This is a genomic window from Kribbella polygonati, from assembly GCF_050320105.1.
Classification (GTDB): Bacteria; Actinomycetota; Actinomycetes; order Propionibacteriales; family Kribbellaceae; genus Kribbella.
On the sequence record NZ_CP190129.1, the window covers coordinates 4,284,640 to 4,338,545 of the forward strand.

57 protein-coding genes (2 of these 57 only partly in view) are annotated in these 53,906 nt (G+C 69.3%); 20 read left to right on the forward strand and 37 right to left on the reverse strand.

All coding sequences use genetic code 11. The features are described 5' to 3' along the window. Together ACQHIV_RS20285 and ACQHIV_RS20290 are read left to right on the forward strand one after the other, a co-directional pair. Positions 1-236 carry the final stretch of a TetR/AcrR family transcriptional regulator gene (locus ACQHIV_RS20285; RefSeq protein ID WP_427896272.1) on the forward strand. Its footprint begins 331 nt before the window's first position, so 236 of the gene's 567 nt are visible here — the last part of the coding sequence; its start codon lies beyond the left edge, outside the window; it ends in the stop codon at positions 234-236. Next, a complete protein-coding gene (locus ACQHIV_RS20290; protein WP_427896273.1) occupies positions 233-754 on the forward strand; it encodes an SRPBCC family protein in 522 nt (173 codons plus the stop codon). Before ACQHIV_RS20285 ends, ACQHIV_RS20290 begins: the two co-directional genes overlap by 4 nt. Positions 755-834: 80 nt before the next feature. Here the strand turns inward: ACQHIV_RS20290 and ACQHIV_RS20295 are convergent, their stop codons facing one another. The 3 genes from ACQHIV_RS20295 to ACQHIV_RS20305 are packed head-to-tail and all read right to left on the reverse strand — an operon-like array spanning position 835 to position 5,041. Beyond that, positions 835-1,815: a TolB family protein gene (locus ACQHIV_RS20295; RefSeq protein WP_427896274.1), complete on the reverse strand. Its 981-nt coding sequence runs from the start codon at positions 1,813-1,815 to the stop codon at positions 835-837. Beyond that, positions 1,812-3,455, reverse strand: a complete 1,644-nt coding sequence (locus ACQHIV_RS20300; protein ID WP_427896275.1) for an MFS transporter — start codon at positions 3,453-3,455, stop codon at positions 1,812-1,814. The genes ACQHIV_RS20295 and ACQHIV_RS20300 overlap by 4 nt, the downstream gene beginning before the upstream one ends. Then, positions 3,455-5,041: a discoidin domain-containing protein gene (locus ACQHIV_RS20305; RefSeq protein ID WP_427896276.1), complete on the reverse strand. Its 1,587-nt coding sequence runs from the start codon at positions 5,039-5,041 to the stop codon at positions 3,455-3,457. The genes ACQHIV_RS20300 and ACQHIV_RS20305 overlap by 1 nt, the downstream gene beginning before the upstream one ends. Positions 5,042-5,204: 163 nt before the next feature. Between ACQHIV_RS20305 and ACQHIV_RS20310 the strand changes: the two genes are divergently transcribed. Next, positions 5,205-6,176 carry an aldo/keto reductase gene (locus tag ACQHIV_RS20310; protein WP_427896530.1) on the forward strand — a complete coding sequence of 324 codons (972 nt, stop codon included), beginning with the start codon at positions 5,205-5,207 and terminating at the stop codon, positions 6,174-6,176. 73 nt (positions 6,177-6,249) lie between these two features. Here ACQHIV_RS20310 and ACQHIV_RS20315 read toward each other — a convergent pair whose 3' ends face one another. Further along, positions 6,250-7,266, reverse strand: a complete 1,017-nt coding sequence (locus ACQHIV_RS20315; RefSeq protein ID WP_427896277.1) for a LacI family DNA-binding transcriptional regulator — start codon at positions 7,264-7,266, stop codon at positions 6,250-6,252. A 196-nt stretch (positions 7,267-7,462) separates the two neighbouring features. On the opposite strand from ACQHIV_RS20315, the gene ACQHIV_RS20320 reads away from it, so the two are divergent. Beyond that, positions 7,463-8,974: an alpha-N-arabinofuranosidase gene (locus tag ACQHIV_RS20320; RefSeq protein ID WP_427896278.1), complete on the forward strand. Its 1,512-nt coding sequence runs from the start codon at positions 7,463-7,465 to the stop codon at positions 8,972-8,974. Here the strand turns inward: ACQHIV_RS20320 and ACQHIV_RS20325 are convergent. The 5 genes from ACQHIV_RS20325 to ACQHIV_RS20345 form a co-directional block, all read right to left on the reverse strand. After that, the gene (locus tag ACQHIV_RS20325) at positions 8,958-9,773 is read right to left on the reverse strand and encodes a MerR family transcriptional regulator (protein ID WP_427896279.1); all 816 of its coding nucleotides are present in this window, start codon (positions 9,771-9,773) and stop codon (positions 8,958-8,960) included. The genes ACQHIV_RS20320 and ACQHIV_RS20325 overlap by 17 nt on opposite strands. 42 nt (positions 9,774-9,815) lie before the next feature. Beyond that, positions 9,816-10,079: a hypothetical protein gene (locus tag ACQHIV_RS20330; protein WP_427896280.1), complete on the reverse strand. Its 264-nt coding sequence runs from the start codon at positions 10,077-10,079 to the stop codon at positions 9,816-9,818. Positions 10,080-10,279: 200 nt separating this feature from the next. Then, the gene (locus tag ACQHIV_RS20335) at positions 10,280-11,266 is read right to left on the reverse strand and encodes a zinc-dependent alcohol dehydrogenase family protein (RefSeq protein WP_427896281.1); all 987 of its coding nucleotides are present in this window, start codon (positions 11,264-11,266) and stop codon (positions 10,280-10,282) included. 7 nt (positions 11,267-11,273) lie between these two features. Then, entirely contained in the window at positions 11,274-12,098 is an 825-nt protein-coding gene (locus tag ACQHIV_RS20340; RefSeq protein ID WP_427896282.1) for an ABC transporter permease, read from the reverse strand. Next, positions 12,095-12,943 carry an ABC transporter ATP-binding protein gene (locus tag ACQHIV_RS20345; protein WP_427896283.1) on the reverse strand — a complete coding sequence of 283 codons (849 nt, stop codon included), beginning with the start codon at positions 12,941-12,943 and terminating at the stop codon, positions 12,095-12,097. Before ACQHIV_RS20345 ends, ACQHIV_RS20340 begins: the two co-directional genes overlap by 4 nt. A 152-nt stretch (positions 12,944-13,095) precedes the next feature. Here ACQHIV_RS20345 and ACQHIV_RS20350 point away from each other — a divergent pair, with 152 nt between their 5' ends. Next, on the forward strand, positions 13,096-13,935 hold the full coding sequence (locus ACQHIV_RS20350) for a MarR family transcriptional regulator (RefSeq protein WP_427896284.1): 840 nt from the start codon (positions 13,096-13,098) through the stop codon (positions 13,933-13,935). Here the strand turns inward: ACQHIV_RS20350 and ACQHIV_RS20355 are convergent. The 3 genes from ACQHIV_RS20355 to ACQHIV_RS20365 all read right to left on the reverse strand — a co-directional run bounded on the left by ACQHIV_RS20355 (position 13,879) and on the right by ACQHIV_RS20365 (position 17,128). After that, positions 13,879-14,982, reverse strand: a complete 1,104-nt coding sequence (locus ACQHIV_RS20355; protein ID WP_427896285.1) for a geranylgeranyl reductase family protein — start codon at positions 14,980-14,982, stop codon at positions 13,879-13,881. The genes ACQHIV_RS20350 and ACQHIV_RS20355 overlap by 57 nt on opposite strands. Positions 14,983-15,348: 366 nt before the next feature. Continuing rightward, on the reverse strand, positions 15,349-16,095 hold the full coding sequence (locus ACQHIV_RS20360) for a hypothetical protein (RefSeq protein WP_427896286.1): 747 nt from the start codon (positions 16,093-16,095) through the stop codon (positions 15,349-15,351). A gap of 211 nt (positions 16,096-16,306) precedes the next feature. Next, positions 16,307-17,128 (reverse strand): SigB/SigF/SigG family RNA polymerase sigma factor, encoded by an 822-nt coding sequence (locus tag ACQHIV_RS20365; RefSeq protein WP_427896287.1) that lies wholly within the window; start codon positions 17,126-17,128, stop codon positions 16,307-16,309. A gap of 282 nt (positions 17,129-17,410) precedes the next feature. On the opposite strand from ACQHIV_RS20365, the gene ACQHIV_RS20370 reads away from it, so the two are divergent. Next, entirely contained in the window at positions 17,411-17,644 is a 234-nt protein-coding gene (locus tag ACQHIV_RS20370; RefSeq protein ID WP_427896288.1) for a DUF397 domain-containing protein, read from the forward strand. 196 nt (positions 17,645-17,840) lie between these two features. Here ACQHIV_RS20370 and ACQHIV_RS20375 read toward each other — a convergent pair whose 3' ends face one another. Together ACQHIV_RS20375 and ACQHIV_RS20380 are read right to left on the reverse strand one after the other, a co-directional pair. Further along, positions 17,841-18,026, reverse strand: a complete 186-nt coding sequence (locus ACQHIV_RS20375; protein WP_209700137.1) for a hypothetical protein — start codon at positions 18,024-18,026, stop codon at positions 17,841-17,843. 29 nt (positions 18,027-18,055) lie between these two features. Further along, positions 18,056-18,241, reverse strand: a complete 186-nt coding sequence (locus tag ACQHIV_RS20380) for a hypothetical protein (RefSeq protein WP_427896289.1) — start codon at positions 18,239-18,241, stop codon at positions 18,056-18,058. 438 nt (positions 18,242-18,679) lie between these two features. Here ACQHIV_RS20380 and ACQHIV_RS20385 point away from each other — a divergent pair, with 438 nt between their 5' ends. Then, on the forward strand, positions 18,680-19,567 hold the full coding sequence (locus ACQHIV_RS20385) for a helix-turn-helix domain-containing protein (RefSeq protein WP_427896290.1): 888 nt from the start codon (positions 18,680-18,682) through the stop codon (positions 19,565-19,567). A 71-nt stretch (positions 19,568-19,638) separates the two neighbouring features. Here ACQHIV_RS20385 and ACQHIV_RS20390 read toward each other — a convergent pair whose 3' ends face one another. After that, on the reverse strand, positions 19,639-20,022 hold the full coding sequence (locus ACQHIV_RS20390; RefSeq protein WP_427896291.1) for a hypothetical protein: 384 nt from the start codon (positions 20,020-20,022) through the stop codon (positions 19,639-19,641). A 160-nt stretch (positions 20,023-20,182) separates the two neighbouring features. Beyond that, positions 20,183-21,058 carry a helix-turn-helix domain-containing protein gene (locus ACQHIV_RS20395; RefSeq protein ID WP_427896292.1) on the reverse strand — a complete coding sequence of 292 codons (876 nt, stop codon included), beginning with the start codon at positions 21,056-21,058 and terminating at the stop codon, positions 20,183-20,185. 265 nt (positions 21,059-21,323) lie between these two features. Between ACQHIV_RS20395 and ACQHIV_RS20400 the strand changes: the two genes are divergently transcribed. Continuing rightward, positions 21,324-21,509: a hypothetical protein gene (locus tag ACQHIV_RS20400; RefSeq protein ID WP_427896293.1), complete on the forward strand. Its 186-nt coding sequence runs from the start codon at positions 21,324-21,326 to the stop codon at positions 21,507-21,509. Positions 21,510-22,054: 545 nt separating this feature from the next. Here the strand turns inward: ACQHIV_RS20400 and ACQHIV_RS20405 are convergent. From ACQHIV_RS20405 to ACQHIV_RS20415, 3 genes are all read right to left on the reverse strand, one after another. Continuing rightward, the gene (locus ACQHIV_RS20405; protein WP_427896294.1) at positions 22,055-22,384 is read right to left on the reverse strand and encodes a hypothetical protein; all 330 of its coding nucleotides are present in this window, start codon (positions 22,382-22,384) and stop codon (positions 22,055-22,057) included. 18 nt (positions 22,385-22,402) lie between these two features. After that, positions 22,403-23,635 carry a hypothetical protein gene (locus ACQHIV_RS20410; RefSeq protein WP_427896295.1) on the reverse strand — a complete coding sequence of 411 codons (1,233 nt, stop codon included), beginning with the start codon at positions 23,633-23,635 and terminating at the stop codon, positions 22,403-22,405. Positions 23,636-24,189: 554 nt separating this feature from the next. Further along, the gene (locus ACQHIV_RS20415) at positions 24,190-24,816 is read right to left on the reverse strand and encodes a DUF2461 domain-containing protein (protein WP_427896296.1); all 627 of its coding nucleotides are present in this window, start codon (positions 24,814-24,816) and stop codon (positions 24,190-24,192) included. A 43-nt stretch (positions 24,817-24,859) separates the two neighbouring features. Between ACQHIV_RS20415 and ACQHIV_RS20420 the strand changes: the two genes are divergently transcribed. Beyond that, a complete protein-coding gene (locus tag ACQHIV_RS20420; protein WP_427896297.1) occupies positions 24,860-25,810 on the forward strand; it encodes a quinone oxidoreductase family protein in 951 nt (316 codons plus the stop codon). Here ACQHIV_RS20420 and ACQHIV_RS20425 read toward each other — a convergent pair. From ACQHIV_RS20425 to ACQHIV_RS20435, 3 genes are all read right to left on the reverse strand, one after another. Further along, on the reverse strand, positions 25,800-26,912 hold the full coding sequence (locus tag ACQHIV_RS20425; protein WP_427896298.1) for an epoxide hydrolase family protein: 1,113 nt from the start codon (positions 26,910-26,912) through the stop codon (positions 25,800-25,802). The two genes, ACQHIV_RS20420 and ACQHIV_RS20425, sit on opposite strands and share 11 nt — an antisense overlap. 28 nt (positions 26,913-26,940) lie before the next feature. Beyond that, entirely contained in the window at positions 26,941-27,243 is a 303-nt protein-coding gene (locus ACQHIV_RS20430) for a hypothetical protein (protein ID WP_427896299.1), read from the reverse strand. Between the two features lie 190 nt (positions 27,244-27,433). Further along, a complete protein-coding gene (locus ACQHIV_RS20435) occupies positions 27,434-27,709 on the reverse strand; it encodes a DUF1905 domain-containing protein (protein ID WP_427896300.1) in 276 nt (91 codons plus the stop codon). 73 nt (positions 27,710-27,782) lie between these two features. Here ACQHIV_RS20435 and ACQHIV_RS20440 point away from each other — a divergent pair, with 73 nt between their 5' ends. Further along, complete coding sequence (locus ACQHIV_RS20440) at positions 27,783-28,292, forward strand: GNAT family N-acetyltransferase (protein WP_427896532.1); 510 nt, start codon at positions 27,783-27,785, stop codon at positions 28,290-28,292. On the opposite strand, the gene ACQHIV_RS20445 is transcribed toward ACQHIV_RS20440, so the two are convergent. After that, on the reverse strand, positions 28,243-29,229 hold the full coding sequence (locus tag ACQHIV_RS20445; RefSeq protein ID WP_427896301.1) for a cation diffusion facilitator family transporter: 987 nt from the start codon (positions 29,227-29,229) through the stop codon (positions 28,243-28,245). The two genes, ACQHIV_RS20440 and ACQHIV_RS20445, sit on opposite strands and share 50 nt — an antisense overlap. Next, complete coding sequence (locus ACQHIV_RS20450; protein ID WP_427896302.1) at positions 29,226-29,627, reverse strand: ArsR/SmtB family transcription factor; 402 nt, start codon at positions 29,625-29,627, stop codon at positions 29,226-29,228. Before ACQHIV_RS20450 ends, ACQHIV_RS20445 begins: the two co-directional genes overlap by 4 nt. A gap of 47 nt (positions 29,628-29,674) precedes the next feature. Between ACQHIV_RS20450 and ACQHIV_RS20455 the strand changes: the two genes are divergently transcribed. Further along, positions 29,675-30,187 (forward strand): DinB family protein, encoded by a 513-nt coding sequence (locus tag ACQHIV_RS20455; RefSeq protein ID WP_427896303.1) that lies wholly within the window; start codon positions 29,675-29,677, stop codon positions 30,185-30,187. On the opposite strand, the gene ACQHIV_RS20460 is transcribed toward ACQHIV_RS20455, so the two are convergent. The 6 genes from ACQHIV_RS20460 to ACQHIV_RS20485 form a co-directional block, all read right to left on the reverse strand. Beyond that, complete coding sequence (locus tag ACQHIV_RS20460; RefSeq protein WP_427896304.1) at positions 30,166-30,798, reverse strand: response regulator; 633 nt, start codon at positions 30,796-30,798, stop codon at positions 30,166-30,168. The two genes, ACQHIV_RS20455 and ACQHIV_RS20460, sit on opposite strands and share 22 nt — an antisense overlap. After that, positions 30,795-31,946: a sensor histidine kinase gene (locus ACQHIV_RS20465; protein ID WP_427896305.1), complete on the reverse strand. Its 1,152-nt coding sequence runs from the start codon at positions 31,944-31,946 to the stop codon at positions 30,795-30,797. Before ACQHIV_RS20465 ends, ACQHIV_RS20460 begins: the two co-directional genes overlap by 4 nt. A 7-nt stretch (positions 31,947-31,953) precedes the next feature. After that, positions 31,954-32,436, reverse strand: coding sequence for a hypothetical protein (locus tag ACQHIV_RS20470; protein WP_427896306.1), 483 nt, complete (start codon positions 32,434-32,436; stop codon positions 31,954-31,956). A gap of 116 nt (positions 32,437-32,552) precedes the next feature. Next, positions 32,553-34,145 carry an ABC-F family ATP-binding cassette domain-containing protein gene (locus ACQHIV_RS20475; protein ID WP_427896307.1) on the reverse strand — a complete coding sequence of 531 codons (1,593 nt, stop codon included), beginning with the start codon at positions 34,143-34,145 and terminating at the stop codon, positions 32,553-32,555. A gap of 116 nt (positions 34,146-34,261) precedes the next feature. Continuing rightward, positions 34,262-35,671: an ATP-binding protein gene (locus ACQHIV_RS20480; RefSeq protein ID WP_427896308.1), complete on the reverse strand. Its 1,410-nt coding sequence runs from the start codon at positions 35,669-35,671 to the stop codon at positions 34,262-34,264. 2 nt (positions 35,672-35,673) lie between these two features. Next, on the reverse strand, positions 35,674-36,357 hold the full coding sequence (locus ACQHIV_RS20485) for a response regulator (protein ID WP_427896309.1): 684 nt from the start codon (positions 36,355-36,357) through the stop codon (positions 35,674-35,676). Between the two features lie 166 nt (positions 36,358-36,523). Here ACQHIV_RS20485 and ACQHIV_RS20490 point away from each other — a divergent pair, with 166 nt between their 5' ends. The 7 genes from ACQHIV_RS20490 to ACQHIV_RS20520 all read left to right on the forward strand — a co-directional run bounded on the left by ACQHIV_RS20490 (position 36,524) and on the right by ACQHIV_RS20520 (position 43,625). Further along, positions 36,524-38,311, forward strand: a complete 1,788-nt coding sequence (locus tag ACQHIV_RS20490) for an ABC transporter substrate-binding protein (protein ID WP_427896310.1) — start codon at positions 36,524-36,526, stop codon at positions 38,309-38,311. A gap of 4 nt (positions 38,312-38,315) precedes the next feature. Further along, positions 38,316-39,305 carry an ABC transporter ATP-binding protein gene (locus ACQHIV_RS20495; protein WP_427896311.1) on the forward strand — a complete coding sequence of 330 codons (990 nt, stop codon included), beginning with the start codon at positions 38,316-38,318 and terminating at the stop codon, positions 39,303-39,305. After that, on the forward strand, positions 39,302-40,318 hold the full coding sequence (locus ACQHIV_RS20500) for an ABC transporter ATP-binding protein (protein WP_427896312.1): 1,017 nt from the start codon (positions 39,302-39,304) through the stop codon (positions 40,316-40,318). The genes ACQHIV_RS20495 and ACQHIV_RS20500 overlap by 4 nt, the downstream gene beginning before the upstream one ends. Beyond that, positions 40,315-41,241 (forward strand): ABC transporter permease, encoded by a 927-nt coding sequence (locus ACQHIV_RS20505; protein WP_427896313.1) that lies wholly within the window; start codon positions 40,315-40,317, stop codon positions 41,239-41,241. Before ACQHIV_RS20500 ends, ACQHIV_RS20505 begins: the two co-directional genes overlap by 4 nt. A gap of 2 nt (positions 41,242-41,243) precedes the next feature. After that, the gene (locus ACQHIV_RS20510; RefSeq protein ID WP_427896314.1) at positions 41,244-42,203 is read left to right on the forward strand and encodes an ABC transporter permease; all 960 of its coding nucleotides are present in this window, start codon (positions 41,244-41,246) and stop codon (positions 42,201-42,203) included. A gap of 64 nt (positions 42,204-42,267) precedes the next feature. Next, on the forward strand, positions 42,268-42,495 hold the full coding sequence (locus tag ACQHIV_RS20515; RefSeq protein ID WP_427896315.1) for a hypothetical protein: 228 nt from the start codon (positions 42,268-42,270) through the stop codon (positions 42,493-42,495). 143 nt (positions 42,496-42,638) lie between these two features. Then, positions 42,639-43,625: a 2-dehydropantoate 2-reductase gene (locus ACQHIV_RS20520; RefSeq protein WP_427896316.1), complete on the forward strand. Its 987-nt coding sequence runs from the start codon at positions 42,639-42,641 to the stop codon at positions 43,623-43,625. Here the strand turns inward: ACQHIV_RS20520 and ACQHIV_RS20525 are convergent. Next, the gene (locus ACQHIV_RS20525) at positions 43,590-44,498 is read right to left on the reverse strand and encodes a GNAT family N-acetyltransferase (RefSeq protein WP_427896317.1); all 909 of its coding nucleotides are present in this window, start codon (positions 44,496-44,498) and stop codon (positions 43,590-43,592) included. The two genes, ACQHIV_RS20520 and ACQHIV_RS20525, sit on opposite strands and share 36 nt — an antisense overlap. Before the next feature lie 81 nt (positions 44,499-44,579). Here ACQHIV_RS20525 and ACQHIV_RS20530 point away from each other — a divergent pair, with 81 nt between their 5' ends. Further along, complete coding sequence (locus ACQHIV_RS20530; RefSeq protein WP_427896318.1) at positions 44,580-45,449, forward strand: NAD(P)/FAD-dependent oxidoreductase; 870 nt, start codon at positions 44,580-44,582, stop codon at positions 45,447-45,449. On the opposite strand, the gene idi is transcribed toward ACQHIV_RS20530, so the two are convergent. Further along, on the reverse strand, positions 45,426-45,983 hold the full coding sequence (idi, locus tag ACQHIV_RS20535; protein WP_427896319.1) for an isopentenyl-diphosphate Delta-isomerase: 558 nt from the start codon (positions 45,981-45,983) through the stop codon (positions 45,426-45,428). The two genes, ACQHIV_RS20530 and idi, sit on opposite strands and share 24 nt — an antisense overlap. A 229-nt stretch (positions 45,984-46,212) precedes the next feature. Between idi and tyrS the strand changes: the two genes are divergently transcribed. After that, positions 46,213-47,388: a tyrosine--tRNA ligase gene (gene tyrS / locus ACQHIV_RS20540; protein ID WP_427896320.1), complete on the forward strand. Its 1,176-nt coding sequence runs from the start codon at positions 46,213-46,215 to the stop codon at positions 47,386-47,388. A gap of 112 nt (positions 47,389-47,500) precedes the next feature. On the opposite strand, the gene ACQHIV_RS20545 is transcribed toward tyrS, so the two are convergent. From ACQHIV_RS20545 to ACQHIV_RS20565, 5 genes are all read right to left on the reverse strand, one after another. Beyond that, the gene (locus ACQHIV_RS20545) at positions 47,501-48,748 is read right to left on the reverse strand and encodes a lytic transglycosylase domain-containing protein (protein ID WP_427896321.1); all 1,248 of its coding nucleotides are present in this window, start codon (positions 48,746-48,748) and stop codon (positions 47,501-47,503) included. Further along, the gene (locus ACQHIV_RS20550; protein ID WP_427896323.1) at positions 48,745-49,587 is read right to left on the reverse strand and encodes a phosphate ABC transporter ATP-binding protein; all 843 of its coding nucleotides are present in this window, start codon (positions 49,585-49,587) and stop codon (positions 48,745-48,747) included. The genes ACQHIV_RS20545 and ACQHIV_RS20550 overlap by 4 nt, the downstream gene beginning before the upstream one ends. A gap of 32 nt (positions 49,588-49,619) precedes the next feature. After that, the gene (locus tag ACQHIV_RS20555; protein ID WP_427896324.1) at positions 49,620-52,346 is read right to left on the reverse strand and encodes a hypothetical protein; all 2,727 of its coding nucleotides are present in this window, start codon (positions 52,344-52,346) and stop codon (positions 49,620-49,622) included. Positions 52,347-52,544: 198 nt separating this feature from the next. Next, positions 52,545-53,531 carry a substrate-binding domain-containing protein gene (locus ACQHIV_RS20560; protein WP_427896326.1) on the reverse strand — a complete coding sequence of 329 codons (987 nt, stop codon included), beginning with the start codon at positions 53,529-53,531 and terminating at the stop codon, positions 52,545-52,547. A 159-nt stretch (positions 53,532-53,690) separates the two neighbouring features. Then, positions 53,691-53,906 carry the final stretch of a lytic murein transglycosylase gene (locus ACQHIV_RS20565; RefSeq protein ID WP_427896328.1) on the reverse strand. It continues 312 nt past the right edge of the window, so the window shows 216 of its 528 coding nt (coding positions 313-528); its start codon lies beyond the right edge, outside the window — the gene reads right to left on this strand; the stop codon is at positions 53,691-53,693.

Sequence of the window (53,906 nt, forward strand, 5' to 3'; positions counted from 1 at the left end):
AGCCGCGCGTCGGCGTCGGCGTCCGCGAGCTCTGGGCGCACCGGCACGCCGCCGTCTCCGCAGCCATCGCGCAGGCGCAGGTGGACGGGCAGCTGCCCGCCTACGCCGATCCGCGCATCCTCGTCGACCAGTTGGTCGGCGCGCTGTACTACCGGCTCCTCGTCACCGGCGAGCCGATCGATCCCGCCTACGTGAGGGCGCTGGTGCTCAGCACCCTCGGACCGGAGCAGTCATGAAGAAGTTCCTCGTTGTCCTGGGCACCGTTGTCGTGGTGCTCGCGGGCTGGACCGTTTTCACGGTCGCCCGGCCGTTCGTGCTGCACACCGAGCTCGACATCGACGCCTCGCCCGAGCAGGTCTGGCAGGTGCTCACCGACCGGCAGGCGTACCCGGAGTGGAACCCGTTCATCACCTCGTCCACCGGCGACCTGAAGGTCGGCGGAACCATCGTCAACGTGCTCCGCGACACCAAGGGCAGCGAGACCAAGTTCGACCCGACCCTGCTCGCGGTCGTCCCGAACCAGGAACTCCGCTGGATCGGCAAGGTCCCGCCCGGAGCGATCTTCGACGGCGAGCACTCGTTCCGCCTCACGCCGCTCCCCGGCGGTCGCACCCGTCTGGTCCAGGAGGAGAAGTTCACCGGCGCCGCGGTGCCGTTCACGCAGTCGTGGCTGAAGAACACCATCAAGCCTCAGTTCGACGCGATGAACCGCGCGCTGGCCGAGCGTGCGACGGGCGTACCGAAGAACGGGTAGTGGTCGTCCGGTTCGGGTTCCGCCAGGCGGGGCACGCCTGGCGGAACGGCGATTTCGGGTGGTATTACCCGTTCTTCGGTTCAGCTGAACGACGGGCTGGTGGCCATGGGGACGAGGAGCTTCGGGGTTCCGGTGAGGCCGGTGGACCAGATGTCGGTGGTGTTCCCGGGGTTGCGGACCGGGTAGAGCAGGGTGTCGTTGCCCTGCCAGACCGGCTGGTCGTCGATCGAGCGGGTCTCGGGCGGGTGGGTGATGCGGCGGGTCGCGAGGTCCAGGACGGCCAGCCGCCAGACTCCGTTGGACACCCTTTGTTTGTAGGCGATTCGGCGGCCGTCCGGCGACAGCGAGGGGCATTCGACGTTCTCGGCAATCGCGGTGCCGCGGTACTCGCGGTAGTCGGCCTCGATCAGGTACGTCTTCCCCTTGCTGGCCATGGTCAGGTAGAAACGGTTGCCGTCGGCACCGAACGTGATACCCCAGTAGTTCACGTCCGAGGCGAAGTACCGCTTGCCGTTCACGAACACCGCCAGCTCCTCGACCGTCTTCACCAGCCGGCCGGTCGGCACCTCGTACAGGCCGGTGCGGGTCGAGAAGCCGGTGGCGGCGTACGAGTCGCCGGTGACGAACATCGTCCAGTTCACGAACCGCCCGTCCGGCGAGACCCGCGCGCGGCTCGGCGTACCGGGGAGGGTGTCGCGGTGGAGTTCGCGGAGGTTCGCGTCGAGGACGATCAGGTCGGTCTCCGGGGGCAGCGAGGACGGCTTCAGGCGCAGGCAGACCGCCGTACCGTGGGCTGCCGCGAACCGGTCGCAGTGCAGGTCGCCGACGCGGCGGGCGGCGGACGGGTCGGCGAGCGGTACGGCCGCGAGCTTGCCGTGGTCGGGTCCGTCGGCGAGGTTGCGGAAGAACAGCGTCCGCCCGTCGAGCCGCATCGGTTGCCCCGTGACGACCGGTACGGCGTTCTCCGCGGCGCCGCCGCTGCGGGCGTGGGCGACGTACACGATCGCGCCGGCCAGCAGGACGAGGATCCCGATCGCGGTGCCGAGCAGGCGGCGGGTCATCGGCGTACCTCCAGGGGTTTGAAGATCGCGGCGGCGATCGTGACGGCGAGGAGCGCGACGGTGATCGCGAGGAGGGCGGGGCGGAGGTCCCAGAGCGTCCAGAGCAGACCGACGCCGACGGCTGCTGCCATGCGGGCCAGGGCCTGGCCGGTTTGGAGTACGGCGAGACCGCTCGCGCGGAGGTTTTCCGGGAGGAGGGGGCCGACGGCGGCGGGGAGTACGCCGTCGGTGGCGGCGTAGAAGGCGCCGTGGAGCGCGAGTACCAGCCACCAGGTGCCGACTGGTCCGCTGACGAGGAGGAGCGCGACGATGAGCGCCAGGTGCCCACCGAGGAACACCTTCCATCGTCCGACCCGGTCCCCCAAACGGCCGAGCGGAATCGCCAGCAGGAGGAACGTGCCGGCAGTCCCCAGCGGGAGGAGCGGAAACAGACTCGTCCCGATGTCCCACCTGCGCTGCACGGCGAGGTAGACAAACGAGTCGGTAATCGTGAACAGCCCGAGCGCAGCCGCCCAGATGCAACACCTCCGGAAGTCCGCATCCCGCAACAGCCCGAGAACAGAACCCTTTCCCACCTCCCCACACCGGCCGGCAGCCAAGCCTGGCTCGGGTTGGGCTGCGGCCGAGCTGTGGCCGGGGAGGCCGTCAACCGGCCTTCGCCTTCGGTTGGGCCAAAGCCGCAGCTTGCGCCGACGCTGTGGGTCGGGCCGAAGCTCTGGGCCGGCCTGCGGACCGACCGCGGCTCGCCTCCTCCCACCCACACCCCTACCGGGCGCGCTCCCAACAACAGCCCCGTCTCGTGTGCACCCACCCACACCACCCGGCGCACTCCCGCCAACAGCCCCACCTGGCGTGCACCCACCAACACCACCACCCGGCGCCCCCACGCCTACAACACCACCCCGCGCGCTCCCACCAACAGCCCCGTCTGGTGTGCACCCACCCGGACCAGCACCCGACCTGCTCTCGCCCGCACGGACGTGTGGCAGGTTTGCAGCTTCTGCTTTGGAGGTGGTGTGGTCGGCTGGTTTGGGGGTGTGGTCGCGGACGAAGGTGGTGAGGAGGAGGACGGCGCAGGTGGCTAGGGAGAAGCTGGTTATGAAGATGGCGTTGTAGTTGTTGAGGCTGGTCCAGAGGACGAGGGTGGCTGCCAGGGGGCCCAGGAAGGCGCCGATGGTGTCGAGGGCTCGGTGGACGCCGAAGGAGCGGCCCAGGGTGGCGGGGTCGCTGCTGAGGGAGATGAGGGCGTCGCGGGGGGCGGTGCGGATGCCTTTGCCGGCGCGGTCGACGGCCAGGACGGCGCCGATGGCGGGGACGGTGGAGCCGGCCGCCAGGAAGCCCAGTTTGGAGATCGCGGAGAGGGCGTAGCCGACGCCGGCGACGGTTTTGAGCCGTCGCCAGCGGTCGGCCACGTGTCCGCCGACCAGCCGCAGTACCGCGGTTGCTCCGGCGTACAGGCCGTCGAGGAGGCCGAACTGCAGCGGGTTCAGCCCGAGCCCGAAGACCAGGTACAACGGCAGGATCGCGGTCACCATCTCGGCGGAAATGTCGGTCACCAGGCTGACGATGCCCAAGGCAACGACATTCCCCGGGACCCGGCGCAATGGTGTCCGGAGCGGGCCGACGGACGCGAGGTACATCAGTGGCAGCTGTACGTCGGGCTGCTGTCCAGGACCTTGCCGTCGAGCCCGATCAGCTGGGTGGCGAACGTACTGTCGGTCATCGACAGCTTCAGCACCCCGAAGTCCGAGATCAGCTTGGCGGTCGCGGGATGCGCGGCCTTGATCGGGTACAGCGGCGCGCCGCCCATCCCGCCGATGATCTGCACCGGGCCGGCGGCGTCCTTCTTGCCGTCGGCGTTCTGCGGGTAGAACCGCTCGTAGTGGTGGTCGTGACCGTTCAGGATCAGGTCCGTCTTGGCCGATACCAGCGTCTTCCAGAGCGGATCGGCGTCCGGGTTGTCGCCGTGGTCACCGGAGCTGAGGCGTGGGTGGTGGTAGTACGCCGCGATGCAGCCCTTCGTGTTCTTCGCGAGGTCCTGCTTCAGCCAGGTGAGCTGCGCCGGCTCCTTCAGCCCCTCCTCCTTGACGAAGTCGTTGGAGTCGAGTGCGATGAAGTGCCAGTTGCCCATCTCCCAGCTGTAGTAGTTCTTCCCCTGCGGCGTCGCGATCGACCCGAAGTACTGGTGGTACCCCTCGTACGGCGTGTTGTCGTACGTCTCGTGGTTGCCCGGGATCGGGTGCGTGATGTTCTTGAACTTCCCCCACGTCTTCGCGTAGTACTTCTGGAAGTCCGACAGGTGCGCGTCGTCGTACTGGTTGTCGCCCATCGTGATCACCGCAGCCGGGTTGATCGCCTCGACGAGCTTCGCGGTCTTCGGGTGGACGCAGCTCGAGTCCGACGCGGTGCACCGGTCCGCGATGTCGCCGGCCGCCGCGAGCACGAACCCGCCGGTCCCGCCGGTGCCGGTCGTCACGGTGATCGCCGTACTCTCCGCGGACGTGTTCCCGGCCAGGTCGCGGGCGCGGACCGTGTACTTGTACGCCGTGTTCGCGGTCAGCCCGGTGTCGTTGTACGTCGTACCCGCCGTCGACGCGACGACCTTGCCGTCGCGCAGTACGTCGTACTGGCTGACGCCGACGTTGTCGGTCGAGGCGGTCCAGCTGAGCGCGACCGAGGTCGCGGTGGCCGCCGTACTCTTCAGGCCGGTCGGGACCGTCGGCGCCTGGGTGTCACCGGTGGAGTCGGTGACGCCGTACACCTCGAGCTCCCAGAGCGAGTAGCCGTACGACGTGGCGCGCTGGGTGCCGACCAGCCGGACGTACCGGCCGTGGCCCTGCAGGCCGGTCAGGTCGTCGGTGGTGCCGTTGCCATCGGCAACCTCCTTGACGGTCGTGAAGTTGGTGCCGTCGTCGGAGACCTCGATCCGGTACGCCTTCGCGTACGCGGCCTCCCAGTTCAGCTTGACGCGGTTGATCGACGACGCCTGGCCGAGGTCGACGCGGAGCCACTGCGGGTCGGCGCCTTCGACGCTGGCCCAGCGGGTCGTCGTACTGCCGTCGACGGCCTTGGCGGCGGTCAGGGTGCCGTCCTCGACGGTCGAGGCGAGGACCGGTCTGCCCTGCGAGAGCAGGGCGTCGGCCGTGGTTCGGGCATCGGCGGCGGCCGCACCGAGGGCGGCGACCAGACCGACGGGGAGCACCAGCGCGAGCAGGCGCAATCTCATGAGATACCTCCGGGGGCGCGGAGCAGAATTGTTAGGAAGGTTACCTAACAGTGGTTGGTAGGTAAAGCCCTCGGTTTCGTTACATACGTCGAGCGCATCAACTGCGGGCAAAAGATTCATTGGACGGCGGTACCGCGAGACCTGTTGGCTGGACGGCATGGAGATGCGCACGTTGGGACGTTCAGGAATCGCGGTCAGCCCGCTCGGATTCGGCTGCTGGGCGATCGGCGGGCCGTTCGCGAACCCGGCCGGCGAGCCGCTCGGCTGGGGCGAGGTCGACGACGCGGAGTCGGTCCGGGCGATCCGCCGGGCGGTCGACCTCGGCGTCACGTTCTTCGACACCGCGGACGTGTACGGCGCCGGCCACAGCGAGCGGGTACTGGGCCGGGCGCTGGCCGGGATCCGCGACCAGGTGGTGATCGCGACCAAGTGGGGCAACACGTTCGACGAGTCGACCCGGATCATGCACCACCAGGACGGCACGCCTGAATACGTATCCAAAGCCGTCCGGGCCTCGCTCGACCGCCTCGGCACCGACTACCTCGACCTCTATCAGCTGCATTTCGACACCACCGACGAGATCGCGCTGCCGCTCCGGGAAGCCTGCGAGGAACTGGTGCGGGAAGGCTTGATCCGGGCCTACGCGTGGAGCACCGACACCCCGCACAGCGCCGAACTGTTTGCCCAGGGCAAGCACTGCGCGGCGGTCCAGCACGAGGCGAGTGTGCTGCACGACGCACCGGAGCTCTTCGCGCTCTGCGACCGCGAGAACCTCGCGAGCATCAACCGGACCCCGCTCGGCATGGGCCTGCTCGGCCGCCGGGACGCGAGCCGCCCGGCGACCGGTGCCGACATCCGCACGCTCCCACCGTCCTGGCTGCGGTACTTCGGCGAAGGCGGCGTACCGGCCCCGGAGTGGTGGGACAAGGTGTCGGCGATCCGCGACGTGCTGCAGAGCGACGGGCGGACACTGGCGCAGGGCGCGCTGGCCTGGCTGTGGGCGCGGAGCCCGCGGACGATCCCGATCCCCGGGTTCCGGACGGTCGCGCAGGCCGAGGAGAACGCGGCCGCGACGACCCACGGACCGCTGCGGGACGAGCAACTCACGGAGATCGCCAAGCTACTGGCCGCATGACGACCGGATCGGGCCGGGCCCCGAGGCCTTGCCCGATCCGGTTGTTTATCGATATACCTACTCCGTGCCGAACTCAGCTCGTGGTGCCGCGGAGGACAAGCCGCGCCGGTACGACGACTTCCCGCGGCTCGACGCTCCCGGCACCGGCGAGCTGGGCGGTCAGCAGCGACGTGATCGCGTCCGCCATCTCCTCGTGCCCCGGGTTGACCGTGGACAGCGCCGGAACCAGGTACGCCGACTCGTCGATGTCGTCGAAGCCGATCACCTGGACGTCGTCCGGCACCCGCAGCCCGGCGTCGGCGAGCGCCCGCAACGCCCCCATCGCCACCACGTCGGTCAGCCCGAACACGGCGTCGAAGCCGATCCCGCGATCGCGCAGCCCCTGGATCGCGTCGTACCCGTCCCGCAGGCCGAACGAGCAGCGCGTGTTCAGGTCCGGATCGACCGGTACGCCGGCCTCGGCGTGCGCGCGCAGGTACCCCTCGGCGCGCAGCGCGGGCATGGTCGCGGTACCGCCCGGGTCGCCGCCGATCATCGCGATCCGGCGGGCGCCGTGCGCGAGCAGGTGCGCCACGGCCTGGCGGGCGCCGTCGACGTTGTCCATCATCACGTGGTCGAACCGGGACGGCAGCGCACGCTCGCCGATCATCACCACCGGCGCGTCGGTGCGGAGCTGGCCGAGTTCGGCCGGGTCGATGTCGACCACGCTCAGGATCAAGCCGTCGTACATCCGGAGCCGGGAGAACGCGACCGCCGCCAGCTCCCCCTCCCGGCTGGCGCCGGTCCGCTCGGTCACGATCCGCAGGTCGTGCGCCTCGAAGCGGTCCGCCAGCCGCCCGGCGAGCTGCGCGAAGTACGGGCGTTCCAGCTCCGGTACGGCGAGACCGACGACGCCGGTGCGCCCGGCGCGGAGGTGCCGGGCGGCCAGGTTGACCTGGTACCCGAGCTCGCCGATCGCCGCGAGCACCCGCTCCCGGGTCTCCGGGCCGACCCGCGGCCGGCCGTTGATCACGTTCGACACCGTCATCGTCGAGACCCCGGCGAACCGCGCCACATCGGCCATCGTCACCACACCGGACGGCTTCCCCATGCGGACCACCATAGGTCCTGTGGGGTGATCCAGCGCCGTACCGAGGAGGTGCTCGGCGCGGTGCATCGGCGCGCGGGGGCGAAGGTCTCGATGCGGAGCATCGTGGCCTTTGCACCCGTGCGGCGAGGTGCCGTGCCGAGTGCCCCGCAGTAGGCGATGGATCACCACACAGGACCTAAGGACAACGGAGGGCTATATGCCTGAAGCACGCGTCGTCGTCGACCTCGACGTACCCGGGGCGACCATCAGCCGGCACCTGTACGGGCACTTCGCCGAGCACCTCGGGCGCTGTATCTACGGCGGGTTCTACGTCGGCGAGGACTCGGACATCCCGAACGAAGGCGGTATCCGGCTGGACGTGGTCGAGGCGCTGCGGGCGCTGGACATCCCGAACCTGCGCTGGCCGGGCGGCTGCTTCGCGGACGAGTACCACTGGAAGGACGGCATCGGGCCGAAGCCGGACCGGCCGTCGATGGTGAACACGCACTGGGGCAACGTCGAGGAGAACAACCACTTCGGCACCCACGAGTTCATGGCGCTGTGCGAGCTGCTCGGCGCCGCGCCGTACGTGAACGGGAACGTCGGCAGCGGCACCGTGCGGGAGATGAGCGAGTGGGTCGAGTACCTGACCCGCGACGGCGACAGCCCGGTGGTACGGCTGCGGAAGGCGAACGGGCGGGACGAGCCGTGGCAGGTGCCGTTCTGGGGCATCGGCAACGAGGCGTGGGGCTGCGGCGGGAACCTGCGCGCCGAGGCGTACGCCGACCTCGCCCGGCGGTACGCGACGTTCCTGAAGGACCACGGCGACAACAAGCTGTACCGGATCGCGGCCGGCGCGGCCGACGACGACCTCGCCTGGACCGAGGCGCTGCTCAAGGCGGTCAGCTGCCTGGGCTGCGGGCGGGACCCGAAGAACATCTTCCAGGCGATCTCGTTCCACTACTACACGGTCGCGGGGACGTGGGAGCACAAGGGCAGTGCGACCGACTTCGGCCTGGACGACTACTACCGGACGATCCAGAAGGCGCAGGGCATCGAGCGGGTGATCAAGGCGCACTCGGCCTTGATGGACGCGTACGACCCGGAACGCAGGATCGGCCTGGTGCTGGACGAGTGGGGCACCTGGTGGGACGTCGAGCCCGGGACGAACCCCGGGTTCCTGTACCAGCAGAACGCGATGCGCGACGCGCTGGTGGCCAGCCTGCACTTCGACGTGTTCCACCGGCACTCGGAGCGGCTCGTGATGGCGAACATCGCGCAGACCGTGAACGTGCTGCAGGCGATGCTGCTCACCGACGCCGACGGTACTCTCGTGCGGACCCCGACGTACCACGTGTTCGAGATGAACAAGGGCCACCACGACGCGGCCGCGCTGCCGGTGCACGTGGTCGAGGGTCGCACCCACGATCTCGACGGTACGCCGATGCAGCTGGTGTCGGCGTCCGCGTCGGTGAAGGACGGCCGGGCGCTGGTGTCGTTGAGCAACCTCGATCCGGAGGCGGCGCTGGACGTCGTACTCGATCTGCGTGGCGCGGACCCGGTGGACCCGGCCGGACGGTTGCTGACGGCATCGACTCCGCAGACCCACAACACGGCCGCCGCTCCGGACGTGGTGGCTCCGGTCCCGCTCGCGGTGGAACCGGAGCCGCGCGGGCTGCGGGTGACGCTGCCGCCGCACTCGTTCGCGACGGTCAGCCTGGAGCTGTGACCTGGATCTGGAGTTCGTGCACCCAGTTCGCCGGGTTGTCCGGGTCGAACTGGAGCGTGACCTCACGCGCGTACCCGTGACTGCGGTAGCCGTTGTCCTGGATCCACCGGGCCAGCGTCTGCATGCTGCGATCGGCCTCCATCATGTCGCCCTGGTGCACGATGGTCGCGGCCTGCGCCAGCTCGGGTAGCTCGAGAACGTCCACGTCGGCCGGATCGGCAGTCACCGGTACGGCGGCGTGGACGCGGACCGTCTCGTCCTCAAGGTCCTCGTAGTACGCGATCGGCGAACCGGCGGGGTCGACGCCGGCCGCGGACAGCCGGTCGAACAGCTGGCCGAACAGCGGCTGGACGACCGGGCCGACGTCCTCGCCGTCGTAGCTCGGTGCGATCGCGGACAGCTCCGCGACCCGGATCGGGGCGATGCGTTTCAGAACCACGTCGTCGGTGGGCATGTGACCTTCCTTCTCGATCAGCCGGAGCCTCGCCTCGACACTGGCCAGCCGGTTCGTGCTCCGGGCCAGCTCGTCCTCGAGCTGCGCCTGCCGCAACCGCAGCATGCCGCGCAGTTCCTCGGCGGACAGCTTCGCGTCGACGATCTCGCCGATCTGCTGGAGGCTGAAGCCGAGGTCCTTGAGCGCGACGATCCGGTTCAGCCGGCTGAACTGCTCGGCCGTGTAGAAGCGGTAGCCGGTCGTCTCGTCGACCTTGGCCGGGCGCAACAGCCCGAGCGCGTCGTAGTGCCGCAGGGTCCGCGCGGACACCTGCCCGAAGGCGGCGAAGTCCCCGATGGTGAACATGCACCCACCTTGCGCCTTGACACTACGTCAAGGTCAAACCCCTCAGGACAGGGCGCGGGCGCGGCGGTCGCGGATGGTGGTGAGGGCGAAGGTGGTGATGCCGAGGGCCAGGCCGCCGGCGCCGAAGCCCGCGGCGAGAGTGCCGCGGCTGCTCAGCCGGGCGTCGCACTGCATCGGCGTGATGCCCTCGTTCGGCTGGAAGACCGAGCCGCAGGCGTCGCCGCCCGCATGGACCGGGCGGACGGCGAGCACCACCCCGACGATCAGCAGGACCGCGCCCACCGCGCCGAGGAGCTTGCTCAGCACCTGCCGCCCTCTCGGCTGCCCGCGGACACGGCGAGGACCGACCACGAGTGGTGGGTCAGATGCCACATCCGCACGTTCACTCCCTGGCAGCTCGGTAAGATTTGATCAAATCTAACGCAGCTAGCAGCCGGCGCTGAAGTTCGGCAGGACCCGTTCCTGGAATCTTCACCCAGTTCTAACGCACCGTGGTGCAGACCGGTTCAACGATTCCGTACTGCGACCAGAGAACCCCTGGCACGTCCGTGCGCGACGTCCGCGAGCGCCCGGTCGACAGCGTCGAACGGGACCGTCGTGGTGTGTGCCGTCACCGGGAGCCGCGCGATCAACCGGAACAGTTCCTCGCCGTCCCGGCGGGTGTTCGAGGTGACGCTCCGCAGGTCGCGCTCGTGGAACAGGTGCCGCTCGTAGTTCAGCGCGGGTACGTCGGACAGGTAGATGCCGGCGACCGCGACGGTCCCGCCCGGCCGGACCGCTGCGAGCGCGTACGGCACCACGTCGCCGGCCGGCGCGAACACGATCGCCGAGTCGAGCGGCACCGGCGGACGGTCCGCGGTCTCCCCCACGAACACCGCGCCGAGCTCCCGGGCCAGCGCGCGATTCCCCTCACCACGGGTCATCACGAACAGCTCGGCGCCCTGGGCGGTGGCGAGCTGCGCGGTCAGGTGCGCGCTGGACCCGAACCCGTAGATCCCGAGCCGGCCGCCGGGCGGCAGGTTCGCCCGGCGCAGGGCGCGGTAGCCGATGATCCCGGCACACAGGAACGGCGCGAGCTCCGCGGCGGGCCGGTCGTCCGGCAGCGCGTACGCGTACTCCCGCGGCACCACGGCGTACTCGGCGAATCCACCGTCGGCGTCCCAGCCCGTGTACGTCGACCGCGGGCAGAGGTTCTCCGAACCGCTCCGGCAGAACTCGCAGACGCCGCAGGTCCCCCGCAACCAGGCGATCCCGACCCGCTCGCCCGTATCGAGAACCGTGCCGACCACCTGGTGGCCCGGGACCACTCCTGGGCGTTTCGGCGGCAGGTCGCCCTCCGCGAGATGCAGGTCGGTCCGGCAGATGCCGCAGGCCTCGACCTTGATCAGCAACTCCCCGGCGCCAGGCTCCGGGACGGTACGCCGTACCCGCTGGAGCGGACCGCTGTCGATGGGACCCGGTCGCGCGACTGCCCACGCCTGCATCTCGTCCATGGCTCCATCATGCGACCCGGCGGAGCGCACGCTCGCGCCGTTCGGCGACCTTCGAGCCGGACTCGCGGCGCGCCATCCGCCGCAGTACGACGGGAGCCAGCAGCAGGCCCGCGACCGCCCAGAGCCCGAGCACACCGACCGTCTCCAGGTGCCGCCACGAGTGCCCGACCTCGACCACCACCGCCTCCGGTGGCAGCAGTGCCGACCGCATCCCCAGCCCCATCCAGTACACCGGGGTGAGCTGCCCGATCCACGCGAGCCAGCCGGGCAGGGCGCTGATCGGGTAGAAGATCCCGGAGATCGCGATCAGCCCGAGCATCGGCAACTGGATCAGCCCCTGCGACCGCGCCGTGGTGAACACCGATCCGAGGATCGCGCCGATCGGCAACGTCGCCACCAGCCCGAGCAACAGCACCCAGACGAACGTGAACCAGTGCGCCGCGCCGACCGCGATCCCGCCGACCAGGAACAGCCCCGGGATCAGCAGGATCGCCAGGTCCACGACCAGCCCGCCCGCGACCGAGACGACCTTGCCGATCAGGTACGCCGGCATACCGTTCGGGACCGCCTTCGCGCGCAGCAGCGTGCCGTCCTCGCGGTCCGCGGTGAGCAGCTGGCTCATGCTGACCATGCCCATCGCGGCGTTCATCCCGAGGATGCTCGGCAGCGCGAGCGCCCCGAGCTGGAACCCGGTCGCGCCGAAGTCGCGGTGCCGCAGGAAGAACAGCGCGATCAGCATCAGCACCGGCCAGAGGAAGTGGCTGACCAGCTCCGGGCCGTTGGTGAAGGACTGCCGCAGCTCGATCAGGCCGCGGCGCCAGCCGGTTCTCATAGTTGCTCCCGTACGAGTGCCAGGTAGGTGTCTTCGAGGGTGGCGCGGCGTACTTCGAGTTCGCCGAGCGCGTCGCCGTACGTCGCGAACAGGTCGCGAACGAAGGCGGTCGCGTCGGGCGTCGACTTGTGGAACCGCTGCCCGTCGACCGTCCAGGCGACCTCGTCCTCGCCCGCGATCAGCTGGGTCAGCTCGGGCACACTGCCGGACGCGATGATGCGGCCCGCGCCGAGGATCAGGATCCGGTGCGCGAGCTTGCTCGCCTCGTCGAGGTCGTGGGTGGTGAGCAGGACCGTCGTACCCTGCTCGGCGGCGAGCCCGCGGACCAGCTCGTGGAACTCCGCGCGGGCTGCCGGGTCGAAGCCGGTGGTCGGCTCGTCGAGGAACAGAACGTCGGGACGGCCAACGATTCCGATCGCGACGTCGAGGCGGCGGCGCTGGCCGCCGGAGAGCGTCTTGATCTTCTGGTTCCCGTGAGCGGTCAGCCCGACCGCGTCCAGCAGCTCGCCGGTCGGCCAGGGGTCGCGGTACGGCGCGTAGTAGGAGCCGAGGTGCTCGAGGAGTTCGCGGGCGCGCCAGTTGCCGTGGTCGCGCCAGGACTGCAGCACGATGCCGATCCGCGAGCGCCACCGTTCGCCGGCGGTGGCCGGGTCGGCGCCGAGGACGTCGACGGTGCCGGCCGAGCGGAGCCGGAAGCCCTCGAGGATCTCGATCGTGGTGCTCTTGCCGGCACCGTTCGGGCCGAGCAGCGCGAGCACCTCGCCGGGGCGGGCCTCGAACGAGACGTCGTGCAGGACGTCGGTGTCGCCGTACCGCATCCGGAGGCCGTCAACTGTCATCACCATGGTGCCGAAAGTAGATTGCGTTTACTCGATTGGCAATCTTGCTGGGTGCTGTTCAGGTCGGATTTTTGTTGCAGGTATGGCATTCTGTGCAATGAGGATGAGGTGGAACGCAACTCGTTGCAATGAGCTGATGGTGAATGCGCGGAGGTCGGATGCCCGGTGGGCGGTTGAGTCAGCAGGACCGGCGGGAGATCGCGGACGGGCTGACGGGTGGGCTCGGGTACGCCGAGATCGCGCGGCGGCTGGAGCGGCCGACGTCGACGATCAGCCGCGAGGTGGCGCGGAACGGCGGGGCGGGTGGGTACCGGGCGGATCACGCGCATTACGCCACCGCGTCCCGTGCGCGCCGTCGTCGGACGACCTCTGGTGTTGCCGACGTACGGACGGTCGATCCTCGGCGTGGGTACGTGGAGCGGTTCGCCTCGATGATGGTGGAGGGCGGGCTGCCACGGATGGCGTCGCGGGTGCTGGCGTTGCTGTACACGTCCGACTCGCGAACGCTGACCGCGGCGGAGCTCGTGCGCGAACTGCGGGTCAGTCCGGCGTCGATCTCGAAGGCGATCGGGTACCTCGAACAGGTCGGCACGGTACACCGGGAGCCCGACCCGGTCCGGCGCCTGCAGCACTACGTGATCGCCGACGACGTTTGGCTGAAGGCGTGGGAGGTGAGCGCGCGTACCAACCAGAACTGGTCGGAGACCGCCGCCGAAGGCATCGAACTGCTCGGCGCCGACACTCCCGCCGGCCAGCGGCTCTCGCACATGGCCGACTTCTTCGACCGGCTCAGCGAGGATATGTCCGGGGGCGGCGGCTTCCAGGACTGCCTCGCCGTACTCGCGGTCGCGCAGCCGTCATTGGACCCCTCCGAGCTCGCCGCCGCGCTCGGCTGGCCGGTGGAGCGAGTGCGAGATGTGCTGGAGTACGCCGTGAAGAACTCAGGGCAGGATGGTGCGGAGCAGCCGACGGGTGAGGCCGCCGTCCGCGAGGCCTAGCTCGACCAGGTCGTCGAAGATCTGCTGGTCGCCGTTCGCCGCCCGGATCCCGGCGTCGAGGATGCGGTCCGACCGGCTGAGCTGGGCGACCAGCGCGGTGTCGCGGAGGTGCTTCGAGAGCAGGCGCGCCGTGCGGCGACGGTACGGCGTACCGGCGTCCGACGAGCCCGCCCGGAGCGCGTCCGCGATCGAGCGGCCGGCCAGCAGCCCGGTCGCGACCGCGTAGTAGATGCCTTCGCCGGTCATCGGGTTGATCAGCCCGGCCGCGTCACCCGCGAGCAGCACCGGACCACGCCGCGGCCGCCAGGTCCAGCCGGCCAGCGGCAGGTGGTGACCCCACCACGACTCGCCGCCGTCGGTCGCGCCGGGCAGGAGGTGTTCCAGGTTGCGCAGGAGGTCCGCGCGGGTCGGGCGGGTGCCGGCGAGGAGTTCGCCGTACCCGACGTTCGACCAGCCGTCACCACGGTCGAAGGACCACGCGTACGACGGTTGCCGTCCCGGGCCGTACGCGATCACCTGGCTCTTGGCCCGGGCCTCCGGCGTCGGCGCGTACCCACGGATCGCCAGCGCGACCGGTCCGGGCTTCTCGCCGAGTTCCCGCCGTACGACGGAATGCGCACCGTCGGCGCCGACGACGAAGCGCGCGTCGAGGTCGTCCACCGCGACCGACGTACGCCCGACCGCGAGCCCGCGTACCCGCCGCCGGACGAACTGCGCCCCGGCCGCCTGCGCCGCCTCCACCAGCCGATGGTCGAACACGGTCCGCGGCACCACCCACGTCGGCCGGGACAGCTCACGGTCGACGCCGACGGCGCCGCGGTTGAGCACGAACCGGCGTACCGGCGTCCAGTCGTCGAGGATCCCGGTCACACCGACACCGGCCAGCAGGTCGAGTACGTGCGGGGCGATCCCGTCACCACACGCCTTGTCCCGCGGAAAGTCGTGCCGGTCCAGCAGCAGCACCGACAACCCCGGATCCGCCCCCAACACCCCCAACGCAGCCGCCGCCCCCGCCGGCCCCGCTCCCACCACAATCACATCCCACACGCCCGCCAGTGTCGCAGCTCCCCCCACAACCCGCGCCCCCACCGGCCAAGTCAAACCCACCATCTACCGCCACCCGCCACCCGCACCACCTACCGGACCGACCGCACCATGCACGGTGCTGCCCCACCAGCCGGCCGACCGCTCCACCTACCGAGCTGCCCGCCCGCCGGTCGCGGCGACCGCTCCACCTACCGAGCTGCCCGCCCGCCGGTCGCGGCGACCGCACCACCTACCGGCCGCCGGCCCGCTGGTCGGGGCGCTCCATGTACCGGATTGCCTGCCGGCTGGTCGGAACAGCGGCGTGCCCAAGGGGCCGCCCGCAGGAGTCCTGGCTGATTCCCGCTGCGGGAGACGCCGCGCGCCGGGTCAGGTGCCGGGGCGGCGGCCCGGTTTGTTGGGGCGGCGGGGGGTGCGGCGGGGGCGGGGGGTGGTGGGGGTGGCGGCGGCGGAGGGGGTGATGGGGCGGGCTTCGTCCAGGTCGACGATCTTGGGGGGTGGGGGGACGTAGACGGGGATCGTGTCCTCGTCGGCGACCGGGGCGGGGGGTGGTGGCGGGGGTTCGGCGCGGGCCGCGGCTTCCTTGCTGACTCGGGGTCTTGGGGCGGCGACCGCGGGGGCGGCGAGCGGGCTGCGGGGTGGGCGGCGGTGCGGGAGCCGGGTGCGGAGTTCGATGCCGAGTGCATCGATCAGCTTGCGGCAGGCAACGATCGAGAGGGCGACCGCCAACACCGTGCACGCGGCGAACAGCACCGACTGCCCCCCGGCGGACCAGTTCGACGGATCCGTGCGGAACATCGCCGCGACCATCGCGACCACGATCGCGTTGGTGCTGCCGAGGGCAACGGCCAGGCCGACCGTCCGGAGCAGCACCCGGCGTTCGAGCCCGACGTCGTCGGCCGCGGCAACCAGCCCGGCGATCAGACCGGCGAGCACCGGCACTGTATAGACAAGTGCGAGCGTGAGCCCCGGACTGGCGACGAGGTAGAACACGTCGAACACCAGCGCCGTACCGGTCAGCGCGGCGGCGAAGCAGACCACCATCGGCGGATACGCGCGCAGCACCGCGACCGCGTCCGCGGGCACGGTCCGGAACATCCGCAAGGCCAACAACAACGACTCATCCCCTCGTCCACCACCATTGTGCCGCTCCCCCGGCACGCGGAGTGAGATCGGCAACCAGCGAGTCGCGAGGTCCCGCACACGCAGCCCGATCAACCCACGCAACGAGAAGGCGCGGACGCCCAGGCCATCACAATCCCCCGCTCCCGGGGCGCGTCGCGCTCAGACGCGCCCGCCCGCGCCGATTGTGATGGCCTGGCGGTCCCTAGGCGGCGCGTTGCTCGGGGACGAGCTTGTCCCGCAGGTCGTCGAGGATCCGGCGCAGCACCCGCGACACCTGCATCTGGCTCACACCGATGTCGTCGCCGATCTCGGACTGGGTCCAGCCCTCGACGAACCGCAGCTGCAGGATCCGCCGGTCGCGCTCCCCCAGGTCGGCCAGCACCGGCTCCAGCATCTCGACCGTCTCCAGTTGATCGATGCTCGCGTCGTCGTCGTCCGCAACCACGTCCGCCAGCGTCAGCTCGGCGTCCGCCTCGGCCGGGCGGTCCAGCGAGAGCACGTTGAAGCAGCCCTTCGCGGCGAGCGCCTGCTCGACCTCGGTGACCTCGACCTCGAGGTGCTCGGCGAGTTCGGCCGGCGTCGGCTCACGATTCAGCTCCTGCTCCAGCTCCGGGAGCTTGTTCGCGATCGTGCCCTGCATCTCCTGCAGCCGGCGCGGGATCCGTACCGTCCAGGCACAGTCGCGGAAGTACCGCTTGACCTCACCGCGGATGGTCGGGATCGCGAACCCGATGAACGGCGTCTCCGCCTCCAGCCGGTAGTGATGCGCCGCCTTCACCAGACCCAGGTACGCGACCTGCTCCAGGTCGTCGGCCTCGGCGCCCCGGCCGCGGAAGCGGCGCGCGATGCCCTGGGCCATCTCCAGGTTGAGTTCGACCACCTGTTCGAGGAGTTCCTGGCGCTCACCCTCGACGGTGCTCGCCGCCCGGCGTTCCATCAGTTCCCGGGTGGCTGTCTCGCGGGCGGCCCGATCGGTCGGGGCGCCGTACCGGGCCGAAGCCCGCTCAATGATGTTCGTGACCATTGGTATGACCTCGCGACTGTCTTGTCACGGCGTGGCACTTCGCTGAACCACGGTCATGCCTTCACCCGAACACGTACCCAGCTCCGTGGATCTCATGCACGGACCGGTGCCGAATCCCTGAGCTGTCACCGACCGCGACCGTTTCCGATGATCGAACGCTCGTTTCAGCTCAACGCGGTCACAAGAAGTAAGGGTGCGGACACACGACCCAAAAGTGTGTACGATGCAGATGCAAGGCCAAATGCACGTGCATCTGCAGTCGCATACGAGAGGTGCAGCCTCATGAGCGAGATCTACAACGGCATGCCAGGCGACTCCGACAGCAGCCTCAGCTGGAAGAAGAGTCAGCGCAGCGGCCCCAACGGCAACTGCGTCGAGGTAGCGAAACTGCCGGACGGCGGCACCGCGGTGCGCAACTCGCGCTTCGCCAACGGCCCCGCGCTGGTATTCACGAAGGCAGAGATGGAAGCGTTCCTCGGCGGCGTCCACGACGGCGAGTTCGACGACCTGATCTGAGTAACACCCGCAACACCGAAGCAAGGGCCCCTTCGCCAGGCGAGTGACGAAGGGGCCCTTTCATGTGCCATTGGAGAGGGCGGTACGCCGGCCATACGCCGGACGTCCCGGGAGACGCCGCGAGACGCCGTACAAACGTCAGGGCCGACTCTCCGGCGAGAGTCGGCCCTGGCGTGCCTGAGGGGCAGGTACGGACTTACTGGACGGTGAGCGGCCAGAGCTGCTCGCTCGGCAGCTCGGACGCCTTCCCGGTGACCGAATTGTCAACAGTGATTCGCAATCCGGTGAACTTCGGGGTCATCACCCGCTGGTACCGCGAGGCGCGGTCCGGCTCGGCGGCATACTCGGCAATCAGGTGATCACCCAGCCAGATCCGTACCATTTTCCGTCCTCCTCCTGAGGTCTCAGTGGTCATGGGGCCAGGCTCACGATCGGGTCGCCGTCGAGCTGACGAACACCGCGCAACCAGCCCTCGAAGGCCCAGCGCTGCTGCTCGGGACAGCGCGCGACCAGGTCCCGGATCTCCCGTTCCGTCAGTTCCTCGGGCGCACCGCCACCGGCCGTGCTCGTCACCAGTTCACTGTCGTCGTCGTTCATCGACTCGGGTTCCCCAACCAGTCATGCCAACGGGGGGCCGTCGGCGCTCTGTAGGACCGGCCTGCCGGCTCACGCGATGTCACGTATCGCACGATCCAGCTCACCTTCTGTGCATGAAGCAATCATGGCGTCAGCACGTAGCGAATGCAAGCGCCCGATGCACGTGCATCCGCACGTTTTCCAATTCGAGACCACATTCGGCCCCTTCCCGCCTGAATCCGCCTGGATCAGGGGTGATCGAACGGTGTTCGCCCGGCTTAAGGCGGTTTTCCATGTACTGACAAATCGATGGATCGCTGGTCGGCTAGACTCACGCTCCGTGATGCTCGAGGCACAGGTGTCGTCGTTTTGTAAGAACTTCGGCATAACGGCGTCGCCGCGTGCGATGATGTGCATCTGTGGATCACGGGTGATCGCTGGGGCCGCTGGGAGGTGGGTGTGACCGTGTCGGGCGCGCAAAGCGGGCCGACCGCGCTGCGGATGGTCCTCGGAGGGCACCTGCGGCGGATGCGGATGGCGGCCGGTATCAGCCGGTCCGACGCCGGCTGGGAGATCCGCTCCTCGGAGTCGAAGATCAGCCGGATGGAGCTGGGCCGCGTCGGCCTGCGCGAACGCGACGTCAGCGACCTCCTTACTCTCTACGGCCTCGACGACGCGGAAGAGCGCGAGCGGCTGCTCGAGCTGGCCCGCCAGGCGAACAATCCCGGCTGGTGGCACCGGTACGGCGACGTACTGCCGAACTGGTTCCACAGCTACATCGACCTCGAGGCCGCCGCGCAGATCATCCGTGTGTATGAGCTGCAGTTCGTTCCCGGCCTGCTGCAGACGGCTGATTACATCCGCGCGGTCATCCAGCTCGGTCGCGGCGTGGTGCCTTCGGAAGAGATCGAACGCCGGCTCCGACTGCGGCTGAGCCGCCAGGAGATCCTGACCCGCCCGGATCCGGTCCGGCTCTGGGCTGTCGTCGACGAGGCAGCGCTCCGGCGGCCGATCGGCGGCGTGCAGTGCATCATCGACCAACTGGACCATCTCATCGTGGCCGCACAGATGCCGAACGTCACGCTGCAGGTCGTTCCGTTCGCACTCGGCGGCCATGCCGCGAGCGCGGGAGCCTTCTCGATCCTTCGTTTCCCCGAGGAAGACCTGCCCAACAAGGTGTACATCGAGCACCTCGACAGCTCGCTGTACCTGGACAAGCCCGAAGAGCTCGACCAGTACACGTCCGCGATGGAGGCGCTCTGCGTCGCGGCTCCGCCGCCGAGTCAGACGCCGGACATCCTCGCGAAGATCCGCAAAGACTACGAAGCCACCATCAGCGTTCTGTAGCTCGCTGTCAGGCGGGTGGAGAGCAGGACGGACACGGGCGACAGGGAGATCCAGCATGCCCGCCCCGCTGATCAAGGGGTACGGCTCGTGAAGACGAGCGGATGGCCGGTCAGCTCTTCGAGGAGCCACTCCCACACCCGCGGCTGCCCCAGTGGGATGAGGTGCCCGCGGTGTGGAACCGCAACGGCGGCAGCGCCTTCGCCGGCCGAGACTGCATCCATCAGCGACTGCATAGCTCGAGCGGAGCAGTCCTCCTCGACGAACAGCGGACCTGGTTGGTAGCCCCGCTCAGCGGCTGCACGGCCGGCGATCCGCTGAACGTCGGTCAACTCGCGCAACGTACGTGCGAGACACCCAGCGACGTAGCAGTACAGGATGCGCCGCGTCGATTGTGCGGCTTCACCACCGTGTGCCGCGGGCCGGAGAACCAAGCTCGTTGTCGCTGCGATCGCCATGGAACGACCGTACGAATTCCAGGGGATGCACCACCATACGTACCTGCGGCGCCGAAGACGTACGGATGGACAGGGATCGGGGCTGCTCACGACCCGTCTGATAGACCGACAGCACCTGACGACAGCCGAAACGCGAGGCTGTGGATAAGTTGGCGGCCGCCTACTGCTCGCTCAAGCCCGCGATGAAGGCACTGGAATCACGCGGGCTGAGAGCCATCGCGCGCAGGTGATCGAACGCGATGCCGAACCGCTCGATGTCCGCTTCGAGCTCCAGGAAGACTGCGCCGGCGAGGCTCTCGGTGTAAACGATGTCAGGCGCCACCGCCCCGAACTTGAAGCAACTGAAAGCGCCACTCATGCCGGGATGCGCACCCCGGTCGAACGGAACCACCTGCAGCGTGACATTCGAGCGCTCGCCCATCTCCAGGAGCCGATCGAACTGCGCCCGCATCAGCGCCCGATCGCCGATCTGCCGCCGCAGAACCGCTTCGTCGACGACGGCCCAGAACTCCAGCGGATCGCGCTCGTTTCGCCGCTGGGTCAGGACCACTTGCCGCTCCATCCGGGTCCGCACGCGCCTCTCGACGTCATCCGGCGCCATCGGCCAGCCGTCGGTCATCACAGTGCGGGCGTACTCCTCGGTCTGCAGCAGACCGGGAACCAGCAACGACTCGTAGGTGTTCATGGCCCGCGCCTCGGACTCGAAGCCGATGAAGGTCGCGTACCCCTCTGTAATGACCTCACTGAGCAACGCATCCTTGAACCCGTCGAGCCACCCTGGCTGGTGCGCGCCCTTGGTCAGCTCGATCAGTTCGGCGCGGCGCGCCCCCGGAACGCCGTACAGGTCGAAGAGGGTCTCAAGGGTGCCGTTGTGCGGCTTCGCGTGGCCCTTCTCGATGCGCCAAAGGGTTCCCTGGTTGACGCCGGTCCGTTCCTCCACCTGTTCACGGGTCAGCTTCGCCTCCGCACGCAGGGCCTTCATCTCGGCCGCGAGTCGGCGAAGCCGCACGGTGGGTGGGCCGGCAGGTCTCGCCATTGTCCATAACCTCTCGTTTCAGGCCCGGCAAGGTACACGTCGAGAGCGGATCGATCGGTCTACCGACCATTCGGACGAGATTCACGGCCTGCTCCGTCCCCCGGATTCGTATGGTACAAGAGCCATCACGCTCCGTACGTTCTTGCCATGACACGAGCGAAATGCGGTGGCCAGCGGTGATCCCCGGCATGTGGGCACTGATCATCGGCACGATCGTCGTCGCGATCCTGATGATCCGAGACATTGCCCGAAACCTCACCGACCGATGACCGCGACCCAACTCCCCCTCCCGCCCGACCGCCGCGTCCGCGTGTGGTTCGGCACGCACGTCACCGCCGACCACATCTCCGACCCGCCCTCCGCGGCAGCCTACGAATCCGCAATGCGCCGCCGCTTCGTCTCCCTGCGCGTGACCAACGATCCGGTCGTCGTACCCACAACAGACTCCTGAAGAGCCAGCGTCACAGCCGATGATCTGAACGCCTGTGGACGAACCGTAGCGACACCTTCGTCGCCGGCACGACGAACCATGAGCTGGCGGAGCCGGCAACGGCCCTCCTCAACCGCGGGCTCGCGCAGGATCGCCACGAGACTGCCGGCTCCCTCACCGGCCGCTCCGTGTCGTCCCTCAAGTCGGCAGGGACCGTTAACGACGGTGAAGGGCCTCGCCGGCCCAAAGCTGTACACCTGCGTATCGAGCTGACTGCGACTCCAGCCCGCCGCCGGGAACTTCACTCCCAGCGTTCTGTCACCGGGCCTGTCACAATCCCCAACCGCACCAGGTTGCCGTCCAACGATTCTGGCCAATGAGCGCCGGGTCTGGAGTGCACGCTCCCACGCACCCACCGCTGCGAGAACCGTGAAGGGATTCAACGTCGCCCGCGGTTGTGATCCGCGGGGTCGCTCGGAATGTCTGGCGATCAGATCCAGCGCCCTTTTACATCTCGCCATCCGGGTCGCCGGCCACCCTTCAGTCCTGTCCCTCGAAAGGACTCATCACTCCGGCGTTGGCAGCGGCTCGTTCGGATAGAGTTCGTGCCACAGCCAGGCGAGGAATTCGTCGTCGGTGTCGAAGTCGTCGTACTCCGCCGCCGTATCGATCGCCCCCGGCCGCAACCCTTCGCGGTCACCCTGCAGCAGCCGCACGAACTCCGTCTTGAACGCCGCCATCTCGACGTCGTCCGGCCGATCACGCTGCGCCCGCCGAACCAGCTTCTCGAACTGGTCGTTTCTGATCTCGGGGTTGTAGTAGGTGTCAAGCACACCCAAGAACGTCGCGAACGGCACCGTCGGGTCAGTCAGCCAGTACATGTCGATGTCCGGCATCGTCGGCTCCTCCTAGGTTCATGACTCGGCGAGAGGCTTGGGGAACAGTGTGATGATCTCGTACCGCTTCGCCGCGGCGTTGCCCGCGAAACGCACAATGATCATTCCGCCTTCAAAGGTAGGTATTCGCTCAGCCTCCGGCTCCGGGGTGTCGGTCAGGTCCCGCCCTTCAGCACGGGCCTTCACCCACTCCTTGCGAACCCTCCTCGCCTCGGACCCGGCCAACCGGTATCCCGAGCAGGCTTCATGACCATCCTCACCCAACAGATCCGCGATCGGGATTGCCACCGGTCGTGGCTCACGATCCTCGGCCCATGGCAAAGCGAGCGCCTGCCGGACATCCGGATGCTTGACTGCCCCCGCGAAGACGGCGACGAAGGCCTCCACGTCGTGGATCCTGGACGACTCCTTGGCGCAGTAGTGTTGCTTGTTCTCGTTCAGGCCGTCGATGCTCAGGGCCCGTTTGGAGGGGTCGGTTTGGGCTGGGTCTTCAAGGCGGGCGACTCGGTCGGCGTACATCTGATCGTCACCCATCGGGCCGTGGCGGATGTGGGCGTGGCCGTTGCCTTGGTCGATTGCGGTGAAGATGCGTTGGACTGGCTCCGAGGCTTCGGCGGCGGGTTCTAGCCAGGGGCGGTCGGTCTTGTTGGCGGCGATGTACTCTGCGGCGCCTTGGTATTCGAGGATGCGGCGTATGTCGGGGTCCATCGCGTCGATGACGGCGGCGCTGAGGCTCTTGGTGGACTCGGGGAGGGCACCGGGCGGGAGGCCTGCCGCCGAGGAGTCCCAGGTCTTGTCGTGCGCGGCGACGAGGTCAGTGATGTGGGCGGCGTCGGGTGAGTTCGCCGGACGTCTGTCGTCCGCGGCCTCGGTTTCGTCGCCGGGAGCGGCGGCTTCGAGAGGCTGTACGTCGTCTGCCCAGCTGAGGCGCGTGAAGACCGAGTCCTGGAGCATCTGCTCGCGCAGCTTCGAAGGCACCTGGTCCGAGATGTCGCCGACGGTTGACGTGGGCGGTGCGGATCGCTCGTCCACCTGGTCGGCGCGATCGTCGGTTCTTGCCGGCTCATCTCCGTCCGTGGGAGGCACTGCCGGAGGCGTTGGGTCGGCGTCGGGGTGGTCTTCGGTGGGGGCAGGCCCGTCGGACGCGTTTGCTGAAGCCGGCGGCTCGGCGGGTGAATCGCTCAGGTAGCGCAGACGCGCCAGGGTGTCGTCCTGGTGCATGCGTTCCCGGAGTTCAGGTGTGTAGGACACGTACGGATCGGGCTCGTCGGCTGCGGTATCCGCGGGTTGACTGGCCGGAGCGGAAGGTACGTCGGCTGAAGCCGGGCGGCCGAGGCTCCGCTCAGCGGGGTCAGCGTCGACCGGAGCAGGGCGGGCGGAACGGGCGGAGGGGGCAGGGGCGGAGTCGACGTGCGCTGAGCCGACCTGGGCGGACTCGGCGTCGGCGCAGTCGGCGGAAGGCGCGGGGGCGTCGCGAGTACGAGCGTCGGCGCGGTCGGCGGAAGGCGCGGAGGCGTCGCGAGTACGAGCGTCGGATGTCGGCACGCCTGTTGTCAGTTGGTCCCTTGTCGCAGGTTCTGTGGTGCCGGCGTCGGGGTCCACGGCCTCCGGGCGGTTCGCCGTACTGGAGTCTTGACTGCTGCGAGCTTGGGTCTCGCCATCTTCTGCGTCGCCGGCGCGGCGACCCCGAAGCTCAGCCACCCCGGCTCCCCCTGACGGCCAAGAGAACTGCCTGACGAATTGTGGGCACTCCATCACCAAGGGTGAGTTTAGCCTTCCCCGCCGGTGTCCCTGCTCAGACTCGGTCAGGTGTTGTCGGTCAGCCAGGTTATTAGGGGTTTGGTGGCTTGCCAGTCGGTGCGGATTTGGGTGGTCAGGGCGGGGGTGTGGATGAAGGGGTCGAAGCCGTAGTTCTTGCCTACGTTGAGGGATTTGTGGCGGAGGAGATCGATGCGGGGGTGGTCGGGGTCGTAGCCGCGGGGGGTGGTTTTGAGTTTTTCGCCGCCGATGGTCCAGCCGGCGGCGGTGAGGGTGGCGAGGAGTTTTTCGAGTTGTTTGCCGCGGCGGTCCTCGGCGATCGCGGTGCGGACGCGGGCGAGGCGGTCGGAGCTTGCCTCGTAGAAGCCGGCGCCGACGCGGACGCCGGGGGCGGAGACCTGGACGTACCAGCCGGTGGCGGGGGCGACCGCGACGTACGCGCCCTGGTGGGTCTTGTACGGCGTCTTGTCCTTCGCGAAGCGGACGTCGCGGTACGGGCGGAAGAGCTTCGCCGTACCGAACTCCTCCTCGAGCTCGGCCATCAGCTCCGCCATCGGGGCCCGCACCGACTCCTCGTAGACGTGCTTGTGCGCCGTCCAGAAGCTCTTGGTGTTGTCCATTTCGAGATCGTCGTAGAAGTCCAGCGCGGCCGCGGGGAAACCGGTAAAACTCATGTGGTAACGATAGTTCGCCCAGCAGATCGGACAGGAACCCCATATGCGCGCGATCCAGGTCACCGAGTTCGGCGGCCCCGAAGTACTCGTACCGGCCGAGCTGGATCCGCCGGTCGCCGGCAAGGACCAGCTGCTCGTCGAGGTCAGCGCCGCCGGCGTGAACTTCGCCGACACGCACCGCACCGACGGCTCGTACCGCGGCGGTGTGACGCTGCCGTTCGTGCCGGGCGTGGAGATCGTCGGCCGTACGACGACCGGCCGCCGGATCCTTGCCCCGATCTTCGCGACGGGCGGCGGGTACGCCGAGTACGCCGTCGCGCCGAAGGACCGCGCGGTCGACGTACCGGAGGAGGTCACCGACGGGCAGGCGCTCGCGCTGCTCATCCAGGGCCTGACGGCGTGGCACGTACTGCGGAAGAGCGCCCGGATGGACTGCGGCGACTCCGTGCTGGTGAACGCGGCCGCGGGTGGGGTCGGCTCGCTCGCGATCCAGCTCGCCAAGCACTTCGGCGCCGGCCGGGTGATCGCGGCGGCGTCCACGCCGGCCAAACGCGAGCTGGCGCTGGAACTCGGCGCGGATGTTGCCGTGGACAACGACCTGGACGGCTACGTGGAACGGGTCCGCGAGGCCGCCGACGGCGGTGTCGACATCGTCCTGGATCCTACCGGCGGCGCTGCCACCCAGGCCGGGCTCGACTGCCTGGCGGACTTCGGGCGGCTGGTGAACTACGGCAACGCCGGCCGCGAGGGACGACCGCCGATCGACCCGAGCGCGCTTGCCCAGCGCAACCTTTCGGTGGCCGGTTTCTGGCTCGTGCCCGCGATGAACCTGCCCGGGATGTACGAGCACCCGCTGGCCGCGATGCTCGACCTCACCGCCCGCAAGCAGCTCCGCCCGCTCGTCGGCGCCGAGTACCCGCTGGAAGAGGCCCGCCGTTCGCACGAGGACCTGCTGGCCCGCCGTACCACCGGGAAGCTGATCCTCAAGCCCTGAAGAACGCGCGGATGTCCGCGGCCAGCACCTCCGGCTGCTCCAGCGCCGCGAAGTGCCCGCCGTTCGGATGCGACGTCCAACGCACGATGTTGTTGCTCTGCTCGGCCTTGTGCCGCAACGGGACGAAGTTCTCGTGGGCGAGGTCGAGCAGCGCGGTCGGCGTCCGCGACGGCTCGGGCGGCTGACCCCAGTACGCCGCGTGCGCGCGCTCGTAATAGATCGCGCCGGACGACCCGCCCGTCCGGGTCAGCCAGTACAGCATCACGTTGGTGAGCAGGATGTCCCGGTCGATCTCCCCGTCCGACCAGGCCGCGAACTTCTCCGCGATCCACGCCAGCTGCCCGACCGGCGAGTCCGTCAGCGCGTACGCGAGCGTCTGCGGCCGGGTCGACTGCAGGTCGGCGTACCCCTGCTGCTCCGCCGCGAACGACTGCTGCCGCCGCCACGACGCCCACGTCCGCTCCTGCTCGGCGGCGGACAGCCCGGCAAGCTCCGCGGCGGAAGGCTCGGACGTCGCGCCCGCACCCGGGATCAGGTTGAGATGTACGCCGAGCACCCGCTCCGGATCGATCCGCCCGACCTCCCGCGAGATCGCGGCGCCCCAGTCCCCGCCCTGTACGCCGTAGCGCCCGTACCCGAGCCGGGTCATCAACACGGTCCACGCGCGCGCCACCCGCTGGAACTCCCACCCGGCCTCCCGGGTCGGTCCGGACAGCGTGAACCCCGGAATGGACGGGAGGATGAGATGGAAGTCGCGCAGCAGCGGAGCGACGTACGTGAACTCGACGATCGATCCGGGCCAGCCGTGCGTCAGCACCAGCGGGATCGCGTCCGGCGACGCCGACAGGAGATGCGCGAAGTGCACGGTGGCGCCGTCGATGACCGTCGTGTACTGCGGCCACGTGTTCAAGCGGGCTTCAGCCGCACGCCAGTCGTACCCGTCCCGCCAGTACGCGACCAGGTCCCGCAGGTAGTCCAGCGGTACGCCGCGCGACCAGCCGGCACCGGGCAGCTCCGACGGCCACCGCACCAGGTCCAGCCGGAGGCGTAGGTCGTCCAGCTCGCTCTCCGGCACGTCCAGCCGGAACGGTTCGATCGTCACCGCCGCACTGTGTCACAGACCGCGCGGATCAGGCGGTGACTTTCTGCTGCCCGCGGTCGCTGAGGACCTTCACCGCGATCGCACCGATCAGGCAGAGTACGCCCGCGACGATGACCACCGTCGTCAGCGTGCTCGCGCTGCTCAGCGCGTTGTCGCAGGACATCGGCGTGATCCCACCGGCCGGCCGGAACGCCGAGCCGCAGCTCGTCCCGCCCGAGGAGACCGTCCGGAACCCGAGCAGCGCGCCGCCGAGCAGCAGCACCGCCCCGGCAACGCCGAGCACCTTGTTCAGCACGGTCACGGGAAGTCCGGAACCGTCGATGTTGGGCATGCCAACGTCATGCCTCGTGAGCCCCGTAGCACTTCGTTCACTCCTCTTCGTCGGACCACCCGCTCCGAACTTACGGTCCGGCCGGAAGGATCCCCACCCCGAGCAGCGGGTCAGCACCGATTCTTCACACAGTCCTTACTCAGAACATGACCCGCTGTGACGGTGATCTCAGATCAAATGGAAGTCACTCTCATCCGAGACGCTCTTCCAGATGCACCGTGACCGGGTCCCCCGGCTGCTTGCCGAGCAGGTCCCGCAGCGCACCCTTCACCGGCAGCTTGTGGGTCCCGTCGCCGAGCGCCATGAACGAGCTCTCGAACGGGTGCCCGTCCATCGTGCCGCGGACCTTGACCAGCCCGCGGGTCCCGAAGTACTCGGCCGACCCCGGCATCTGCACGTAGGTCCAGCCGCCCTTGGCGTCGCTCTTCAGCAGCGGCGCGGTGAACGTCTTGTCCAGCTTGCTCATCGTGAGCTCCTCTCTACACCCCATAGGTAGAGACCGCCGTCGGCGTTTCGACACTATTCTGGAATTCGTGCAGATGACGATCCGCCGGGCCGGGCGGGACGACGTACCGGCGGTTCTGGCGCTCCTCGACGGGGCGACCCGGTGGCTGGTCTCCCGCGGGCGGACCGATCAGTGGGGGACCCGGATGCATTCGACCAGCCCACGGCGGGTTGCGCAGATCACCGGGTTCGCGGACGACGGCGGGCTGTGGGTCGGCGAGGCGGACGGGCGCGCGGTCGGCGCGGTCGCTGTCGGTACGGCGCTCGCGCACATCCCGCCCGTCGACGAGCCGGAGCTGTACGTCCGGCTGCTCGTCTCGGAGCGGGCGTCCGCCGGGCAGAACGTGGGCGGCGTACTGCTCGACCACGCTCGGGACCTGGCGCGTGCGGCTGGGCTGGGGCTGCTACGGGTCGACTGCTTCGCGGGTGGGGACGGCGCACTCGTCCGGTACTACGAGCGGCAGGGGTTCACCCGGACGCAGACGTTCAGCGAGTTCAGTGGACCGGAGGAGTGGCGGGGTCAGGTGCTGGCGCAGCGGTTGTAGGCGCCCGGTGTCCTGTGGTGTGCACCGGGCCGTGGGAGTCGCTGCAGTGCTCCGTACGGCCCGCGGAGGCGTGGTCGACCTGGAGCGTGGAGTGCGTCAGGTGGTGGCGCTCGGCAAGCACCTCCTCGATCCGGATCCGGATCTGGTGACAGTCCAGCCCTTCCGCGACCAGGATGTGCGCGGACGCGGCCGGCTCGCCGGAGGTGATCTCCCAGACGTGCAGGTCGTGGACCTCGACGACGCCCTCGATCGCGCACAGCTCGGCGCCGAGCGCCTGCGGGTCGATCGCGGCCGGCGCGGCCTCCAGGAAGATCCGGCCGGAGTCGCGGACCAGTCCGACGCCGGCCTTCAGCATCAGTACGGCGACCACGAACGCGGCGATCGCGTCCGCCCGGGCGAACCCGGTGAGCAGCACGACCAGACCGGCGATCGCGGTGGCGATGAACGCGAACAGGTCGTTGAGGATGTGCTGGAACGCGCCCTCGACGTTCAGGCTGGAGCGATTCGCCTTGCTGATCAGCCAGGTGGCGAGCAGATTCACCACGATGCCGACGAGGCCGGTGATCAGGACCAGCGCGCCCTGGACCTCGGGCGGGTTGATCAGCCGGTTGATCGCCTCGTACACGAAGTAGACCGCGAGCAGCAGCAGCGTGATGCCGTTCGCCTGGGCGGAGAGGATCTCGACGCGCTTGAAGCCGTACGTGAACCCGCCGCGCGGGGGTTTCGCGGCGAGGCGGATCGCGAGCAGGGCGAGGGCGATCGCGATCGCGTCGGTGAGCATGTGGGCGGCGTCGGTGACGAGGGCCAGCGAACCGGCCGCGAGTCCGACGATCACCTCGGCGATCATGAACCCGACGATCAGCGCGAGCGCCCCGCTGAGCAGCTTCCGGTCGGCGGCCGCGTTGACGGCGTGCCCGTGCCCGTGGCCGGCGCTCATGCTTCCGCCCTCTCCGGGTGGATGGCGTCGGTGTGCTCGGTGTGCGCGACGGCGAGATCCAGCAGCATCCGCACGTGCGCGTCGTCGAGCCGGTAGAACGCGTTCCGCCCGTCCCGGCGTACGGCGACCACGCGGTGCGCCCGCAGCAGCCGGAGCGCGTGCGAGGTCGCGGACTCGCTCAGCCCGGTGATCGCGGCGAGATCGCAGACACACAGCTCCCCGTCGAGCAACGCCACCAGCAGCTTCAACCGCCGCGGATCCCCGAGCAGACCGAACACATCCGCCGTGTCGACGATGTCCTGCTCCCCCGGCATCCGCGCATCAACACTGGCCACCCGCTCCGGATCCACCAGCCGCACGCTACACGCGTCACCCTGCACATCTGCAGAACTCTTCATATATTCACGGTAGAGCACGGACCGGTTCCCACGCAACACTGTCCGTCGTGACAGGTCATCCAGAAGTAGCCGCGGCCGAACGACGCTCGCTCGAGCAGTTCCTCGACTTCCACCGTGCCGGCGTACTGCACATCCTCGACGAGGTGACGGACGCCGAGGCGACAGCTCGTCCGCTCCCCGCGACCGACCTGACGGTCGGCGGCGTCGTCAAGCATCTGGCTGCCATGGAGGATCTGTGGTTCCGGCACAAGTTGCTGGACGCGCCGCCGGCGGAGCCGTGGCGGTCGGCACCGTTCGGGGAGGATCCGGACTGGGAGTTCCACTCGGCGGCAGCCGACTCCGTGGCCGAGCTACGGGAGTTGTACGAGGAGGCGTGCGCCGCCAGTCGCGCCGCGGCTGCAAACGTCGAACTGGACGAGCTTGCCGTGCAGGGATCGTTCGGTGGGCAGCGGGTGAGTCTGCGGTGGATCTGTCTGCACATGCTCGAGGAGATCGCGCAGCACCGCGGGCATCTCGATCTGTTGATGGACGCGGTGCGTCAGGTGAGGCCGAGGCGGTAGGCGTAGGCGACGGCTTGGGCTCGGTCGCGGAGGTTGGCTTTGGCGAAGAGGTGGTTGATGTGGGTTTTGACGGTGGCTTCGCTGACCACGAGGTGGCGGGCGATCTCGGTGTTGGACAGGCCCTCGGCGATCAGGCGGAGGACTTCCAGTTCGCGGGGGGTGAGGCCGGAGTCGGCGACCGGTTTGGGTGCTGTGGTGGTGCCTTCGATCAGGCGGCGCTGGACGTCGGCGTCGAGGATGGACTGGCCGTCGGCTGCAGCTTCTAGGGCGCGGCCGATCGACTCGGCGTCGGCGTCCTTGGTGAGGAAGCCGCGGGCGCCGGCGCGTAACGCGGACAGGACCGAGTCGTCGTCGCTGTACGTCGTCAGCACCACGACCTCGGTCCGTGGGTGCTCGGTCCGCACGATCCGGGTCGCCTCCACCCCGTCCATCGCCGGCATCCGGAGATCCACCAGCAGTACGTCGGGATCGTGCTCCGCGACCAGCGCGACCGCCTCCCGCCCGTCGGACGCGGCCGCGATCACGTCGATCCCGGGCAGCAGTTTCAGCAACGTCACCAGCCCGTCCCGGACCACGGTCTGGTCGTCGGCGACCACTACTCGCACTGTCACGCAGGCACCTTCAGTTCGACTCGCCAGCCCGTCGGTGTCGGGCCGGCCTCCAGTGATCCGCCGACCAGGTCGGCGCGTTCGCGCATCCCGAGCAGACCATAGCCGCCCGGCGCCGCCCGCTCCGGGCGCTTGTCCTGCTCGTCGTCCACGGTCAGTCCGACCGCCGCGCCGTACGACAGCCGCACCCGCACCGGCGCCCCCGGCGCGTGCTTGCGGATGTTCACCAGCGACTCCTGCAACGTCCGGTACAACGTGCTCAACACGTCCGCCGGCAACTCCCGCTCGACCCCGTCCACCTCGAAATCAGCAGCAGCCCCACTCTCCAGCCGGTACGCCGTGACGAGATCGGCCAGCGCCCGTACGTCGGGAACCGCGTCCTCCCGCAGCGCCGCCACCGCCCGCCGCGCCTCGGCGAGCCCTTCCGCGGCCAGCCCCTGCGCCCGCGTCACCTGCTCGATCGCCTCCGGCGAGGCCCCGTCCCGGACCAGCATCAGCCGCGCCCCCTGAAGGCTCAACGACAACCCGGCCAGCGAATGCGCCAGTACGTCGTGCACGTCGCGAGCGATTCGCGCCCGCTCGGCCAGCGCCGCGGCCCGGCCGTGTTCCTCGATCGCGGCCTGCTTCCGGGCCAGCGACACCTCGAGGTCCTCCAGCCGCTGCTCCCGCGACCGCCGGTTGATCGCCGCCAGCGTCAGCGCGACCACCCCGAACGCCGCACCGCACGCACCCGGCACCGAGCGCGTGGTCAGGTACAGCGGCACACTCGCCCCGACGATGCTGGCGCCGACGATCACCCACTCCAACGGCTTCGCCCGGAAGTACCGGACCGCGGCGCGGGCGGCCCAGAACGGGATCACGAGCATCGCGCTGGACGGCAGCACGTACCAGAGCGCGGACCCGGCCAGCGTGAAGGCCAGCATCCCGTACCCGGCCACGCCGGGCGGTTCGCCGTACTTCAGCGGGAACAGCGACAGGTTGCCCACGACAACGACAGCGCCGAGCACCAGGGCCACCCAATACGGCGCCCGCCGGTCGTCGCTGCGGGCCGCGACCACCAGCGAGATGATCGTGATCACCCCGGGCACCGCACGCAGCAGCAGGCCAGGCACGGAGGAGTCCCGTACCTGGCCCGACAGCGTCCAACTCATGCTCTCATCATGCCCGCTGGGCGGCGAGCGGGACGTTCATCGCGAGCGCGCGGCGGTAGACCATCGCGCTCTGCGCGCCGATCGTGAGGCCGACGGTCAAGGCGATCGACGCCTGGCCGAAGGTGTTGTGCGGCCAGAGCGCGGCCGCGGCGAACGTCGTACCGACCCGGAAGGCGATGGTGACCAGCCAGAGCACGAGCGTCGCGGCGGTGCCCTTCTGGAACGGTCCCGCGTCGGTCGGAGTCAGCCGGATGCTCGCACCGCGGGCCAGGCCCAGGGCGATCAGCACGACGCTTTCGAGCGCGAGGAAGCCGAGCTCTCCGGGCGTCGCGGTGTGGATCACCGAGGCGAGCGAGAGGAGGCCGACGCCGAGCAGGACGGCCGGCATCAGCGCCAGCGACCTCGGGGTGACGAGCGAGCCGGTCACCTGCCGGCCGATCACCCGTACCAGCACCAGGACGCCAATCAGGATTCCGATCAAGGCCGACATTTCAGTTCCTTCCGAGGGGTTCGTTGTTGGTCACAACACTCCTCGGATTCGCGCTCCGGAACGTCAGCCCGGAGGTGAGACCCGGGTGGATCCCGGGCCTCAACCCCAGGGTTGACTCACGCCAGCGACACCAGGTCCAAGTAGTCGTCGGACCACAGGTCCTCGGTGGCGTCGGGCAGGATCAGCACCCGGTCCGGGCGCAGCGACTCGATCGCGCCCTCGTCGTGGGTGACCATCACGATCGCGCCCGGGTAGCTGCCGACCGCGCCGAGCACCTCGTCCCGCGACGCCGGGTCGAGGTTGTTCGTCGGCTCGTCGAGCAGCAGCACGTTCGCGCTCGAGTGCACCAGCCCGGCCAGCGCCAGCCGCGTCTTCTCGCCGCCGGACAGTACGCCCGCCGGCTTGTCGACGTCGTCGCCGCTGAACAGGAACGACCCGAGCACGTTCCGCACCTCGCCGTCGGTCAGACCGGGCGCGACCGCGGCCAGGTTCTGCCGTACGGTGCCCGCCAGGTCCAACGTGTCGTGCTCCTGGGCGAAGTACCCGAGCCGCAGCCCGTGTCCCGGTACGACGCGACCGGCGTCCGGCTGTTCCCGCCCCGCGAGGAGCCGGAGCAGCGTGGTCTTGCCGGCACCGTTCAGCCCGAGGATGACGACCCGGCTGCCGCGGTCGACGGCCAGGTCGACGCCGTTCAGCACCTGGAGGGCGCCGTACGACTTCTGCAGGCCGACCGCGGACAGCGGCGTCCGGCCGGACGGCGCGGGGGCCGGGAGGCGGATCTTCGCGACCCGGGACGCCCGCCGTACCGGCTCGAGGTCGGAGAGCAGTTTGTCCGCGCGGCGCGCCATGTTCTTGGCCGCGACCGCGGTGTTCGCGCCCGCCTGCATCTTCGCCGCCTGGGTGTGCAGCGCGGCGGCCTTCCGCTCGGCGACCGCACGTTCCCGCTGCCGGCGCCGCTCGTCCAGCCGCAGCTGTTCGAGGTACTTCGTCCAGCCGGTGTTGTGCAGGTCGATCGTCAGCCGCTGCGGGTCCAGGTGGAAGACCCGGTTGACCGTTGCCTTGAGCAACTCCCGGTCGTGGCTGATGACGATCAGGCCGCCCGGGTACGACAGCAGGAACTGCCGCAGCCACAGCACCGAGTCCGCGTCCAGGTGGTTGGTCGGCTCGTCGAGCAGCAGCGTGTCGTGCCGCGCGAACAGGATCCGGGCCAGCTCGACGCGCCGGCGCTGCCCGCCGGACAGTTCGCCGATCGGTTGCTCCAGCGCCCGGTTGGGCAGGCCGACGCCGGCCGCCAGCCGGGCCGCCTCCGCCTCCGCCGCGTACCCGCCGCCGGCCTGGAACGCGGCCTCAGCCCGCGCGTACGCCGCCATCGCCTTCTCCTGGGCCCCACCGTCGGCCATGGCCGTCTCGGCCGCGCGCAACCGGCGGACGGCCTCGTCGAGGCCGCGGGCGGACAGGATCCGGTCGGTGACGGTGATCGCGGGATCGGCCGCCCGCGGGTCCTGCGGCAGGTAGCCGACCGATCCGGTGACGGCGATGTCGCCGGCCGCGGGACGGGCCTCGCCGGCCAGGGTCTTCATCAGCGTGGTCTTGCCGGCGCCGTTGCGGCCGACGAGCCCGACACGGTCGCCCGCACCGACGGTGAACGAGATGTCGGCCAGCAGCAGCTGGGCGGCGACGCGAAGATCAACACCGCGTACGGTGATCATGATGGTTACTCTCCGTGATAGCTAGTGGACGCACTTCACCTGTGGGAGTGAGTGCGCCAGCTAGACACAGAGGCAAGTAGCCATGTGCCCACGGTAACCGGAGCGGCCGACCGCCGTCAGCTGGTTTTCGCGGGGAGCTCGATGACGAACCGCGCGCCGCCGCCCGGACGCTCGGTGATCCGGATGGTGCCGTGGTGCCACTGGACATGCCGCGCCACGATCGCCAGACCGAGTCCGACACCCCGGCCGCGGCCCGAGGTCTCCCCGCGGCCGAACCGCTCGAAGATCCGCGCCCGGTCCTCGACCGCGATCCCGGGACCCGCGTCGTCGACAGTGATCACCACCCCGAGGCCGCCGGTCCGGACGCCGACGCCCTTGCAGCCGCCGGCGTGGTCCTCGGCGTTCTCGACCAGGTTCGCGACCACCCGTTCGAGCCGCCGTTTGTCCGCCTGCAGCGTGAGCCCCTCGGCCTCGTGCTCCACCTCGGTGACCTCACGCCCGGCGGCCGCGTCGGCCGCGGCGCGGACCAGGTCGGCGATCCGGACGGTCTCCCGGCTGCCCCGGTCGCCGCCGTCGTCGCGGGAGATCTCCAGCAGGTCGATCACCAGCCGCCGGAACCGGTCCAGGTCGTCGCCGAGCAGCTCGACCGGCTCGCGGACCGCGGCCGGCAGCTCGTCGCGGTGGTTCTGGATCAGCTGCATCGAGTTCAGCATCGTCATCAGCGGCGTCCGCAGCTCGTGGCTGACGTCGCCGGCGAACCGGGCGTCCGCGGCGACCCGGCGTTCCAGGTCCGCGGCCGTCTGGTTGAACGACCGCGCCAGGCTGCCCAGGTCCTTGTCGTTCTCGGCCTGCAAGCGGGCGTCCAGCTTGCCGCGCGCGATCGCGTCCGCGACCCCGGCGAGCTCGGCCAGCGGGCGGAGCGCGACCGTACTGGCGAGCCGGCCGACCGCGAGGCCGATCAGCGTGGTCGCGACCGCCGCCGCGATCAGCGTGATCTTCAGCGTCCGCAGCGTGTCCTCCAGCGTCGACAGCGGATGCCACTCGAAGAAGGCGTCACCACGCGTCACGAGCGGTACGGCGACCGCGAACACCGGCTGCCCACCGACCGAGATCCGTCGCTGCGACGCGGTACCGCCGAGCGCGGCCTGAATCATGTCCGGTGGCAGATCCGTCGGCTTGCCGGTCATGGCGTACCAATGCTCGTCCAGATAGAGCATCGTCGCCGCGGCGTTCGTGGAGGGAAGGTTGTTCAGGACGTCCATCGGAGACACCCCGGGCTGCAGTGCGGGCGTCGGGCACTCCGCGTGTTCACGGGCGGGATCGCACGGTTTCGGTACGCCGAACAACCCGAAACGCAGTGCTGCCGCGTTGTCGAGCGTGGTGAGATTCGCCGACTGCTCGCGTTGCTGGGTCAGGTAGTTCGACACGACCCCCCAGGTGACCATCGCGAGGACGGCCGACAGCCCGAGGGCGAGCAGGCCGTACGCCAGCATCACCCGGCCCCGGAGGGTGAATCGCCCCAGCAAGGTCAGCTCACCAGTCGGTAGCCCAGGCCGCGGGCGGTGACGAGGTGCTTCGGGCTGGCCGGGTCGCGCTCGATCTTCAGCCGCAGCCGGCGGACGTGGACGTCGACGATCCGGCTGTCCCCGAAGTACCCGTAGCCCCAGACCTTCGACAGCAGCTGCTCGCGGCTGAGCACCTTGCCCTCGGCACCTGCCAGCTCGGCGAGCAGCTTGAACTCGGTCCGGGTCAGCGGCAGCACCTCGCCGTCCCGGGTCACCTCGGCACCCGGTACGTCGATCCGCAGGTCGCCGACCTCGAGCAGCTCGGCCTGCCGCGCGTTGGCCGGCTCGACCCGCCGGAGCAGTGCCCGGATCCGGGCCGACAACTCCTTGGCAACAAGCGGTTTCGTCACGTAGTCGTCGGCGCCTGCCTCCAGACCCGCGACCACGTCGTGGCTGTCGGTCCGCGCGGTCACCATGATCACCGGTACGTCGCTGGCGCGGCGTATCTCCCGGCAGACCGTGAAACCGTCCCGGTCCGGCAGCATCAGGTCCAGCAGCACCACGTCCGGCGGCTCCCGGCGCAGCGCGGCCAGGGCGTCGTACCCGTTCGCGGCCTCCGCGACCTGGTAGCCCTCGTCCTCCAGGGCAAGCCGCAGTACCCGCCGGATCCGCGGCTCGTCGTCGACCAGCAACAGGCTGTGTGCCACGGGACCAGTGTCGCTCACCCGCGGGCTCACCGTCGGTAACGGATGTCATGAATCCGACATATTCGGGCGCGGGCACGGTGACATCTGTTTGACGGTTCCGTGACCGGGGTTCCCGGCAGATCCGGAAGTCCTAGCTTCGGCCGTATCGAGTCCCGGAGGAGGACCAATGGCCAGAAGACGGCTGGCGGCAGTATCCCTTGCCGCCGTGGCGAGCATCACGCTCGCGGCTTGCAGCAACGGCGGGAACACACCGTCCGGATCCAGCACGGCCGGCACCCCGGTCACCGGCGGCACCCTGAACATGCTCGGGACGGGCGACGTCGACTACATGGATCCTAACGTGAGCTACTACTCGATCGGCTACCTGAACCTGCGGATGTGGAGCCGCCAGCTGTTCACCTATCCGGCCGACCCGGGTAGCGACAACACCAAGCCGGTGGCCGACCTGGCCACGGACATGCCGACCGCGGCGAACGGCGAGGTCAGCGCCGACGGCCTGACCTACACGATCAAGCTCCGCCCGGGCGCCAAGTGGGACACCTCCCCGGCCCGGCAGGTGACGGCGGCCGACATGGTCCGCGGCGTGAAGCGGACGTGCAACCCGGTGCAGCCGTTCGGCGGTATCCCGGACTTCGCGAACCTGATCGAGGGGTACAAGGCGTACTGCGACGGCTTCGCGAAGGCCCCGAAGACGGTCGCCGGGATCAAGGACTACATCGAGAAGACGCCGCTGCCGGGCGTGGTCGCCAAGGACGACACCACGGTGATGTTCAAACTGACGTCGCCGGCCACGTACTTCGTCGACATGCTGACGCTGCCGGCCTTCTCGCCCGCCCCGATCGAGTCGCTGAACTACCTCCCGGCCAGCACCGAGCTCGGTAACCACTTCCCGTCCGACGGCCCGTACAAGGTCGACTCGTGGGTGCCGACCAAGTCGATCACCTACTCCCGCAACCCCGCCTGGGACGCCGCCTCCGACCCGGTCCGCAAGGCGTACGTGGACAAGATCGTCGTGAACGAGACGGTCAGCCAGGACTCGATCCAGCAACAGCTGCAGACCGGGACCCCGACCGCCGACATGGAGTTCGACGCCGGCCCGCCGCCGTCGCAACTGCCGGCCCTGATCGCCAAGAAAGACCCGAACCTGAACCTCGGCCCGACGGCGTCCAGCAACCCGTACGTCGTCTACAACACCGCGTCGCCGAACAACAACAAGGCGCTCGCGAACGTGAAGGTGCGGCAGGCGATCAGCTACGCGATCAACCGCTCCAACATCCTCCAGGTGCTCGGCGGCCCGACCATCAACCCGCCGCTGACCCAGGTGCTGCCGGACAACATCGTCGGCTCCAAGAAGAACGACCCGTACCCGTACAACGTCGACAAGGCCAAGCAACTGCTGACCGAGGCGGGCTTCCCGAACCTGACGCTGAAGTTCCTGTACCGGAACGCCTCCGAGGGCAGCAGCAAGGCCTTCCAGACGATCCAGCAGGACCTGTCGAAGGTCGGCATCAAGGTCGTCGGCGTACCGTCGCCGAACGCGGACTTCTACGTGAAGTACCTGCAGGTGCCGAGCGTCGCCAGGCGCGGTGTCTGGGACCTGTCGCTGGCCGGCTGGGGTGCTGACTGGTACGGCAACGCGGCGCTGTCGTTCTTCAACCCGCTGTTCTCCGGCGAGCCGTCGTACCCGCCGATCGGCAGCAACTTCGGGCTGTACAACAGCCCGGCGACGAACGCGCTGATCGACCAGGCGATCAAGGCGCCGACCGAGGACCAGGCGGCGACGCTGTGGGCGAAGGCCGACGCGCAGGTGATGACCGACGCGCCGTTCTTCCCGCTCACCAACCCGAAGAACCCGAACTACCACGCGGCGCAGGTACACAACGCGAACTACGTACCGGCGATGCAGAACTTCGACCCGACGAACGTGTGGATCGACAAGGACAAGCAGGGCTGACCTCATGGCTCTGCTGGAAGTAAGGGACCTCAAGGTCTCCTTCGACACCCCGGACGGTACCGTCCGTGCCGTCCGGGGGCTGTCGTACGACGTGGAAGCCGGCCAGACCCTCGCCGTGGTGGGTGAGTCCGGATCCGGGAAGAGCGTCTCCACCCAGACCATCACCGGCCTCACCCGGGGCGCGCAGGTGTCCGGTACGGCGTACTTCGACGGCACGGACCTGATCACCGCCGACGAACGCACGCTGCGCCGGTTGCGCGGCGCGCAGATCGGGATGATCTTCCAGGACCCGCTGTCCAGCCTGCACCCGCAGTACCGGGTCGGCTGGCAGATCGTCGAGATGATCCGGGCGCACGACCAGGAGATCAGCAAGCAGGCGGCCCGGAAACGGGCCGCCGAACTGCTCACCCTGGTCGGCATCCCGCGGGCGGCGGACCGGATCGACGACTATCCGCACCAGTTCTCCGGCGGGATGCGGCAACGCGTGATGATCGCGATGGCGATGGCGCTCGACCCGGCGCTGCTGATCGCGGACGAGCCGACCACCGCGCTCGACGTCACCGTCCAGGCCCAGGTGCTGAACGTGATGCGCCGGCTGCAGGAGCAGTTCGGCACCGCGATCATCCTGATCACCCACGACCTCGGCGTGGTGGCCGAGATGGCCGACGAGGTGGTGGTGATGTACGCCGGGTCGGTGATGGAACGTGCGCCGCGCCGGGACATCTTCTACCGCAACCACCATCCGTACACCCAGGGGCTGCTGGCCTCGCTGCCGGCCCGCAGCGGCGACCGGCTGACCCCGATCCCGGGGACGCCGCCGAGCCTGATCAACCTGCCCAAGGGCTGCCCGTTCGCGGCCCGCTGCCCGCACGTGTTCGACAAGTGCTCCGAGCCGCCGCCGCTGCTGAACGTCGGCGGCGACTTCCGGCACCAGTCGGCCTGCTGGCTCCCCCACCACGCCGGCACAGCGGCAGACGAGGCGGTCGCATCGTGAACGACGAAGTACTGCTGAAGGTGGACGACGTCCGGAAGGAGTTCCCGACCCATTCCAAGGAGGTGGTCCAGGCCGTCGCCGGCGTCTCGCTCGAGGTGCACACGGGCGAGACCCTCGGCCTGGTCGGCGAGACCGGTTGCGGCAAGTCCACGCTGGCCCGGTGCATGGCCCGGCTGTACGACGTGACGTCCGGCTCGGTGTGGTTCGAGGGCAAGGACATCACGAAGCTGTCCCGGAAGGCCATGCAGCCGTTGCGCCGCGACGTACAGGTGATCTTCCAGGACCCGTACGGATCGCTGAACCCGCGCCGCCGGGTCGGCTCGATCATCGGCGACCCGTTCGCCATCCACAAGATTGCCTCCGGCAACGAACGGAAGAAGAAGGTGCAGGACCTGATGGAGCTGGTCGGGCTGAACCCCGAGCACTACAACAGGTTCCCGGCCGAGTTCTCCGGCGGCCAGCGGCAACGGATCGGGGTGGCCCGGGCGCTCGCGCTGCGACCGAAGCTGGTGATCTGCGACGAGCCGGTGTCGGCGCTGGACGTGTCGATCCAGGCGCAGATCATCAACCTGCTGGCCGACCTGCAGAAGGAGCTGAACCTGACCTACGTCTTCATCACGCACGACCTGTCCGTGGTCCGGCACGTCAGCGACCGGATCGCGGTGATGTACCTGGGCAAGATCGTCGAGCTGGCGCCGACCGAGCAGCTGTTCGGGATGACCCGGCATCCGTACACGCGGGCGTTGCTGTCCGCGCTGCCGGTGGCCGACCCGGACACCGCCGACAGCCGCGAACAGATCATCCTCGGCGGCGACATCCCGGCCGCGACGAACCCGCCGGAGGGGTGCAGGTTCCACACGCGGTGCCCGAAGGCCCGGCTCGACTGCGCGGCCGAGGTACCGCCGCTGGAGCCGGTGCTCGACGACGGACCCGGTCACCGGACCGCCTGTTTCTACCCGTTGACGGTGGGCGAGGATTTGTCCACCGCGGTACCTGACTTGAAGGCATCATGACCGCCGCGATCGAGATGGTCGATGTTGTCGATGAGCCGAAGGCCATCGAAGGGCGCAGCCCGTTCTCGCTCGCGATGCGGCGGCTGCGCCGGGACAAGGTCGCGATGATCTCGCTGGCCGTGATCCTGCTAATCGTGCTGATGGCCCTGCTGGCCCCGCTGTTCGCGGCGGTCACCGGGCATCCGCCGAACGAGCAGTACCGCTCCATCGGGCTCACCCCGGACGGGTTGCCGCGCGGGCCGAACGGCACGTTCTGGCTCGGCACCGACGACCTCGGCCGGGACATCCTGGTGCGGATCGCCTACGGCGCCCGCATCTCCTTGCTGGTCGGCGTGATCGCGACCGCGATCACGGTCGCGATCGGCGTCGTGCTGGGGCTCGCGGCGGGGTTCCTCGGGGGGATCGTCGACACGGTCCTGGCGCGGCTGATCGACGTCGTACTGTCGGTACCGTTCCTGCTGGTGGCGATCGCGCTCGTGTCCGTGACCGGGCCGAGCCTGACCGTCACGGTGCTGGTGATCGGCTTCTTCAGCTGGGCGTCGGTGGCCCGGATCGTCCGCGGCCAGGTGCTCTCCATCCGGGAACGCGAGTACGTCGAAGCGGCCCGGTCGCTCGGCGCCGGCGACGGCCGGATCATGTACGTCGACGTACTGCCGAACGTGATCGCGCCGGTGATCGTCTACACCACGTTGCTGATCCCGGTCGTGATCGTCACGCAGGCGACACTGTCGTTCCTCGGGCTCGGACTGCCGCCGCCGACGGCCGACTGGGGCGGGATGATCAGCGAGTCGCAGAACTACTACACGACCGCGTGGTGGTTCATCCTGTTCCCCGGTCTGGCGCTGCTGATCACGACGCTCGCCTTCAACCTCTTCGGTGACGGCGTCCGGGACGCCTTCGACCCCCGCGCGGATCGGAGCTGACCATGGCGATGTTCCTCCTACGACGGCTCGGTCACGGGCTCCTGGTCCTGTGGCTGATCAGCCTCGCGGTGTTCGGGCTGTTCTTCGTTGCCCCCAGCAACGTCGCGCAGACGCTCGCGGGCCGGCAGGGGACGCCGGAGACGATCGCGCTGATCAAGCACCGGCTGGGCCTGGACCTGCCGGTCTGGCACCAGTACCTGAATTTCCTCGGCAACGCACTGAAGGGGAACCTCGGGTACGACTACTACCACCAGGTGCCGGTGACCACGATCATCGGGCAGGCGCTGCCGGTGACGATCTCGCTGGCCCTCGGCGCTTCGGTGCTGTGGCTGCTGCTGGGCGTGTTCAACGGGGTCGTCTCGGCGGTCCACCCCCGGTCGCTGGCGGACCGCGGGCTGACGTTGTTCTCGCTGTTCTTCTACTCGTTCCCGTCGTTCCTGCTCGGCCTGCTGCTGTTGTACTTCCTGTACTTCCGCCTCACGCTGGCCGGTTTCCGCTGGTTCCCGGCCGGCGGGTACTCGCCGCTGACCGGCGGGTTCGGGACCTGGTTCCAGCACCTGTTCCTGCCCTGGATCGCGCTCGCACTGTTGCTCGCGGCAACCTATACCCGGTTGACCCGGGCATCGATGCTGGACGTGCTCGGTGAGGACTACATCCGGACCGCGCGGTCGAAGGGCCTCCGCGAGAACCGGGTGATCTACGTCCACGGCCTGCGCAGCGCGCTGACGCCGGTGGTCACGCAGTTCGGCATCGACCTCGGGCAGCTGGTCGGCGGCGTGGTCGTGACCGAGACCGTGTTCAGCCTGCCGGGCCTGGGGCAGACCGCGGTGGTCGCGATCAACCAGCAGGACCTGCCGGTGATCATCGGCATCGTCCTGTTCGCCTCGGCGGCGGTGGTGGTCGCGAACATCCTCGTCGACATCGGCTACGCCGTCCTCGATCCCCGGGTACGGCTGCATTGAGCGGAGTACGTCTCAGAACGCGGCGACGGGGGTACCGTGAGAAGTGCAAGAACGGAGGCCCGTCATGGGTGCTGTTATCGCGCTTCCACTGATCCTGATCGCCCTGGCCTCGCTCGGCTTCGCACTGTGGAGCCTGTACGCCGTCGGTCTCGAAACGTTCACGTTCGCCAAGTCGGCACGCCGCCACGGCTCGGGCGAGTGCGCCGCGCACTACGACCCGGGCGACCACGACCACGTATCCACCCGGCCACTGGCCGGCTACGGCCGGCGATCGATCAATCGCCCCGGCTGAGCAGGAGTCCCCGGTTTCCTTTGGTCGGGTTTCTCCGGGGACTCTGCACAAGGACAGGAGGTGCCCGCTGCGTACCGGCTCGCCGGAACGGGGCGGTACGGAGGGGAGCCCAGACACCTCCTGTCCTTCGGTACGTTGTCCTCATGATCGCGGTCTATGGTGCGGGCGGGATCGGCTGCTATGTGGGCGGACGGCTGGCCGCGACCGGGACGCCGGTGACGTTTGTCGGGCGGCCGCGGGTGGCGACGGAGGTTGCTGCGCACGGACTGCGGTTGACGGATTATCTGGGGGCGGATCTCCGGGTTGCCGAGGTGGCCTTCGAGACCTCGCCTGAGGGTGCCGCCGGCGCCGATCTGGTGTTGGTGACGGTGAAGTCGGCGGCTACCGCGCAGGCCGCGGACGAGTTGGCGGAGGTGTTGGCGCCGGGGGCTGTGGTGGTGAGCTTCCAGAACGGCGTGCGGAACGCCGAGGTGCTGCGGTCGCGGCTGCCTGGGCGAGTGGTGGCCGGGATGGTGCCGTTCAACGTGCTGAATCGCGGCGGCGGCGTCTTCCACCAGGGCACCGAGGGGAAGCTCGACGTACAACGGGATGCGGCCTTGGCGCCGTACGCCGAGGCGTTCGAGCGGGCGGGGTTGCCGCTGACCCAGCACGACGACATCCTGCCCGTGCAGTGGTCGAAGCTGCTGCTGAACCTGAACAACCCGATCAACGCGCTCTCGAACCTGCCGTTGCGCGACGAACTCTCGCAGCGGGCGTACCGCCGGTGCCTGGCGGCGGCACAGGCCGAGGCGCTGGGGTTGCTCGGCGTGGCCGGGATCCGCCCCGCGCAGTTGCTCGCCGTACCGATGGAGCGCTTCCCGTCCGTCCTGCGGCTGCCGGACTTCCTGTTCCGTCGGCTCGCGGGCAAGGTGCTGGCCGTCGACCCGCTCGCCCGGACGTCGATGTGGGAGGACCTGGAGGCGGGCCGCCCGACCGAGATCGACTACCTGAACGGCGAGGTCGTCCGGCTCGCGGCGTCGCTCGGACAGACCGCACCGGTGAACGCGAGGCTGGTCGAGCTGATCCGGGCGGCCGAGAGTACGCGCCGCTCCTGGTCAGGACCCGAGCTGCTCCGGGAACTGCAGCGGTAGCTCCGCGCGGACGTTCACGCTCACCGTCCGGTACGTGAAGCCGAGGTGCTCGTTGAGCTGCCGCATGTTCTCGTTGCCCTCTTGGGTCCAGGTGTAGATCTCGGTGATGCCGTGCTCGGCCGCCCACGCCATGCTGGTCCGCTTGAGCGTCGACGCCACCCCCTTGCCCCGCCAGTCCGGCCGGACGGCGGTGTAGCCGACCTCGGCCCGCTCGGGCACGTCGGTGTCGAGCCACAGCCCGGCGACACCGATCACCTCGTCACCGGCCACGGCCATGAACATCGAGGCCGGGTCGTTGATCCACTCCGTCGCCCACTCCTCCGGCGTCACCTGCATCGGCGACGTGGTGTCGAGGTCCGGGAGCGTCGGGAGCGCGACCTGCTCGTACGCCGCGGCCCACAGCTCGGGCCGCTCCGCGACCGGTACGACGGCGTACTCGGACGGGACGTCCGGCCAGGGCTCGTCGGCGATCCGGCGTACCTGCTCGACCTGGCGGAGGAACTCGGTGAACCCGAAGCGCTTCGCGAACGCCAGCGAACCGTCGTCGTCGACCGCGCACCCCGCGATCGTGAAGCCCTGTCCCGCGGCGTGCTCGGTCAGCACCCGCAGCAGAGCGGTGCCGACGCCCCGCCGGCGAGCGTCAGGGTGGACGCGCGCGGTCACGGCGGCGCGGTCCGCCTCGTTCGAGCGGTCGGAGTTGCCGTGTGCGACGACCTCGCCGGCCAGCTCCGCGAGCACCATCAGCCGCTGCGGAGTGTGCGCCTTGCGGAGCTCGGCGACGCTTGGCGCCCGCTCGTACGGCAGGACGGCGAGGCGCACCTGGCGCCAGGCCTCGTAGTCGGCGTCGGTCTCGACAGGCCTGATCCGGATCACCCGGTCATTAGGCGGTCCAACCGTCGGGAACGGCCAGCGAATTTCAAAGTATGAGACCAGTCGTCTCGTATGATGGCGCGCATGGATGTGGCGGTCATCGGTGGAAGTGTGGCGGGACTACAGGCTGCGTTGACGTTGGGACGGGCGCGCCGGCAGGTGGTGCTGTTCGACGACGGGCGAGCGCGGAACCGGAACGCGTCGCACGTGCACAACTACCTCGGCGTGGTCGACCTCGCGCCGTCAGAACTGCTCGCCGTCGGGCGGCGGCAGCTGGCCGGGTACGGCGTCGACGTACGCGCGGGCCGGGTCGAGGCCGTGACGCCGGACGACGACGGGTTCGTGGTCGACGGGCGGCACGTGCGGGTCGTCGTACTCGCGACCGGGTTGTGGGACGAGCTGCCCGACGTACCCGGGGTGGCCGACGGGTGGGGGCAATCCGTGGTGGCGTGTCCGCACTGCCACGGGTGGGAGGTGCGGGATCAGCCGCTGGTGCAGGTGGGAATGCGTGGTGCGCCGGACCGGTCGGTCGCGCGGGCGTTGCTGCTGAGCCGGTGGAGCGACGACGTGGTGCTGTGTACGGACGGCGACGTGTTGACGGGGACGCAGCTGGACCGGCTTGCCGTGGCAGGGGTCAAGGTGCGGACCGAGCGGGTCGCCGAGGTGAGGTCAGGGGTGCGCCTGGTCAACGGGGAGACGTTGGCCGCGGCACGGGTGTTCGTGGTGGTGCGGCAGCATCAGCAGAGCGACCTGGCCGAGCGGCTCGGGTGCCAGGTCGCCGACGGTGCGGTCGTGATCGACGACGGCGGACGTACGACGGTGCCCGGGGTCTATGCGGTCGGTACGACGGCGGCGCCGGCGTTGCTCGCGATCGGGGCGGCGGGGCACGCCGGCACGGTCGCTGTCGCCGTACACGGTGATCTGCTGGAGTCAGATCTGGGCGGCGGCTGGTAGCCGGGACGGGTCGGCGATCGGCCAGTCGGCCGGGGCGTCGCGGAGTTCGTCCAGTTGCAGGAGGCACCAGGGCGAGAGGCCGGGGGTGTCGCGGACCTCCTGCCAGGAGGCCCAGCGGTAGTCGGCGACCTCGTCCGGGTTCGGCGTCGGGTCACCGGTCCAGGACGCTCGGTACACAGGGCAGATCTCGTTCTCGACCATGCCGTTCGGCATCTCGGCGCGGTACCGGAACTCGGGCAGCACCAGGTCGACCGCGGCCACCACGATCCCCAGCTCGTCGACCAGCCGGCGGCGCACCGCGTCCGCGACCGGCTCGCCCGGCAATGGGTGCCCGCAGCAACTGTTCGTCCAGGTACCGGGCCAGGTCGGCTTGTGGAGCGCGCGCCGGGTCAGCAGCACCCGCCCACCGGCGTCGACGACGTAGCTGGAGAACGCCAGGTGCAACGGCGTCGCCGCGTGGTGGACCGCGGCCTTCGCCTCGGTCCCGATCGCCCGCCCGCTCTCGTCCACCAGTACCACCTGCTCGTCGATCACGTACTCGAGCCTAATCGGGTTCACCCCATGGGCCGGTGGCTGCTAGCCTCACGGTGTGACCAAGCACTGCGTGATCTATCGACCGGCTCTGGGAGGGGCCGGCGTCCGGTAGTCCCCGCAGTCGGCACCACCCAGAGCCTCCGAGGCAGGAACCGTCCGGTTCCTGCCTCTTTCCGTTCGCCGGAGGCACTGGCTGGACGCGAGGTGCCTCGTCTTCGAGAGGAACCTCATGAACGCTGTGATCGACCGGTTACGCCGTACCACCGACCTGATCGTCGGGGAGGACGACCTGCGCGAACGCCTGGACTCGGGGCGGCCGCTGCGGATCAAGTACGGCGTCGACTGCACCGCGCCGGACCTGCACCTCGGCCACGCCGTCAACCTGTGGATGATGCGCCAGCTGCAGGACCTCGGGCACCGCGTGGTGTTCCTGCTCGGCGACCTCACCACCCGCGTCGGCGACCCGACCGGGCGGTCCGAGACCCGTCCGGTCCTCACGCCGGAGCAGATCGACGCGAACGCGGCGTCGTTCCTGTCGCAGGTGTCGCTCGTACTGCGGACCGATCCGGAGGTGTTCGAGGTACGGCGGAACTCCGAGTGGTACGACGCGATGCCGGTGGCGGAGCTGCTCGGGTTGTTCGCGCAGGTCACGCACGCGCAGCTGATGGCGCGGGACATGTTCCGCGACCGGGTCGCCGCCGGGCGGGAGATCGCCGTCCACGAGCTGGTGTACCCGGTGCTGCAGGGGTACGACAGCTTCGCGATGGACAGCGACCTGACGATCGTGGGGTCGGACCAGCTGTTCAACGAGCAGCTCGGGCGGCAGTTCCAGCAGCGGCTCGGGGCGCCGCCGCAGGTGGTGATCACGACCACGATCACGCCCGGGATCGATGGTCGCGCCAAGCAGTCGAAGTCGCTGAACAACTACATCGGGCTGACCGACAGCCCGCGGGACAAGTTCGGGAAGCTGATGAGCATTCCCGACGAGCTGGTGGAGCCGTACGCACGGGTGTACACCGAGCTGCCGTTGGAGACGGTGGCGGCGCTCGCGGACGCGTCCGGACCGGCGGCCCGGGACGCGAAGCTGCGGCTCGCGGCGGCGGTCGTCACCCGGTACCACGGCGCGGGGGTGGCGAAGGAGGAGCTGGCCGCGTTCCGCCGTACGTTCACCGACCGCTCGGAGCCGACGGACATCCCGGAACTCACCGTTGCGTTGGCCCACCCAACGGTCCTGGACCTGCTGCGCGCCGCCCATCCCACCACCAGCAACTCCAACCTCCGCCGCCTCCTCAAGCAGGGCGCCGTCACCATCAACGGCACCCGCCAAACCGACCCCACAGCGAAGATCCCCCTCCCAGCCACCCTCAAGTCCGGCCCCCACACCTGGCACCGAATCACCGGCTGACGGCATCCCGGACCTCCACCACTCACCAACCGGGCCCTCGAGCACTCCATCCGCCTCGGGATCGCCGCCAGGCAACCCAACGGTGCGCTTGGTGAGTGGGGGTGGTCCGCCTCTACGGCGTGCCGGGCGGTGCGTCTGGGGTGGAGGCGTCCGGCGGGGGTGTTGTGGCGGGGGTTGTGGTTTCGGGTGGTGTGGTGGGGTCGGGTGTTGGTGTCGGGGTGTCGGACGGGGCCGGGGTTGGGGTGTTCGGCGGGGTGGTGGGAGGCGTGGTCGGTGGCGGAGGGGTCGGGTGGGTGGTTGGCGGGGGGATGTACGGCGGCTTGGTGGTTACCGGGATGGTGGGGCGGGACGGTTGGGTGGTGTTGGTGGGGGTCGGGGTGATGACCGACGGTGGCGTGGTGGGACCCGCGGTGGGTGAGGTGGTAGTGGTGATGCCGGGGGTCGGTGGTGGGGTGGTGGGGCGGGACTTGTCGTCGACGTTGCCTTTGTCGTCGGCGCCGGGGATCTGGTCGTGGGAGTCGGGGATCGACACCGTCTGCCGGCTGTACGACTGCATCCACCGGAGCACCGTGGACACGTAGCTCATCGAGTGGTTGTACCGGAGTACGGCCTGCACCAGCTGCCGCGGATCACTGAGATCGGCGCCGCCCTGGCACAGGTAGTCCCCCGTCGCCCGCGCCGCGTCGAACACGTTGTGCGGATCGCGCACCCCGTCACCGTTGCCATCGGCACCGAACGTCGCCCACGTACCCGGAATGAACTGCATCGGCCCCACCGCCCGGTCCCACGTCGTGTTCCCGTCGTACACGCCCCGATCGGTGTCGGGGATCGCCGCCATCCCAGGCCCCCCGTTCAGCACCGGGCCGAGGATCCGGCCCCGTGTGTTGCCCTGGGCATCGACGCGGCCGCCGTCCGCGTGCGACGACTCGACCTTCCCGATCCCGGCAAGCAGCGGCCAGGTCAGGTGGCACCCCGGCATCGCCGTGGCAAGATCACGGGCGGCCTTCTGGTACGCCGCGAGCACCGTCCCCGGGATCCCCGACACATCCCCGGTGACGCCGACCGGAGGCTGCACCGCCCCGTCCGTCGTACCGGTGTCAGGTACGTCGGCCTCGCCCGGCCGAACGCTCTGCTCGGAATCGGTCGCCAACTGCCCGTCCGCCCCGACCTGCGGCAGCTCCGCCGGAAGGTCGATGAACCGCCCCGGCACCAGGCTCGCCGAGCTCACCACCAGCTGCCCGTTGAACGTACTCGCGCCCCCGGCCGCCACCAGCACCATCGCACCGAGCGGCGCCGCGCAGGCCCACGCGGCGGCGATCTTCACCCGCCAGCTGTCCCGGGCGGTCCACGGCCGGTTCATCCGAACCGTCCTTCCACGTAGTCGGCGGTGCGCTGGTCCTCGGGGCTGGAGAAGATCTGCCCGGTCGGCCCGGACTCGACGATCACGCCCGGCGTACCCTGCTCGGCCAGGAAGAACGCGCACGACTGCGACACCCGCGCCGCCTGCTGCATGTTGTGCGTGACGATCACGATCGTCACCTCCCGCCGCAGCTCGTGGATCGTCTCCTCGATCCGCCGCGTCGACGTCGGGTCCAGCGCCGAACACGGCTCGTCCATCAGCAGTACGTCGGGCCGTACGGCCAGCGACCGCGCGATGCACAAGCGCTGCTGCTGCCCGCCGGACAGCGCGCCGCCCGGGGACCCGAGCCGATCCTTGACCTCTTTCCAGAGCCCGGCCTTGGTCAGGCACTCCTCGATCAGGTGTTCCCGCTCGTCGCCGCGGACGCGGGTGCCGGTGAGCTTCAGCCCGGCGGTGGTGTTCTCCGCGATGCTCATCGCCGGGAACGGGTTCGGCTTCTGGAACACCATCCCGATCCGCTTCCGGGTGTCGGTGATCCGCCGTTCCGGCTCGTAGATGTCCTCGCCGTCCAGCAGCACCTTCCCGGCCAGCGCGGCGCTCGGCACCAGCTCGTGCATCCGGTTGAGGATCCGCAGGAACGTCGACTTCCCGCACCCGGACGGGCCGATGAGGGCGGTCACCTGCCCGGCCTCCATCTTCAGCGACACCTCGGACAGCACCTGATGCGTCCCGAACCAGGCGGCCACCCGTTCACTCTCGAGATCACTCCCACCTTCGACCGGCGGCAGTACGGCGGTCTCCTCGTCAGCAGCCGGCACCACAGGCAGTACGGACGTCATCAAGCAGGTCCTTCCGATCGGGCGGTTGCTGGTCAGTTGTTGCGGCGGCGGCCGCGACGGAACAGGCCGGACAGGTACGTCGCACCGGCGACGACGCCACGGCGTACCGGGTGGCCTGGGGTGGCGATCAGGCGGATGCCCGGGGAGGCGACGCCGGCGACGAGGCCGGCGATCAGGAACGCCGGGATGCCCCAGGACAGCCAGCCGAGCGAATCGCCTTGAGTGGTGGCCGAGACGGGCTTGATGGTGCCCTGCGCCTGCGGCTTGCCGCTCGCGGATCCGGTCGACGGCGTCGCACCGGGCGTGTTCGGGCCCGCGCTCGGCGACTCGGTCGGGTTCGGGGTGGTGCCGGTGTTGTTGTTGGTGTTCCCACCGTTGTTGTTGCCATTGGCACCGTTACCGTTGTTCCCCGTTCCGGCGCCGTTGCCTGTGTTGCTGCCCTGTCCACCGCCCGGCGCGTTCGTCGACGGGGTGCTGGTCGGGTTCGGCTTGTCCGGCACCGGGTTCTGGGTCGGCGGCGGGGGCGGCGTACCGTTCTGGGCCTCGACCGCGTCGGCGACCTTCGCCGCCTGGGTCTGCATGGGTTCGGTCAGAGCCAGGTACCCGTCGGGCAGGTTGCCCGGGTCCGACCCGTACACCTGTCCCTCGGTGGTCATCCACCGCAGCGTGTCGGCGTACCGCTTCGGCTCGGCGCCCTTCAGCGAGGTCGTCGGCACCTCGGCGTAGCTGATCATCGTGCCCGGATACCCACGGATGTCCATCTTCGTCAGGTCCGGCCGCCACATCCCCGAGCCCTTGTCGACCGTCGCACCGTCGATCCCGTACGTCAGACTCTCGGTACTCGGCTTCACGAACGCACCCTGCGCGTTCTGCAACGACGCGTACTGCAGCCCGGCCTTCTCGACCTCCGACGTCGTCGACAGAATCATCATGTGCCGAAACCCGGCCTGCTGAGCGTCGACTCTCTTGATCTGGCAGCAGGTGTTGTTGCTCAGCACAGTCGGTGCCTGGTTCAACGGCCAGGCCGTCATCGCGGCGTCAGCCCCGCGTGCCCAGGAGTCGATCGTCTGTGCCCCGAGTTCCTGCGGTGACTCCCCTGCCCAGCCCACCGACAGACCTGGAACGTCCGGGATCGCCCAGCCGTCGTTGAGCTGGTAGTCACTACGCGGCAGTGGCCAGCTGCGGTACGTCTTGTTGACCGTCGTACCCCAGGGATCCGGCTTGCCCTGCAGGAACGCTCGCGCCGAGGGGTCGGACCAGATCCATCGGGTCAGCGCCAGCATCACGTCGGTGTTCGCCACCGGAAGAGCGAGCTGCGTGCCGACGCTGTCCGAGAGGCCTGCCCACTGCGCGGCCTGTGGATTCACTTGCACGAACTCCGGGTCCGTGAGCAGGTTCGCCGGGTTCGTCGGCGCATTCGGGTTGGGCGGCTTCCCGTTGCTGTCCGCGCGATACATCCCCGGATAGGACTGGGTCAGCAGCTTCGCGACCAGGCGCTGGTTCAGCTTGATGTCCGGTACCGTTCCGCCGCCTGCCGCCTCGTTCCGCTCCCAGTTGTAACCGATCGCGAACCCCGAGATCCCGATCGGCGCGTAGGCCGGCTTGCGCGCCGCCTCCGGATCCTCGGCCGACGACGGCTCGGACACCACGGCCGCATCGGCGGCGTACCCGGACGTGGCGATGGGGTCGGACTGACCGAACTGGCGGCGCGAGTCGGGCTCCCAGCCACGGATGTAGTCGAGACCTTCCGGGCTGGACTTCTGGCAGCGGACCGGCAGCCAGCTCCGCATCGCCTCGGCCATCAGCTCCGACCCCAGGAAGCCGGCTGAGTCGGACCTCTGGTCACACGTCGTCGCGGTCGGCGCGAACGACAGTTTGAAGACGTACCGCTCGTACCAGTTCGCCAGCAACGGCCAGTACCCCGGCGCCCTGTTGGCACCGTTCTTGGCAAGGTTTGCGCACTGCTTGGCCTTCGCCTCCGGGTAGTCGGTCGAGGCGGCGCGGCAGGCCCGGTCCTTCACCGGTACGACGACGATCGAGCAGGGGCTGGTGCCGGAGCAGCCCAGGTTCGGGTTCTCGGCCTTGGTGTTCACCCAGGTCTGCGCCTGGCCGGTACCGCCCGCGAGCGTGATGCCGATCCGCTGGTTGGCAGTTCCAGGTGTGTAGTCATCGACATACGATTTGCCGCCGCCATCTTTCTGGCCGAGCCCGTGAACGACGAAGGCACCGGCCCAGATCGGATCCGAATTCGGCCATGGGTCGGCGTTGTAAGTGCCATCAGCCTTCTTGAAGGGAATCCTGTACTGCTGACCCGTGGGCAGCGAGCGGTAGGCCTTCCATTGCGACGGCTCGGCCGGAAGGTAGTGGTCGCCCCAGAACGCGCTGAACGGATCGCCGGTCGTCTGACTGGCGACCCAGCAGTCCTCCCGCGACGGGTTCGTGCCGCGGCACTGCATCACCATGACCGCATTCCGGAGGTTGACGATGTCGCTGACGCCGGTGCTGCCCTCGGACGGCTGCATGCCGGTCCACGAGACGGTCACCATCTGCCGGGTGAGGTTGGCGGTCCGGGACACCGTGACGGTGCTCGAGCCGCGGGTCAGGGTGGTCGCCGAGACCGACGGCTCGGCGACGACGGGGTTGTCCTGCGGGACGGTCTCGTCCTGCGGCGCGGCAGCGGCGAACGAGCCCGACAAGGCGAACAGGAACGCGGCGGCGACCAGCGCGGTCACGCGCCGGCGAGGGCGAATCGGCCTCACGACCAAGAACCTCCAGGAATGACGGCGGGCGGGCCGTCCCGGGCGAACACGAAGAATGTCGTCGTACCAACGATTCCCGCCCCCCGGAGCACGAAGTTCGCCAGCACGTTAACTGGACATGAATGCGGTACAGGCCGTAAAACCAGGAACGGGCAGGCAGGGAACTCCCCCCCACCCGCCCGTCACCGGTTCAACGGATCAGAAGGTTCCGCAGTCGGAGACCTCGAAGAAGCCGTTGGCCTTGATCACGTCGCCGGCCGTGGTGGTGGCCGGGTCGTTGTCGGACGGCTGGCAGATGAACGGCGTACCGCCGGTCGAGGAGAAGCCGAAGCCGTCGCCGAACAGGTCGGCCAGGTAGCCCGGAACGACGTCGCCCGGGGCCTTCACGACCTGGTACAGGTTGCGGTCGTAACCGGTCGTCGACGCATCAGAGATACCGCCCTCGACGGTGCCGGCCTTCTGGTCGGCCGAGAGCAGGCTGTAGCGGCCGTCGGAGACCGGCGCGATCGAACCGGCAGTCGTCTTCACCAGGGCCGGGTCGTGCTCCTGGACGTCGGTGCCGCCGACATTGTCCTTGACGCAGTTCGGCAGCGGCGAGTTCGGGATACCCACCAGGCCCGCCCAGGTCGCGCGGGTACCGGAGTTGATCTGCGGGATCAGCGGCACGATCGGCAGGTTCGGGCCGCCGAGCTGGCTCCAGTTGGTGGTCTGGCAGTTGTAGATGCTGGTCAGCTGGGCGTCGGTCAGCGAGGTGACTCCGGTGACGCCGCTGTTGGCCATCCAGCGCAGGTGATCCTGCGCGAACTTCAGGAACCGCGAGTCGGCGCAGTCGCTCGAACCCTTGCCACGCGAGGCGCGGGCGGCGTCGATGTCGGTCCGGCCGCACAGCGCGTTCACGCCGGCGCCCGAGCCGTTCGGGCGGTCGATGGTGACGCCGGGGCGGATCTGGATCTGGGCGGAGCCGGTCGCGTCGAAGCTCGCGATCCGGCGGGTCGGGTTGCTGCTGTTGTACAGGTTGGCCAGGTCGGCCAGCACGAACTCGGTGGTGTCCGAGCCGACCACCACGACGTCGTCGTTGTCCGGGGTGAAGTTCGGCTCGGCGGCGGCCGAGAGGGCGGTGGTGGCGACCACGGCGAGCGCGGCGGTGGCGATCGCGGTGGCACGGGCGGTGCGGATGAAACGCATCTCGGGAATTTCCTTCCTTACTGCGTTCTGACGCGGGTCTGCTTGACCCGCGGTCACCGTGTCCGACGGTGACGGCTCCAATTCATCGGGTCAATGCCGACAACTCCCGGCTATTCGGTGAACCGGACATGATGCTGCGGCCAGCCGGAAACGCATTCGTCATCCGAGACTGTCCCGTGCGTATTCGTTCGAGCGGTCCAGAACCCTTTGCGCGTATTCGCCCGACCGGTTGTACGCCGTGATCGCGGTCCACCAGCCCGCGCCGGTCCGCATGGTCGTCGTGGACGCGCACAGATACCGCGCCGCGGTCGCCGCCGCGTCGTCCAGGTCGTCCGGACGCGCGGTGCCGTCGCCGTCGGCGTCCACACCCCAACG

What these genes read in the sequence shown, in the direction of transcription:
- ACQHIV_RS20520 (WP_427896316.1), top strand. Translation starts at nt 42,639, where the DNA reads ATGATCGCGGTCTATGGTGCGGGCGGGATCGGCTGCTATGTGGGCGGA.
- ACQHIV_RS20470 (WP_427896306.1), bottom strand. Translation starts at nt 32,436, where the DNA reads ATGTCGGCCTTGATCGGAATCCTGATTGGCGTCCTGGTGCTGGTACGG.
- ACQHIV_RS20430 (WP_427896299.1), bottom strand. Translation starts at nt 27,243, where the DNA reads ATGCCCAACATCGACGGTTCCGGACTTCCCGTGACCGTGCTGAACAAG.
- ACQHIV_RS20440 (WP_427896532.1), top strand. Translation starts at nt 27,783, where the DNA reads ATGACGATCCGCCGGGCCGGGCGGGACGACGTACCGGCGGTTCTGGCG.
- ACQHIV_RS20445 (WP_427896301.1), bottom strand. Translation starts at nt 29,229, where the DNA reads ATGAGCGCCGGCCACGGGCACGGGCACGCCGTCAACGCGGCCGCCGAC.
- ACQHIV_RS20300 (WP_427896275.1), bottom strand. Translation starts at nt 3,455, where the DNA reads ATGTACCTCGCGTCCGTCGGCCCGCTCCGGACACCATTGCGCCGGGTC.
- ACQHIV_RS20305 (WP_427896276.1), bottom strand. Translation starts at nt 5,041, where the DNA reads ATGAGATTGCGCCTGCTCGCGCTGGTGCTCCCCGTCGGTCTGGTCGCC.
- ACQHIV_RS20365 (WP_427896287.1), bottom strand. Translation starts at nt 17,128, where the DNA reads ATGGTCACGAACATCATTGAGCGGGCTTCGGCCCGGTACGGCGCCCCG.
- ACQHIV_RS20375 (WP_209700137.1), bottom strand. Translation starts at nt 18,026, where the DNA reads ATGGTACGGATCTGGCTGGGTGATCACCTGATTGCCGAGTATGCCGCC.
- ACQHIV_RS20505 (WP_427896313.1), top strand. Translation starts at nt 40,315, where the DNA reads ATGACCGCCGCGATCGAGATGGTCGATGTTGTCGATGAGCCGAAGGCC.
- ACQHIV_RS20295 (WP_427896274.1), bottom strand. Translation starts at nt 1,815, where the DNA reads ATGACCCGCCGCCTGCTCGGCACCGCGATCGGGATCCTCGTCCTGCTG.
- ACQHIV_RS20335 (WP_427896281.1), bottom strand. Translation starts at nt 11,266, where the DNA reads ATGGACGAGATGCAGGCGTGGGCAGTCGCGCGACCGGGTCCCATCGAC.
- ACQHIV_RS20395 (WP_427896292.1), bottom strand. Translation starts at nt 21,058, where the DNA reads ATGGCGAGACCTGCCGGCCCACCCACCGTGCGGCTTCGCCGACTCGCG.
- ACQHIV_RS20490 (WP_427896310.1), top strand. Translation starts at nt 36,524, where the DNA reads ATGGCCAGAAGACGGCTGGCGGCAGTATCCCTTGCCGCCGTGGCGAGC.
- ACQHIV_RS20550 (WP_427896323.1), bottom strand. Translation starts at nt 49,587, where the DNA reads ATGACGTCCGTACTGCCTGTGGTGCCGGCTGCTGACGAGGAGACCGCC.
- ACQHIV_RS20495 (WP_427896311.1), top strand. Translation starts at nt 38,316, where the DNA reads ATGGCTCTGCTGGAAGTAAGGGACCTCAAGGTCTCCTTCGACACCCCG.
- ACQHIV_RS20320 (WP_427896278.1), top strand. Translation starts at nt 7,463, where the DNA reads ATGCCTGAAGCACGCGTCGTCGTCGACCTCGACGTACCCGGGGCGACC.
- ACQHIV_RS20325 (WP_427896279.1), bottom strand. Translation starts at nt 9,773, where the DNA reads ATGTTCACCATCGGGGACTTCGCCGCCTTCGGGCAGGTGTCCGCGCGG.
- ACQHIV_RS20515 (WP_427896315.1), top strand. Translation starts at nt 42,268, where the DNA reads ATGGGTGCTGTTATCGCGCTTCCACTGATCCTGATCGCCCTGGCCTCG.
- ACQHIV_RS20415 (WP_427896296.1), bottom strand. Translation starts at nt 24,816, where the DNA reads ATGAGTTTTACCGGTTTCCCCGCGGCCGCGCTGGACTTCTACGACGAT.
- ACQHIV_RS20310 (WP_427896530.1), top strand. Translation starts at nt 5,205, where the DNA reads ATGCGCACGTTGGGACGTTCAGGAATCGCGGTCAGCCCGCTCGGATTC.
- ACQHIV_RS20450 (WP_427896302.1), bottom strand. Translation starts at nt 29,627, where the DNA reads ATGAAGAGTTCTGCAGATGTGCAGGGTGACGCGTGTAGCGTGCGGCTG.
- ACQHIV_RS20370 (WP_427896288.1), top strand. Translation starts at nt 17,411, where the DNA reads ATGAGCGAGATCTACAACGGCATGCCAGGCGACTCCGACAGCAGCCTC.
- ACQHIV_RS20380 (WP_427896289.1), bottom strand. Translation starts at nt 18,241, where the DNA reads ATGAACGACGACGACAGTGAACTGGTGACGAGCACGGCCGGTGGCGGT.
- ACQHIV_RS20290 (WP_427896273.1), top strand. Translation starts at nt 233, where the DNA reads ATGAAGAAGTTCCTCGTTGTCCTGGGCACCGTTGTCGTGGTGCTCGCG.
- ACQHIV_RS20530 (WP_427896318.1), top strand. Translation starts at nt 44,580, where the DNA reads ATGGATGTGGCGGTCATCGGTGGAAGTGTGGCGGGACTACAGGCTGCG.
- ACQHIV_RS20510 (WP_427896314.1), top strand. Translation starts at nt 41,244, where the DNA reads ATGGCGATGTTCCTCCTACGACGGCTCGGTCACGGGCTCCTGGTCCTG.
- ACQHIV_RS20560 (WP_427896326.1), bottom strand. Translation starts at nt 53,531, where the DNA reads ATGCGTTTCATCCGCACCGCCCGTGCCACCGCGATCGCCACCGCCGCG.
- ACQHIV_RS20405 (WP_427896294.1), bottom strand. Translation starts at nt 22,384, where the DNA reads ATGCCGGACATCGACATGTACTGGCTGACTGACCCGACGGTGCCGTTC.
- ACQHIV_RS20315 (WP_427896277.1), bottom strand. Translation starts at nt 7,266, where the DNA reads ATGGGGAAGCCGTCCGGTGTGGTGACGATGGCCGATGTGGCGCGGTTC.
- ACQHIV_RS20420 (WP_427896297.1), top strand. Translation starts at nt 24,860, where the DNA reads ATGCGCGCGATCCAGGTCACCGAGTTCGGCGGCCCCGAAGTACTCGTA.
- ACQHIV_RS20545 (WP_427896321.1), bottom strand. Translation starts at nt 48,748, where the DNA reads ATGAACCGGCCGTGGACCGCCCGGGACAGCTGGCGGGTGAAGATCGCC.
- ACQHIV_RS20350 (WP_427896284.1), top strand. Translation starts at nt 13,096, where the DNA reads ATGCCCGGTGGGCGGTTGAGTCAGCAGGACCGGCGGGAGATCGCGGAC.
- ACQHIV_RS20465 (WP_427896305.1), bottom strand. Translation starts at nt 31,946, where the DNA reads ATGAGTTGGACGCTGTCGGGCCAGGTACGGGACTCCTCCGTGCCTGGC.
- ACQHIV_RS20390 (WP_427896291.1), bottom strand. Translation starts at nt 20,022, where the DNA reads ATGGCGATCGCAGCGACAACGAGCTTGGTTCTCCGGCCCGCGGCACAC.
- ACQHIV_RS20435 (WP_427896300.1), bottom strand. Translation starts at nt 27,709, where the DNA reads ATGAGCAAGCTGGACAAGACGTTCACCGCGCCGCTGCTGAAGAGCGAC.
- ACQHIV_RS20345 (WP_427896283.1), bottom strand. Translation starts at nt 12,943, where the DNA reads ATGGTGATGACAGTTGACGGCCTCCGGATGCGGTACGGCGACACCGAC.
- ACQHIV_RS20340 (WP_427896282.1), bottom strand. Translation starts at nt 12,098, where the DNA reads ATGAGAACCGGCTGGCGCCGCGGCCTGATCGAGCTGCGGCAGTCCTTC.
- tyrS (WP_427896320.1), top strand. Translation starts at nt 46,213, where the DNA reads ATGAACGCTGTGATCGACCGGTTACGCCGTACCACCGACCTGATCGTC.
- ACQHIV_RS20400 (WP_427896293.1), top strand. Translation starts at nt 21,324, where the DNA reads ATGACCGCGACCCAACTCCCCCTCCCGCCCGACCGCCGCGTCCGCGTG.
- ACQHIV_RS20475 (WP_427896307.1), bottom strand. Translation starts at nt 34,145, where the DNA reads ATGATCACCGTACGCGGTGTTGATCTTCGCGTCGCCGCCCAGCTGCTG.